The organism is Streptomyces sp. NPDC059564, assembly GCF_042735575.1.
In the GTDB taxonomy this organism is placed as follows: domain Bacteria; phylum Actinomycetota; class Actinomycetes; order Streptomycetales; family Streptomycetaceae; genus Streptomyces.
Genome location: NZ_JBHWBP010000019.1, coordinates 1 through 45733, shown reverse-complemented (window position 1 = coordinate 45733; position 45733 = coordinate 1). Strand labels below are relative to the sequence as shown.

Below are 45733 nucleotides of genomic sequence, written 5' to 3'. Positions count from 1 at the left end.
GCGTTTGAGGCGCGGGGGTCCGGGGGCGGAGCCCCCGGCAGCGGTGCTCAGCGGGCGGTCTTGGTGTGGACGTAGTCCACCAGGCGGGTCAGGGCGTCGGGGTCGGTGGTCGGCAGGACCCCGTGGCCCAGGTTGAAGACGTGGCCCTCCAAGGCGGACGCGGCGGCCAGGACCTCGTCGGTCTTGGCCTCGACGGCCTCGGTGGTGGAGAAGAGGACGGCCGGGTCCAGGTTGCCCTGGAGCGCCTTGCCGGGGCCGACCCGGCGGACGGCCTCGTCCAGCGCGACCCGGTAGTCGACGCCCACGACGTCCGCGCCGGCCTCGCCCATCAGGCCGAGCAGCTCGCCCGTGCCCACGCCGAAGTGGATGCGCGGCACTCCGTACGAGGCCACGGACTCCAGGACCTTCGCCGACGCCGGCATCACCGAGCGGCGGTAGTCCGCCGGGGCCAGCGCGCCGACCCAGGAGTCGAAGAGCTGCACCGCGGAGGCGCCCGCCTCGATCTGGACCTTGAGGAAGGCGGAGGTGATCTCCGCGAGGCGGTCCAGGAGGTCGGCCCACAGCTCCGGGTCCCCGTACATGAGGGCCTTGGTGTGCTCGTGGTTCTTGGACGGGCCGCCCTCGACGAGGTAGCTCGCGAGGGTGAAAGGCGCGCCCGCGAATCCGATCAACGGCGTGCTGCCGAGTTCACCCGTGAGCATGCCGATCGCCTCGGTGACGTACGAGACGTCCTCCGGGGTGAGGTCGCGCAGCTGTGCGAGGTCCTCGCGGCGGCGGATGGGGTTGGCGACGACGGGGCCGATGCCCGGCTTGATGTCCAGGTCGACGCCGATGGCCTTCAGCGGGACCACGATGTCGGAGAAGAAGATCGCCGCGTCGACGTCGTGGCGCCGCACGGGCTGCAGGGTAATCTCGGTGACCAGGTCGGGGCGCATGCAGGACTCCAGCATGGCCGTGCCCTCGCGCACCTTGCGGTACTCGGGGAGTGAGCGGCCCGCCTGCCGCATGAACCACACGGGCGTGTGGGGGACCGGCTCCCGCCGGCACGCCTTCAGGAAGGCGGAATCGTACGTCTGACTCGGCTGGCCCGTGGGGCGGGTAGTGGCGCTCACGCGGCAAATCTTCGCACGTATGAAGAAGTGCCCGGCCCGGTGCGGGTGTCCCTGCGCCGCAGGGGCGCTCGTTCCGCCTAGTCTTCCCGGCATGGCTGCGGCTCAGGGACGATTTTCAGATGGCGCTGACGGTACGGACAGCGCGAAGGAGAGCTCCGTCCCGCTCCCGTTCCGCCGGGCGGTCGACGGCTTGAAGAAGGCGCGGCTGCGGTCCGGGATCGAGATCGACCCCACGAAACCGCCGCAGAGACTGGCCCCGTACGCGTACGCGCTGGAGGCGGCGGTCGTGGACGGGGAGGACGACCTGGCCGACGGCCGGCTCATCCTGCTCCACGATCCGGCCGGGCACGACGCCTGGCAGGGCACCTTCCGGCTGGTGACGCTGGTACGGGCCGAGCTGGAGCCGGAGATGGCCGCGGACCCGCTCCTCCCCGAGGTGTGCTGGTCCTGGCTGACGGGGGCGATGGACGCGCGCGGGCTCGCGTACGGGGAGGCGAGCGGGACCGTGACCATGGCGAGCTCGCACTACTTCGGCGGGCTCGCGGAGCGGCGTCCGGCCACGCAGATCGAGATCAGAGCCTCGTGGACGCCGCGCGAGGGGGTGGGCGGGGTGCCGGACACCTCGGCGCACCTCGCCGCCTGGTGCGAGCTGCTGTGCCAGATCGCGGGGCTGCCCCCGGTCGGGCCGACGGACACCGCCACGGGCGTGGTGTCCCTGCCACAGCGGCGCGGTCCGCACCACCCGTAGGAAGCGGCCCCCGAGGGGGCCGTCCGGCGGCCCGCGGGCACCGGGAACGACCGATCGGGCCGTAGCGGCGTGTCAGAACAGTGCGTCGATTGCGGCCTTCTGATCATCCCTTGATCGATCGTGCGTCCGAATTGCCCGAATTGTTACTCACCAAATCGTGATCATTCCCTAAAGCCGGGCGGGTGACGTGCCGAAGGAGTCAGTGACCATCCGCACGGTTCGCACCGGCTTCCTTCCCCGAGCCGGCCCGTCCCGCCACTCCCCCAGGAGGCCTAGGTGTCCGTTCTTCTCGAGCAGCCCGCAAGCCTGGTCGCCTACCGCCCGAACAAGCCGACGGCCATGGTCGTCGTGGCCGACCCGCGCGTCCGTTCCACCGTGACCCGCCATCTGTGGGCCCTCGGAGTACGTGACGTGATCGAGGCGTCGTCCATCGCGGAGGCCCGCCCCCGCGTCGGCAGCCCGCGCGACATCTGCGTGGCCGACGTACACCTGCCCGACGGTTCCGGTCTCACCCTGCTCTCCGAGACCCGCGCCGCCGGCTGGCCGAACGGCCTGGCCCTGTCCGCCGCCGACGACATCGGCGCCGTGCGCAACGCCCTCGCGGGCGGCGTGAAGGGCTACGTCGTCACCGGTACGCGGACCAACATCGGGCTCCCCACCCGGCCCGGCGCAGCCCCCATCGGCGCCGCCGCCGCCCGTATGCACCGCCGCCCCCCGGGTGCCCCGAGCCACCCGGGCGGCTACCGAGAGCTCTCCGGCCGCGAGGTCGAGGTCCTGCGCCTCGTCGCGGAGGGCCAGTCCAACAAGGCCATCGGCGTCTCGATGGGCCTGTCCGCCCTGACCGTCAAGTCCCACCTCGCCCGGATCGCCCGCAAGCTGGGCACCGGCGACCGGGCCGGGATGGTCGCCGTCGCACTGCGCACCGGGATCATCCACTGACCCTGCCCGCAGGCCCCGGACACCGTGCCGGGGCACCCCGGGAACCGTCCGCCCTTCCCCCTCGCGCCCGTCGACGGAACGTTCCGGCGACGGGCGCGTCACATCCACGGATACCCTTGACCGGTGACCGACGCCCAAGAGACCGCAGCAGGCCTGCGCACCACCACCGGGGGCGGCCCCCCGGACGACGAGGTTTCGTCCGATGGGCTGCCTGTTCCGTTGCTAGAACCCCGTGAGGGAATCCCCCCGGTCGTGGCCGACGCGGAAGCGCTGGCCCGGGTCGTCGCGGCCTTCGCCGCGGGCACCGGACCCGTGGCCGTCGACGCCGAACGCGCCTCCGGATACCGCTACGGCCAGCGCGCCTACCTGGTGCAGCTGCGCCGCGAAGGCGCTGGATCCGCCCTGATCGACCCCGTCGGCTGCCCGGACCTGTCCTCGCTCGGCGAGGCCCTGTCCGGCACCGAGTGGATCCTGCACGCCGCCACCCAGGACCTGCCGTGCCTGCGCGAAATAGGCATGGCGCCCACCTCCCTCTTCGACACCGAGCTGGCCGGCCGGCTGGCCGGGTTCCCCCGGGTCGGCCTCGGGGCGATGGTCGAGAGCGTGCTGGGCTACGTACTGGAGAAGGGGCACTCCGCCGTCGACTGGTCCACCCGCCCGCTGCCCGAGCCGTGGCTGCGCTACGCCGCGCTCGACGTGGAACTGCTGGTGGACCTGCGGGACGCGCTGGAGAAGGAGCTCGACCGGCAGGGCAAGCTCGAATGGGCGCACCAGGAGTTCGACGCCATCGCCTCCGCCCCGCCCGCCCCGCCGCGCAAGGACCCGTGGCGCCGTACGTCCGGCATGCACAAGGTGCGCCGCCGCCGGCAGATGGCCGTCGTACGGGAGCTGTGGGAGTCCCGCGACCGGATCGCCCAGCGCCGGGACGTGTCCCCCGGCAAGGTGCTCGGCGACGCGGCGATCGTGGAGGCGGCCCTGGCCCTCCCCGCGAACGTCCACGCCCTGTCGGCCCTGCCCGGCTACGGGCAGCGGATGGGGCGGCGCCAGCTGGACCAGTGGATGGCCGCCGTGGACCGGGCCAAGGCCCTGCCCGAGAACGAGCTGCCGCAGCCGGGGGCGACCCCGGCGGGTCCGCCGCCGCCGCGCTCCTGGGCGGACAAGGACCCGGCCGCCGCCGCGCGGCTGTCGGCCGCCCGCACCGCCGTCTCGGCGCTGGCGGAGGGGCTGAACCTGCCCCAGGAGAACCTGATCACCCCGGACACCGTGCGCCGGCTCTGCTGGGAGCCCCCGCAGCGGCTGGAGACCGGCACGGTCGCCGAGGCCCTGGCGGGCCACGGCGCCCGGCCCTGGCAGATCGAGCAGGTCACCGCGGCCCTGGTCACGGCCCTCGCCGCGACCGCCTGACCGCACCCGCACCACGAAGACCCCCGGCCGTCGGCCGGGGGTCTTCTGTTACGCGTCCATGACACACCAACCCTTTTGAACATGCTCAACCATCGCTAGGTTCTTGAACATGATCAAAAACGGGCACGGAGACGGGTACGAGGACTGGGTCCGCGATTTCGAGGCCGAGCGGGAGCGCCGGGCCGCCCTGGGGGACCCCGGCTGGGAGCGGGGCGCGCCCCTGCCCGCGGAGATCGTCCGCAGCCTCCAGAAGTTCCAGGTCGGCGAGGACGGGGACGGCTCCGCGCTGATCGGCAAGGCGGACCGCGCGGGCGATGCGGCGTACTCCCGGGCGATCCGGCTGTTCGTCGCGGAGGAGCAGAACCACGCCCGGCTGCTGGCGCTGCTGCTGGCGGCGGGCGGGGCGGGGACCCTGCCGGGGCACTGGAGCGACGCGGCCTTCGTACGGCTGCGCAGGCTGCTCGGGCTGCGGGTGGAGCTGCTGGTGCTGATGGTCGCCGAGGTGGTGGCCCTGCGGTACTACCGCGCGGTGCGCGACGGGGCGGCCGATCCGCTGGTGTCGGAGGTCGCGGGCCGGATCCTGGCGGACGAGGAGCGGCACGTGCCGTTCCACTGCCTGCGCCTGGCCGAGGGCCTGGCGGGGCTCCCCCGCCCCGCCCGCCGGGCCGTGACGGGCGGCTGGCGGGTCCTGCTGCTGGGGGCGGCCGTCGTGGTGGCCGCCGACCACGGGCCCGCCCTGCGCGCGCTGGGGGTGAGCAGGCGTTCCTTCGTACGGGAGACCTTCCGCTCCTCGGCGGCGATGGCCCGGGCGATGGCGGACGGCCCGGCCGCCGGGCCGGTGCGGACGCCCGCCGGAGTGTGACCTTCACCGCTCCTCGGGGAGGGGCTGTCCAGAGGGGTTACTCACAAGTAGCATGGCCGGGTGAGCGGGCGCTCAGTGATGGACGCCCCCGCGCAGCAGTGCACACCCGCACCTGGAGGAGAGCCAACGTGCCTCGTACCGTCAGGGACGTCGTCTTCGTCGACGGCGTCCGCACCCCGTTCGGCAAGGCGGGCCCGAAGGGCATCTACAACGGGACCCGCGCCGACGACCTCGTCGTGAAGGCGATCCGGGAGCTGCTGCGCCGCAACCCGGACCTGGACCCCGCGAAGATCGACGAGGTCGCCATCGCCGCGACCACGCAGATCGGCGACCAGGGCCTGACGCTGGGCCGTACCGCCGGCATCCTCGCGGGCCTCCCGCAGTCCGTCCCGGGCTACTCCATCGACCGCATGTGCGCCGGCGCGCTGACCGCCGTGACCGCCGTCGCGGGCGGTGTGGCCTTCGGTGCCTACGACGTCGCCCTCGCCGGCGGTGTCGAGCACATGGGCCGCCACCCCATGGGCGAGGGCGTGGACCCGAACCCGCGCTTCGTCTCCGAGAAGCTGGTCGACGAGTCCGCCCTGTTCATGGGCATGACCGCCGAGAACCTGCACGACCGGTACCCGGCGATCACCAAGCTCCGCGCCGACGAGTACGCCGTGCGCTCGCAGGAGAAGGCCGCCAAGGCGTACGCCGACGGCAAGATCCAGCAGGACCTGGTCCCGATCTCGGTGCGCAACACCAACGAGGCCGCGGGCGAGACGGGCTGGGGCCTGGTCACCTCCGACGAGCCGATGCGCCCGGGCACCACGCTGGAGAACCTGGCCGGCCTGAAGACCCCGTTCCGTACGCACGGCCGGGTCACCGCGGGCAACGCCGCCGGTCTCAACGACGGTGCCACCGCCGCGATCATCGCGTCCGAGGACTTCGCCCGGGAGAACAACCTCCCGGTCAAGATGCGCCTCGTCGCGTACTCCTTCGCCGGTGTCGAGCCGGAGGTCATGGGCTACGGCCCGATCCCGGCCACCGAGAAGGCCCTCGCCCAGGCCGGTCTGTCCATCGAGGACATAGGCCTGTTCGAGATCAACGAGGCCTTCGCGGTCCAGGTCCTCGCGTTCCTGGAGCACTACGGCATCGCCGACGACGACGCCCGCGTCAACCAGTACGGCGGCGCCATCGCCTTCGGCCACCCGCTCGCCTCCTCCGGCGTCCGTCTGATGACGCAGCTGGCCCGCCAGTTCGAGGAGCAGCCGCACGTCCGCTACGGCCTGACCACCATGTGCGTCGGCTTCGGCATGGGCGCCACGGTCATCTGGGAGAACCCGAACTTCAACGCCGAGGGAGACTCCAAGTGAGCACCACCGCTGAGCTCCTGAAGGGCGCGGCCGAGCTGTTCCCGGACGAGGTCGTCACGCAGGCGCACGTCCGCCACCTGGACCTGCCGTTCGGCGCCGGGCGCTTCGCGCTCGTCACGCTGGACAACGGCCTGGACCACACCAAGCCGACCACCTTCGGCCCGCAGTCCCTCGCCAACCTGAACGCGGCGATCGACCAGGTCGAGCAGGAGGCCATCGCCGGCTCCATCGTCGGCGCGGGCATCACCGGCAAGCCGTTCATCTTCGCGGTCGGCGCCGACCTCAAGGGCGTCGAGCTGCTGAAGAACCACGACGAGGCGCTCGCCATCGGCAAGGGCGGCCACGACGTCTTCAAGCGGCTGGCGGCCCTCGCGGTCCCGACCTTCGCGTACTACAACGGCGCGGCGATGGGCGGCGGTGTCGAGGTCGGTCTGCACTGCACCTACCGCACCGTCTCCAAGGCCATCCCGGCCTTCTCGCTGCCCGAGGTCTTCCTCGGTCTGGTCCCGGGCTGGGGCGGCTGCGCCCTGCTCCCGAACCTGATCGGTGCGGAGCGCGCGGTCTCGGTCATCATCGAGAACTCGCTGAACCAGAACCGCCAGCTCAAGGGCAAGCAGGTCTTCGAGCTCGGCATCGCCGACGCGCTGTTCGAGGGCGCGGACTTCCTGGAGCAGTCGCTCCTGTGGACCGCGAACGTCCTGAACGGCACCACCGAGGTCGTACGCGCCGAGATCGAGCGCGGCGAGGCCTGGGACGCGGCCGTCGCCAAGGGCCGCTTCATCGCGGACTCCAAGGTGCACGGCGCCGCCCCGGCCGCGTACCGCGCGCTGGACATCATCGCCGCGGCCAAGGACGGCGACCTCCAGGCCGGCTTCGACGCCGAGGACAAGGCGCTGGCCGACCTCATCATGGGCGGCGAGCTGCGCTCGGGCATCTACGCCTTCAACCTGGTGCAGAAGCGCGGCAAGCGCCCGGCCGGTGCCCCGGACAAGTCCCTGGCCCGTCCGGTCACCAAGGTCGGCGTCGTCGGCGCGGGCCTGATGGCCTCGCAGCTGGCGCTGCTGTTCCTGCGCCGCCTCGAGGTGCCGGTGGTCCTCACCGACATCGACCAGGAGCGCGTGGACAAGGGTGTGGGCTACGTCCACGCCGAGATCCAGAAGCTGCTCGGCAAGGGCCGCATCAACCAGGACAAGGCCAACCGCCTGACCGCCCTGGTGACCGGTGTCCTGGACAAGGCCGAGGGCTTCGCGGACGCGGACTTCATCATCGAGGCCGTGTTCGAGGAGATGTCCGTCAAGCAGAAGGTGTTCGCGGAGGTCGAGGCGGTCGCCCCGGCGCACGCGATCCTCGCCACCAACACCTCCTCGCTGTCGGTGTCGGAGATGGCCTCGAAGCTCCAGCACCCGGAGCGCGTGGTCGGCTTCCACTTCTTCAACCCGGTCGCGATCCTCCCGCTGCTGGAGATCGTCCGCGGTGAGCAGACCGACGACGCCTCGCTGGCCACGGCCTTCGGTGTCGCCAAGAAGCTGAAGAAGACCGCGGTCCTCACCAAGGACGCCCCGGCGTTCGTCGTGAACCGCATCCTGACCCGCTTCATGGGCGAGATCCAGAACGTCATCGACGAGGGCACCCCGGTGGTCACCGCCGAGAAGGCCATCGAGCCGCTCGGCCTGCCGATGTCCCCGCTGGTGCTGCTGGAGCTCGTCGGCCCGGCGATCGGTCTGCACGTCTCCGAGACCCTGAACCGCGCCTTCCCGGAGCGCTTCACCGTCTCGCCGAACCTGGCCGCCGTGGTCAAGGCCGGCAAGCGCGGCTTCTACGTCTACTCCGCCGAGAACGGCTTCAAGCCGGAGCTGGACCCCGAGGTCGCCGCCCTCCTCGTCCAGGGCGACTCCGTCCTGACCGAGGAGCAGGTCCGCGACCGCGTCCTGGACGCGGTGGCGCAGGAGATCGGCCTGATGCTGGAGGAGGGTGTCGTGGCCGAGGCCCAGGACATCGACCTCTGCCTCATCACCGGTGCCGGCTGGCCCTTCCACCTGGGCGGCATCACGCCGTACCTGGACCGTGAGGGCGTCTCGGAGCGGGTGAACGGCAAGCGCTTCCTCGCCCCGGGTGTCGCCAGCGTCCCGGCGTAACCCACGGAGTTACCCCGACGGCCCGTCCGCACCGTGTGCGGACGGGCCGTTCGCTTGCCCGGGCGGCCGGCTACTTGCGGCCGAGGCGGCCGCTCTTGACCAGGCGCTGGGCGGCCGGCGACTCGGGGTTGATGCTCAGCGCCCGCTGCCCCGCCTGGCGGCGCAGCTCGTCGCCGGGCTTGCCGAGCTTCGCGGCGGTCTCGGCGATCCGCAGCCAGACCAGCGCGCGTCCGCTGTCCGCGGAGATCTCGACGGCGCGCTTGAGCCGCCGCTTGGCCTGGTCCGTCTCCTTGCGGCGGATGTGGGCCTGGGCCATGCCGATGAGCAGGTCGAGGTTCTCGTGTTCGGCGAGGAGCCGCGCGCCCACCTCCAGCACGCCCCGGTCGTCCTTGGCCTCGACCAGGGAGGCGAACCCGCCGAGCGTGATGTCGGTGAAGGGCACGTCGTCCGGCTCGGTGCGCTCGCCGGTTGCGCGGAAGGTCCAGCCCTTGCCCCGGCGCCACTTCCACGTGCGCGGTCCGGGCAGGTCCAGCCGGGTCCGGGTGCGCTCGTTGAAGTGCATGGACAGCTCGGGGCGGCCCTCCCACTGGTCGACGGCGGCGGCGACGTACGCCTCGGCGACCGGGCGCAGGAAGGCGTACCGCTTGGACTGCATGCAGTAGGCGACGGCCTGGACGTACGGGGTGACCTCGGCGCGGATGTACTCGACGTCCAGCACCCGGTCGGCCGGCGGCCCGGCGGCCGCGGCCGGTGCCTCCAGGTCGGGGAGCAGGGCGTGGGTGAGGGTGGCGGGGATGCGGTTGCTGTTGGCGTAGGGCCGCATCCGCCGGATCACCTCCAGCGCGCCGATCTGGGCGACGGGGATCCCGTAGAGGGCGCGGGCGGTGAACAGGCCGGTGGAGAAGCAGCCGATGACCTGGCGGGGGCGCAGGTACGCGAAGACCGTCTCGGCCAGGACGGGCACGTCCAGGACGAGGAAGGGCACGCCCGCCTCGCGGGCGGCGTGCCCGAGGGCGTCGGCGAGGCTGGAGGGGGCGCTCGGGTGCGGTTTGAAGACGACGGAGGTGTGGCCGAGGGAGAGGGCGCTGCGGAACATGCGCAGGTGCAGCTCCTCCTCTTCCTCCTCGGTGAGGATGCCGAGCGGGGAGAGGTACTGGCCGAGCAGGACGGCGGTCTGCGGGCCGAGGCGCGCCAGCGGGGCCGGGATCACCCGGTCGAGGATCGGCGCGCACGCGCGGGTGACCTCGGCCATCAGCTTGAGGACGGCTCCGGTGTGCACGGGCTGCGAGGGGATCCCGTACTCGGTGAGGAGCATCGGCAGCAGGGTGGGGACCAGGTCGAGGTAGAGGACCTGGGTGATCCGGCCGTGGAGGGAGCGGGGCAGGTCGTTGCGGGTGGGGCCGTAGCTCATGACGCCGTCGGCGTAGACGGCGAGGGTGGCGTCCGAGAAGATCTTGCAGAGGGTCTGGGCGGGTTTGACCTGGATGGACTCGACGACGAGTTCCAGGGGGCCCGGCCGGATGCCGATCTTCTCCGCCATCACCGTGCGCCACAGCGGGGCGTCCTCGTCCCGCGGGGCCCACAGCGCCGGGTGGAAGGGGTAGATGAGGTCGTTCCAGTAGACGACCCGGTGGAAGCGCGCGAGGACCGCGGCGGCGCCGGGCATGTGGTGCAGCGGGGTCGCGACTTCGGGGATGTCGACGTTGTTGCACACGAGCAGGATGCGCTCGCGGTCGTCCTGGCCGAGCTGGCCCGCTTCGATGGCCGCTGCCACCGTCATGGCGCCGTAGAGGGTGGAGGCGGCGAATATCCGGGTCATCGGGCGGCGGCGCCCTGGTGCCGGGACATCAGCGCTCTGAGCTTGTTCACGCGTGCGGAGTCCATTCCTGCCAACGTCCCTTCCAGGATGTCCTGGGGGAGGTCCTGGAGGATCTGCGCGCTCCGTTCCAGCAGCAGACCCCGGGTGAGTTCCTCGTAAGACTCGGCGCGGTCCATGTGAATCACGATGAGCGCGCAGAGAGTTCGCATCGCCTTGAACGACAGTTCATATCCGCGTGGGTGCTGCGCAAGCTCCTCGAAAATCAGCCGGAAGGCCGGAAGGAAGTCGAGCTGGCGCTCGTCCGGGACCTTGGTCAGTGAAGTGGACACATCACGGCGGTAGAAGATGCCGTGGAGGTCGACGACTCCGAAGGAGCGGGTGCGCAGGTGCAGCTTGTAGAACCAGGGCCGGTCCTCGGCGGTGCGCAGGGTCTCGTCGAAGAACAGCGCTCCGGCCTCCAGGAGGCGCTCGCGGTCGTAGATGCCGGCCCAGGACTGCGGGTAGTCCATGAAGGTCGAGGCGTCCACCGGGCCGATGTAGTCCGCGGGATTCAGCGGGAGGGCCCGGGGGGCGAGCGGCGCCATGACGATCTTGCGCTTCCTCCCGTACACGCGGACGTGTCCGGTGCGCAGGAAGTCGACGCCCGACTGGCTCATCCAGCCGACGAGTTGCGCGAGATATCCGGGGGCGTACCAGTCGTCCCCGTCGAGGAAGGTGAAGAAACGCCCGCGGGCCGCCGAGAGGCCTATGTTCCGGGTGGCCGATATGCCCAGGTTCCGCTGATTGCGGATCAGTACGGCACCGGGAATGCCCGACACCATCTCATCGAGGATCTCTGACGTCCCGTCAATGGATCCGTCGTCCACGATGATGAACTCGAAATCCTCCCTGACATTCAGCGCCAAGGACTTGAGTGCCGTCCGACAGTAGTCCCGCACGTCACACATGGCAACGATTACCGAAAGGGTCACCATCGAAAGTACTCACCCCGCTCACATTCCTTCACACTTCCCCCGGACACGGCCCGGACGGCCCGTCCGCCGCGCCCCCCGATCCTACGATCAAGTAACACGTCGGCCATCATGACAGAACCCCCCGGAGGCCCTGTACGATCGCCATGGTGTGACGTACAACTCCCTTGCCCGTCGAGGCCTATTCGTGACACGTAAGGCTCAGGTGAGCATGTAAGGTCTAACGGGCCGCGCGGCAATCCCGTCCAGGCCCGCACTCGCCCGCGGCCCTGGCGACGGCAGTTGGACCTCACCCTCGACCCGGGAATCACCAGTGCGCATCCACGTGCTCGCAGACTCCGACACCCGCTGGAAATGGGGCGCGGGGCTGGCGGTGGGCCTGGCGCCGGACAGCGAGGTGCACGCCCACATGCTGCGCGGCAGGAGCACTCCCACGGCGCGCCAGCTGGCCGAGGTCGGCATCACCCCCGCCTCCATCACCGAGGCCACGCTCCCCGAGTTCGCGGCGGCGCCCGAACTGGACGAAGCGGACGTCGTCATCCTGGGGACGGTCGGCGGCTCCACCCACGCCGCCCTGCACGCACTGGCCCACCGCTTCCGCGCGGCGGCCCGGCGGCCGGTGCTCATGACCGGATACGTCGGCGTCGTCTACGAGAAGATGGCCGACGGCCTGCTGCTGCGCGCGGGTGCCGATATCGTCCTCGCCAACAGTCCTTTCGACCGGCGCCGGTTCACCGACATCTACGAACCCCTCGGAATTCCGGGGTCCTGCGTCGTCCAGACGGCGCTGCCTTTCCTCGACCAAAGGCCCTACGACCTGAACCGGACCCACGCCCGGCATCCGTATACGGTGTGCTTCGCCGTCCAGCCCTCGGTACCCGCCGACCGCAATGGCCGCCTTTACCTGCTGCGCCGCGCGATATCCCACGCACGACTGCGCCCGGGACGCGACGTTCTCATCAAACTCCGCAGCAAGCCGGGCGAGGCCACCACCCACATCGAAGCGCACCACTACCAGGTCCTCGCGGACCAACTGGAAGAACCGCTGCCGGCCAACCTGCATTTCGTGTACGGAAACATGTCGGAAACCCTGGACCGCACCGACCTGTTGGTGACCGTCAGTTCCACGGCCGCCCTCGAATCGATGCACCGGGGAATGCCGACGGCGATCCTGAGTGATCTCGGCGTACGGGAAATCCACGGCAACCACTATTTCGTCGGTTCCGGCTGCGTCACCGACTGGTCCGCGATAGACGAGGGCGCCGCCCCGCTCGCGCACGAATCCTGGACCGCCGACCAGGGAATCCGGTCCGAGGACCCTTTCGGGGAACTCCGCACCCGGATCCGGCAATTGCTGGGGCGCCCGCTGCCGCCGGTCTCCCCGTACTACACGGCCGAGAGCGCGCCCGAATACGTCGGTGCGCTGCTGCGCCGCCGGGGCCTGAATCCGGACGGCTCCCCCGGCGCGGGCGCGAGTGCCCGCTCCAGCGGCCCGATGCGGCGCACCTCCCGCCGCGTCCTGAAGGTCGCCTACCAGTTCGGTGTCCAGCGCGTGGCCCCGAAGATCCAGCAGTGGGGCGGCGTGTGACCGCCCCGTACACCGACTCAGCCACGACTCAGCCACGACTCAGCCTCATGGGAGCCCTGTGAACGTCACCGCCGTCATACCCGCCCGGGGCGGCTCCAAGGGCATCCCCGGGAAGAACGTCGCCGAGGTCGGCGGGGTTCCCCTCGTCGCCCGCGCGGTACGGGCCTGCCTCGGCGCGGCCCACGTGACCCGGGTCGCGGTGTCCACCGACGACGAGGCCATCGCCCGGGCGGCCCGCGAGGCCGGCGCCGAGGTCGTCGAGCGGCCCGCCGAGCTGGGCTCCGACCAGGCCTCCAGCGAATCGGCGCTGCTGCACGCGCTGGACCGGCTGGAGGAGCGCCACGGGGAGCCGGTGGACGTGCTGGTCTTCGTCCAGTGCACCAGCCCCTTCGTCACCGCCGAGGAGGTCGACGGGACCGTCCTGGCCGTGGTCCGCGACGGGGCCGACTCCGCCTTCACCGCCGTGCCCTCCCACGGCTTCCTGTGGACCGCCGAGCCCGGCACCGGCCCCGGGCACCGCGCGCGGGGCGTCAACCACGACAGCGCCGTCCGCCAGCGCCGCCAGGACCGTACGCCCGAGTACCTGGAGTCGGGCGCCGTCTACGCGATGCGCGCCGACGGCTTCCGCCGCCACGGCCACCGCTTCTTCGGCCGGACCCAGCTCGTCCCGACCGCCCCGGAGCGGGCCATCGAGATCGACGAGCCCGGCGACCTCGCCCGGGCCCGGGCCCTGGCCCCCCTGCTGGACGCGCCCCCGCTCCTGCCGCGGGTACCGGCACAGCAGAACCCGGCGACTTCGTCGCCACACCCCTCGCAGTACATCGGAAAGGAACTCTGAACAGTGGTGCACAGCAGCCGTATCCGCCGGATCGGCGACAAGGAGGTCGGCGCGGGCCGTCCCGCCTATGTGATCGGCGAGATCGGAATCAACCACAACGGTGAGCTCGCCAACGCCCTGGCGCTCATCGACGCGGCCGCGGACGCGGGCTGTGACGCGGTGAAGTTCCAGAAGCGCACGCCCGAGATATGCACGCCGCGCGACCAGTGGGACATCGAGCGCGACACCCCCTGGGGCCGGATGACCTACATCGACTACCGCCACCGCGTGGAGTTCGGCGAGGACGAGTACCGGGCCATCGACGAGCACTGCGCGAAGCGCGGCATCGCCTGGTTCGCGTCCCCGTGGGACACCGAGGCCGTCGCCTTCCTGGAGAAGTTCGACGTCCCGGCCCACAAGGTGGCCTCCGCCTCCCTGACCGACGACGAGCTGCTGCTCGCCCTGCGCGCCACGGGCAAGACGGTCATCCTGTCCACCGGCATGTCCACCCCGCAGCAGATCCGGCACGCGGTGGAGGTGCTGGGCAGCGAGAACATCGTCCTGCTGCACGCCACGTCCACCTACCCGGCGAAGGCCGAGGAGCTGAACCTGCGGGTCATCAACAGCCTGGAGGCCGCCTACCCGAACGTGCCCGTCGGCTACTCCGGCCACGAGACCGGCCTGCAGACCACGGTGGCCGCCGTCGCCATGGGCGCCTGCGCCGTCGAGCGGCACATCACCCTGGACCGCGCCACGTGGGGCTCCGACCAGGCCGCCTCCGTCGAACCCGGCGGCCTCGCCCGCCTCGTGCGCGACATCCGCACCATCGAGACCGCCCTCGGCGACGGCGTCAAGCGGGTCTACGACTCCGAGCTCGCGCCGATGAAGAAGCTCCGCCGGGTCCAGGGCACCCTCGCCGCCGAGGGCGTGACGGCCTCGGCATGAGCGAAACCCTCGCCCTGGTGGAGAGCCCGGCTCAACTACTGAATGTCCTGGAGTGGGCCCACGTCCACCCGGGCGAGGCAGCGTCCCTCACCATCGCCGTCCTCCAGCCGGTGGACCCGCGCTCACGCGCGCAGGTCCGCCGGCTGTGCCGGTTCGCCTCGCAGGCCAAGGTCGTGTGGCGGCGCTACGAGGTGCGCGCGGGGTACCTGGGGCGGGCGGGCGAGCTGATGCGCCTGGGCCGGGCGGTCGCGGCCGCCGACCGGCTGGTCATCGGAGACCTGTTCTCCCGCACCATCCAGCTGCTGCTGCCCCGCTCCCGGGCCCGCGAGGTGGTCGTCGTGGACGACGGCACCGCCACCACCGAGCTGGTCAGCCTGCTGACGTACGGACAGCAGCTGACCCGCTGGCACCAGGGCGATCTGAAGCCCTCCGCCAAGGGCGGCCCCGTCAACCGCTGGCTGGCCCGTGACGACCTGGACCGGGCCGTCTTCTTCACCTGCATGCCCGTGAGCGCGCCCCCCGGCACCGAGGTGCGGCCCAACGAGTACGCCTGGAGCCGGGAGACCTTCGGCCCGGTCCGGGTCCGCGCCGGGGCCGATCTGGCGGGCAGCTCCCTGGTGGAGACCGGGGTCATCGACGAGGACCGCTACATCGAGGCGGTCGGCTGGATCGCGCGCTCCCGCACGGCCGGCCGCTACCTGGCGCACCGCCGCGAGAGCGCGGGCAAGCTGGAACGGATCGCCGGGGCCACGGGCATGGAGATCGTCCACCCCGAACTGCCGCTGGAGCTGACCGCGCTGACCGAGCCCATCGGGCTGTCCCTGCTCACCTTCGCGTCCACCATCGCCTACACCCTGCCGATCGTGCTGCGCGGTACGGCGGTACGGGTGGAGCTGTGCGACATGGACGACGCCTGGATCACCCCGGACACGGCCGAGCGCTCGGTGGACTTCCTGCGGCGGATCTCGGCCCTGGCGGTGGACCGGCACAACCTGGCCCGGATCCCGCCCCAGCCCCGCGGGCGGGCGTACGCGTACGAGGGGTCAGAACCGCTGCCAGCGGCCCAGCGAGAGGCTTGAGCCGTCCTTCTGCCGGTTGACCAGCAGTTCGCCGCGGGCACTGATCGAGGCGATGACGACCAGTCCGTGCGCGTCGACGGCCAGGGCCGGGGACTCCAGGCACTCCTCGCCGATCTCGGTCCACCACAGCCCGGCGGCCTCGTGCTCGGTGGGGTACGCGGCCAGCGCGGTCCGCCCGCCGACGGTACGGAAGGCCAGCACCGTGCAGTCGTAGCCGTCGACCACCGCGCGGGCGGCGGCGACCGTCCCGTAGGCCGGTCCGCCGCCCAGCGCCAGCACCCCGGCGCCCTCGCGGTAGGCGAACACCCCGCTGCCGTCGGCGGCGTGCCAGAAGTGGGTGACCCGGCCCGGGGCGGTCTCCAGGACGCACGGCGAGCCGTCCTGGGCGAGGTACGGGATGTCCTCGCCCTTCTTCAGGGGGCCGCCGGGCACGCTCTGCGCCCACAGCGAGAGGCCCTTCTCCCCCGGGGCGGCGAACCAGACGCGTCCCTCGGCGGTCGAGGCGGCGCAGGCCCCCTCGAAGGTCTTGCTGCCGCGCAGGTCGTCCCACGCGCCCCAGTTGCCCTTCTTGTCCTGGCGGCGTACGTGGACTCCGCGCCCGGCGTTGCGCACGAACACGTGGAGTGCGCCCTGGGCGTCGACCGCGAGGGCCGGCGGGCCGCCGCGGTGGGACATGTCGGGCTTGCGGTACAGGGTGCCGAGGGAGTCCCAGGGGCCCATGGGGCGGCCGCTCTGGTACTGCACCGCGTGGTGGTAGGTGACCGTCTCGGTGTCCCCGGACCGCCGGCGGCGCCGGCCCACGAAGTGCGCGTACCCGTCGGGGCCCTGGCCCACCGCGAGGTCGGTCAGTTCCTCGGCGGGGAAGAGGTCGGGGCCGTTCCATTCGGGACCGCCGGGGGCGCGCTCGGTCCAGCGCAGCAGTCCGCCCTCGGTGCGCGCGTAGGCGGTGAGCCGTCCGTCCTTGCCGGCGAGGAGCCAGCGGCCGCGTACGGGACCCAGCGCCACCATGGTCCAGTCGCGTGCGGGGGCCGCGTCACGTCCGGCGGGGCGGCGGGTGGATGGAGTCGCATTGCGCCTGGATCGCGTCGCCATGGACCGCAAGCAACCCTTCCGCTTCACCGTTCGAACAGAATCAGGATACCCCGGGGGCCTTCTGGCCTGATCCGGCGTTTATGTTGTAGCCCGCGAGATTCCCCGCTTCCCCTCCGGAAGGCCGGTCCCCGGGCATGACTTCAGACACCACCGCCGCGACGAGCCCGGCCGAGGGCAGGACGCCCCCCGCGCGCACGCCCCGTTCGCGCGGGAGCCGGATCCGGCGCGCTCTGGCCTGGACGGCGGCCGTACTGGTCCTCGGCGCGGCCGGATCCGGCTGGTGGGTCTACAGCCACCTCAACGGGAACATCGCCAGCGTCGACCTGGACCAGGCGATCGGCACCGACAACCGGCCGCCGAAGGTGGTCGAGAACGCGCAGAACGTCCTGGTGCTCGGCTCCGACTCGCGCGCCGGGGCCAACGGCGAGCTCGACCACGGCGACGTCAGCGGCGCCCGCTCCGACACCGCGATGCTGGTGCACATACCCGAGGGCCGGGCCCGGGCCACCGCGGTGAGCATCCCGCGCGACACCCTGATCGCCCGGCCCGAGTGCAAGGACGGCGACGGCAAGGCCGTGCCCGCCGCCGACCGGGTCATGTTCAACTCCGTGTACTCCCTCGCCGGTCCGGCCTGCGTGGTCAAGACGGTCGAGGCGATGTCCGGGATCCGCGTGGACCACTTCGTCGAGGTGGACTTCGCCGGGTTCAAGGGCCTGGTGGACGCGCTCGGCGGGGTCACCGTCACCCTCGACCAGCCGATGAGCGGCGCGAAGGGCGGCCTGAAGCTGGACGCGGGCACGCACCGGCTGAACGGCACGGACTCGCTGAAGTTCGTACGGACCCGCTACGGATACGGCGACGGCAGCGACCTCGGACGCATAGGCCTGCAGCAGCAGTTCATGCTCGCGATGCTGTCCGAGATCAAGAAGCAGGACGCCCTCGGCAACCCGGCCCGGCTGTACAAGCTCGCCGACGCCGGGACCAAGTCCCTGACCACCGACTCCGATCTGGCCTCCCTCACCGCGCTGTCCGACTTCGCGCGGAGCATGAAGGGCGTGGACCCGGCCACGATGGAGACCATCATGCTGCCGGTGGCCTACGACAAGGTGGACCCGAACCGGGTCGTCGTCGCACAGCCGCAGGCCTCCCAGTTGTGGGAGGCCCTGCGTACCGATCAGAAGATCCCCGCCTCGGCGAAGGACTCCCCCGCCAAGGGCGGCTCGGGCAAGGCTCCCAAGGAACCGAAGGCCTCGCCCTCGCCGGCCGCCCCGTAGCTAGCGGTTCTCGCGCACTCCCTCGCCCTGGCCGAGCCGGCTGTGGCTGCGCCCGTAGAGGAAGTAGACGACGATGCCGATCGCCATCCAGACGCCGAAGCGGATCCAGGTCTCGGCCGGCAGGTTGAGCATCAGCCAGAGCGAGGCCGCGATCGAGAGGATCGGGATCACCGGCACCCAGGGGGTGCGGAAGGCGCGGTGCAGGTCGGGGCGGGTCTTGCGCAGGATGACCACGCCGAGGGCGACGAGCACGAAGGCGAACAGCGTGCCGATGTTCACCAGTTCCGCGAGCTTCTCCAGGCTGGTGAAGCCCGCGACGATGGCGATGATCCCGCCGAGCAGCAGGGTCGCCCGGTAGGGGGTGCGGTACTTCGGGTGGGTGACGGAGAAGACGCGCGGCAGCAGTCCGTCACGGCTCATCGCGAAGAACACGCGGGTCTGGCCGAGCAGCAGGATCATGCACACGGTGATCAGACCGACCGCCGCCCCGAGACTGATGGCACCGGAGAAGAAGGGCTGGTTCACCGACTTGAAGGCTTCGGCCAGTGGCGCCGTCGGTGACATCTCCGAGTACTTCTGCATACCGGTGACCACCAGCGTCACGGCGACGTAGAGCACGGTGCAGATCAGCAGCGAGCCGAGGATGCCGCGCGGCATGTCCCGCTGGGGGTTCTTGGTCTCCTCGGCGGCGGTGGCCACGACGTCGAAGCCGATGAAGGCGAAGAAGATGAGGGAGGCCGCAGTGAAGATGCCCATGACGCCGAAGTTGGTGGGCGCGTAGCCGAACATCAGCTGGACCAGTGGCGTATGCAGGCCGCTACCCGCCTCCTGCGGCTGGGCCGGGGGGATGAACGGCGAGTAGTTGTCGGCCTTGATGAAGAACAGGCCCGCGACGATGACCAGCAGGACCACGAAGACCTTGATGGCGACCACGACCGCGGTGATCCGCGCCGAGAGCTTCGTCCCGACGACCAGGATCGCGGTCAGCGCCAGGATCAGCAGGAAGGCCAGCAGGTCGAAGCTTCCTCCCGCGTCCGGTCCGGCCAGCGTGGTGGGCAGGTCCCAGCCCAGGTTGGTGTGCATCAGGTGGCGCACGTACCCGGACCAGCCGACCGCCACGACGGCGGTGCCGAGCGCGAACTCGAGCACCAGGTCCCAGCCGATGATCCAGGCGGGCAGCTCACCGATCGAGGCGTACGAGAAGGTGTACGCCGATCCGGCCACCGGCACGGTGGACGCGAATTCGGCGTAGCAGAGCGCCGCGAGGGCGCAGACGATGCCCGCCGCGACGAAGGCCAGGGAGGTGGCGGGTCCGGCGTTGTTCCGGGCCGCGATGCCCGTGAGGACGAAGATGCCGGTGCCGATGATGACACCGACACCGAAAACCGTCAGGTCCCAGGCGGAGAGCGACTTGCGGAGCGCGTGTTCCGGCTCCTCCGTGTCGCGGATGGACTGCTCGACCGTCTTGGTGCGGAAGACGCTGTTCAGGTCCTTGCTCACCGACGCACCTCCGACAGGTGACGACGCACACGAACGGGCCGGGAGGCCCACCCTTTCCAGGGTGATCTCCCGGCCCGTGACGTGCAACCGCGCGTTCCGGTCGACTAGTCGACCGTGGCCGCCGGCTCGCTGTCGTAGCGCCCGTCCAGCTTCGCCACCAGACCGGTGACCTGGCGGGCGATGTCCGGAGCGGTCAGGCCGATCTCGGCCATGATCTCCTTGCGCAGCGCGTGGTCGAGGAAGCGCTGCGGGATGCCGAAATCGCGCAGCGGTACGTCGACGCCCGCGTCCCGCAGGGCCTGGGCGACGGCGGCGCCGACACCGCCGGTGCGGCCGTTGTCCTCGACGGTGACGACGACCCGGTGGCGGTCGGCGAGCGGGGCCATGGCCTCGTCCACCGGCTTCACCCAGCGGGGGTCGACCACGGTCGTCGAGATGCCCTGCTTGTCGAGCAGGTCGGCGATCTCCAGGCACATCGGGGCGAGTGCGCCGACCGAGACGAGCAGTACGTCCGGACGGGTGACCTCGGGGGCCGGGGTGCGCAGCACGTCCATGCCGCCGATCCGGCCGACGGCCGGGACGGCCGGGCCGACGACGCCCTTGGAGTAGCGCACGACGGTCGGGGCGTCCTTGACCTCGACGGCCTCGCGGAGCTGGGCGCGCAGCTGCTCGGCGTCGCGGGGCGCGGCCAGGCGCAGGCCGGGGACGACCTGGAGGATGGACATGTCCCACATGCCGTTGTGGGAGGCGCCGTCGTCACCGGTGACGCCGGCCCGGTCCAGGACGAAGGTGACCCCGCACTTGTGCAGGGCGACGTCCATCAGGACCTGGTCGAAGGCGCGGTTCAGGAAGGTCGCGTAGACCGCGAAGACCGGGTGGACGCCGCCGGTGGCGAGGCCGGCGGCCGAGGTGGCGCCGTGCTGCTCGGCGATGCCGACGTCGTAGATCCGGTCCGGGAAGGCCTCGGCGAACTTGTTCAGGCCGACCGGGTGGAGCATGGCGGCGGTGATGCCGACGATGTCGGGCCGGTCGTGGCCGAGCTTGACCATCTCGTCGGCGAAGACGGAGGTCCAGCTGGCGGCGGCGGTCTTCACCGGCAGGCCGGTGTCCGGGTGGATCACGCCGACCGCGTGGAAGCGGTCCGCCTCGTGTTCCAGGGCCGGGGTGTAGCCGCGGCCCTTCTGGGTGAGGCAGTGCACGATGACCGGGCCGCTGAAGCGCTTGGCGCGCGTCAGGGCGGACTCCAGGGCCTCGATGTCGTGGCCGTCGATGGGGCCGATGTACTTCAGGCCCAGGTCCTCGAACATGCCCTGCGGGGCGATGAAGTCCTTGAGGCCCTTCTTGGCGCCGTGCAGGGTCTCGTACAGCGGCTTCCCGACGACCGGGGTGCGCTCCAGGAGGTCCTTGCCGCGGGCGAGGAAGCGCTCGTAGCCGTCGGTGGTGCGCAGGGTGGCGAGGTGGTTCGCGAGGCCGCCGATGGTGGGGCCGTACGAGCGCTCGTTGTCGTTGACGACGATGACCAGCGGGCGGTCCTTGGCGGCGGCGATGTTGTTCAGCGCCTCCCAGGCCATGCCGCCGGTCAGCGCGCCGTCGCCGATGACGGCGGCGACGTGGTGGTCCTCGCGGCCGAGCACCTCGTTGGCCTTGGCGAGGCCGTCGGCCCAGCCCAGCACCGTGGAGGCGTGGGAGTTCTCGATCACGTCGTGCTCGGACTCGGCGCGCGAGGGGTAGCCGGACAGGCCGCCCTTGGAGCGCAGGTTGCCGAAGTCCTGGCGGCCGGTGAGCAGCTTGTGGACGTAGGCCTGGTGGCCGGTGTCGAAGAGGACCTTGTCCTTGGGCGATTCGAAGACCCGGTGCAGGGCGATCGTCAGTTCGACCACGCCGAGGTTGGGGCCGAGGTGCCCGCCGGTCTTGGAGACGGCGTCGACGAGGAAGGACCTGATCTCGGCGGCGAGCTGTTCGAGCTCCTCCTGGCTGAGCCGGTCCAGATCGCGCGGTCCCTTGATGCGGGTCAGCAGCACCCGTGCCTCCTTGCAGTTGCTTGCTGGTCTGTCGAGTCTAATGTTCCGCTCGCGAGGGCGGTCATCGGGCGGTACCCGGAGGGTCACACCTTTGTCATACCTGTACACCTCGTCGCGGAATCACACACCCCAAACGGGCGTATATCCGCACAGTTGTACGCAGAGATCTACGCACGGATGCCCGGCGCCACACGAAGTGGCACCGGGCACTGTGACGGGTCTTACCGTCCCGCGTGGCCCCCGAGGGCCTGCGGTCAGGCGCGTCCCGCGGTCTTCTGGGTCTTGCGGGTGACCGAGTCGATGACCACGGTGGCGAGCAGTACCGCACCGGTGATCATGTACTGGATCGGCGTCGCGATCCCCTCCAGGGCCAGACCGTACTGGATGGAGGTGATGACCATGACGCCGAGGAGGGCGTTCCAGGTCCGGCCCCGGCCGCCGAAGAGGCTGGTGCCGCCGATGACGGCCGCCGCGATGACGTTCATCAGCAGGTCGCCGGCGCCGGCGCTCTGGTTGGCCGCCGCGATCTTGGAGGCCCAGAAGAGCCCGCCGACGGCGGCGAAGGTGCCCGCGATGGAGAAGACCGCGATGCGGATCCCGGCCACGTTGATGCCCGCGCGGCGGGAGGCCTCGACGCTGCCGCCGAGGGCGAAGACGTTGCGGCCGAAAGAGGTGCGGCGCAGCAGGAAGTCCGTGCCGACCAGCGCCAGCACGAAGAGCACCACCGCGAGCGGCAGGCCCTTGTACTGGTTGAACACCACGGCCGGCCCGAAGGTGAAGACCGCGAGCACCCCGGTGCGCAGCAGGATCTCGGTGAGCGGCCGCGAGGGGACCCCGGCGGCCGCCCGGCGGCGGTTGTCGGAGAAGGTCGCGAGGAAGTACGCCGCCACGGCGACCGCCGCGAGTCCGTACCCGGCGGCCACGTCCGAGAAGAAGTACGTGGTCAGCTGGCCGACCACGCCGTCGGAGTCGAGGTTGATGGTGCCGTTGCTGCCGAGGATCTGCAGCATCGCGCCGGACCAGAACAGCAGGCCCGACAGGGTGACGGCGAAGGCGGGGGCGCCGATCTTGGCGAAGAAGAAGCCGTGGATCGCGCCGATCAGGGCGCCTCCGGCGATGGCAGCCAGGATCGCGAGCCATTCGTTCACGCCGTGGGTGACGGCGAGGACGGCGACGATCGCGCCCGAGACGCCGCTGACGGAGCCGACCGAGAGGTCGATCTCGCCGAGCAGCAGCACGAAGATGATGCCGACGGCCATCATGCCGGTGGCGACCATCGTGATCGCGATGTTGGTGAGGTTCTCCGGGGAGAGGAAGTTCGAGTTCAGGCTCTGGAAGATGCTCCAAATGACGATCAGGCCGAGGACGACCGGGATGGAGCCCAGGTCACCGGCCTTCATCTTGCGGCCGAACTCGTTCAGGTAGCCCGAGAGGCCCTGCTCGCGGACGAGCAGGCGCGGGTCCACCGCGGGGATGGCGTCCGCCGCCGCGGCCGGGTTGACCGGGTCGACGTGCTGCCCCGGTCCCTTGCCCAGCGGATCGGCGGCGGGGTTGTGGGTGCTCACTTGCGGGCCTCCCCGGTGCGGGCCGCCCGGCGGGTCACGGCGTTGTCCGTGGCCCCGGTGATGGCGGAGATGATCTCTTCCTGCGAGGTGTCGGCGACACTGAAGACGCCGTTGTTGCGGCCCAGCCGCAGGACCGCCACCTTGTCGGCGACGGCCTTCACATCGGCCATGTTGTGGCTGATGAGGATGACGGCGTGGCCGCGCTCGCGCAGCCGCTCCACCAGGTCCAGGACCTGGGCGGTCTGCTCGACGCCGAGGGCGGCGGTGGGCTCGTCGAGGATGACGAGCTGGGGCTCGCCCAGCATCGAGCGGGCGATCGCCACGGTCTGGCGCTGGCCGCCGGAGAGCGAGGCGATGGGGATCCGGACACTGGGGATCCGGATGGACAGGGTGGTCAGGAGCTCGCGTGCGCGGCGCTCCATCTCCACCTCGTCGAGGACGCCGAAGCGCTTGAGCTCGCGGCCGAGGAAGAGGTTGCCGACGACGTCGATGTTGTCGCACAGCGCGAGGTCCTGGTAGACCGTCGCGATGCCGAGGTTCTGGGCGTCGTGGGGCTTGTTGATGGAGACCGGACGGCCCTCCCACTCGATGACTCCGTCATCGATGGGGTGCACGCCGGCGATCGTCTTGACCAGCGTGGACTTGCCGGCGCCGTTGTCGCCGACCAGGGCGACCACCTCACCGGAGTGGATCTCGAGTTCTACGTCGGTCAGGGCCTGAACGGCGCCGAACCGCTTCGAGACCCCTCGCAACGCCAGCACGGGCGCAGCGGACACATGAACCATCTCCTTCGCCGCCTGACCGGCGGGGATGTCGTGCAAAAGAGCAGGAGCGGGGCGGATGGGGGGGTACGACAAACAAGGAACGCGGGGGAAACCCGGAAGGGAATCGTTTCTGCCCGGCGCCCCGCGGGTGGCGGGGAAGAAGGGGCGGGGCGCCGGGCAGGCGCGGGGTCGTCCCACTGGGGCGGGACGTTTCTTCGCGGGGGCCTCGCGAGGCCTCGCGGGGGGCCTTACTTCAGGCCGAGGGTGGCGCAGGCGGCCGCGTACTTGTCGGCGCAGATCTCGTCGGCCGTGTAGACGCCGTCCTTGATGACGGTGTCCTTGATGTTGGCCTTGGTGAGCGAGGTGACCGGGACCAGCACGGACGGGACGCCCTTGGTGGTCGGGCTGTCGACGTTCTGGTTGATGATTCCGTCGATCTTCTCGCCCTTGGCGAGGGCGACGGCCATCTCGGCGGCGGCGGAGGCCTCGGGAGCGTAGGGCTTGTAGACGCTCATGAACTGCTCGCCCGCCACGATGCGCTGCACACCGGCGAGTTCGGCGTCCTGACCGGTGACCGGGGGCAGGGGGGACAGGCCGGCCGCCTTGAGGGCGGTGATGATGCCGCCGGCCATGCCGTCATTGGCGGAGTAGACGCCGATGACCTTGTCCTTGCCGAGCGCCGAGAGCGCTCCCGCCATGTTGGTGTTGGCGTTCTCCGGCTTCCACTCCTTGGTGTCGTACTCCTTGCCGATGGTCACCTTGCCGTCCAGGACGGAGTGCGCGCCCTTCTTGAACAGCGCGGCGTTCGGGTCGGTGACGGAGCCGTTCATCATGACGATCTGGCCGTCCTTGGCCTTGTCGCCCAGGGCCTCCAGCAGCGCCTTGCCCTGGACCTTGCCGACCTCTTCGTTGTCGAAGGAGGTGTAGGCGTCGATCGGGCCCTCGGCGAGGCGGTCGTAGGCGACGACCGGGATGCCGGCCTCCTTGGCCTTCTTGACCGAGCCCGCGATGGCCTTGGCGTCGACCGCGTCGATGATCAGGACGTTCACCTTGTTGGTGATCATCGTGTCGACCTGCGAGTTCTGCGTGGTCGCGTCCTGCTTGGCGTTCGCGTAGACGACCTCGGCCTTGCCGCCGGTGAGATCGGCGATCTTCTTCTCGATCAGCGGCTTGTCGAACTTCTCGTAGCGCGCGGTCTGGTTCTCGGGCAGGAGCAGACCGACCTTGATGGCGTCACCGGCGGCGGCGCCCGACGGCTTCTTCTCGCCGCCCGCTTCCTTGGCACTGCCACAGGCGGCCAGCGAGACGGCCATGGCGCCGGCGGCAACGGCTACGGCGGCTCTACGCATACGAGTGTTCATTACTTGAACCTCCCTGACGAGGCCGCAACACTGCGGCCGAGGTGGATGTGAGTCAACCCCGGCCGCAAGTTTGCCGTCAAGGAGTGAATCCTTAACAAGATGACAACGGTGCCATCCGTTATCTAACTGAAGACATGACAGCTGGAGCGCGCACGCCCATCCCATTTTCCGCCAAAAGCGTCGAATCGCCCATCTCGCTCAGTACGAGGGCCAGCGCGCCGAGCACTTCCGCGCGGCCGCCCAGCGACCCCGTCAGCACCGACAGCTGGCGCGCCGCGCTGGGGATCGCGTACCTCCCCACTGATTCACGGATCGGAGCCAGTACGAGTTCACCGGCCTCGGCGAGCGACCCGCCGAGCACCACCCGGCTCGGGTTCAGGAGGTTGCAGAGGCTGGCCACGCCGCTGCCGATGTGCCGGCCGACGTCGGTGATGACCCGGCGGCAGCCGGGGTCCCCGCCCCGGGCCAGCTCGACGACCCGCTCCATCGTCAACTCCGGCCCGTGGCTGCCCTGGAGGAGCGGCAGCACGTAGCGGGCGGCGGCGAAGGTCTCCAGACAGCCGCGGTTGCCGCAGCGGCAGACGGGGCCGGACTCGTCCAGGGTGATGTGCCCGATCTCCCCGGCGGTGCCGCCGGGTCCCCGGTAGATCTGGCCGTTGATCACCAGCCCCGCGCCCACCCCGCTCGCGACCTTGATGTACGCCAGGTCCTTGACCCCCCGGCCGCTGCCCCAGACCAGCTCGCCCAGCGCGCCGAGGTTCGCGTCGTTGTCGACGTAGACGGGGACGCCCAGGCGCTGCGAGAGCTCGCGCCGCGGGTTGATCCCGGCCCAGCCCGGCAGGATCGCGGTCGAGCCGAGGGTCCCGGACTCCACGTCGATGGGCCCGGGGACGCCGAGCCCGACGCCGATGACCTTGTCGCGGCCGACGCCGACCCCCTCGATCAGCCGTCCGACCAGCGCCTCCGCCCGGTCGAAGCCGTCCACCCAGGAGGCGTCCACGTCCAGCGGCTCGGACTCCTCGGCCAGCACCTGGTGCGCCAGGTTGCCGACGGCCACCCGCAGATGGGTGTGGCCGAAGTCCACGCCGATCACGATGCCCGCGTCCCCGCTGAGCGAGACGCTGCGCGCCCGGCGGCCGCCGGCCGAGGTGTCGGTGACCTCGACGGTCCCGGCGTCCTTGAGCTCACGGACGATGTTGGAGACCGTGGCCGCCGACAGTCCGGTGGTGCGGGCGATCTCCGCCTGGGTCAGCGAACCCGCGAGGCGCACGGCCCGCACGACCCGTTCCAGGTTCGCGCGATGCAGTGAGGACTGCGATCCGGGAGTCTGCACGACTCATCCACTCCTGCCCATAAGCGACGGCCAGCCGTCGCCCCCCGGCCGGTCGTCGCGGCTGTGCGCTCCGAGACCCCGGCGTCTCTCCAACTTGTGAACCTTAAGTCGAGCCTTTGGGTATCCAGACGTCAAGAGGCTGACGCAGCACGAATGGGACACCACTGGCCAAAAGGAGGAACTGGGGCCTCCTCGATCGTGCTACGGTCGCTGAGGCGCCGATCCTCTGCGGCCTTTCCGGCCGGACCGGGCGCCCTGAAGATGACGGCGCTACGCGAGGAGGTGTTCGGGATGAGTCCCGATCGAAGTCCTTGCAGCGCTCTCGTCCGCTGACCTGTTGATCAGCTGACCTGTTCTCGCACGGGCACAGCCTGAGCGCGCACGGCGGCGCTCCGCCGTCTCCGTGCATCCTTTCATTCCTTCCGCATGCCCTGCACCTCGTGACAGGCATGCGTCATCCATGCCCACCGGCGCGTCCGGGGCCCTTCCGTGGCCTCCCGCGCCGACCCATGATCACTCCACGTGACCGCTCGGCTCCGCGCTGCCCGGACACCGTGGAGGGAGGTATTCGTCATGACCATGCTCACCCCTCGTACCCCCACGAAGCTCGCACCGCCGGGCCGCTCCCGCCGCGAGCGCAAGGCCGCCGAACTGGAGGCCGGAACCCGCCGCGTCGGCGAGCGCCTCGCCGCCGTCAGCTCGCGCCCCGCAGTCCGGGTCCTCCAGGACGTGGACACTTCACGGGGCGGACTCACCCACGCCGAGGCGGCGCTGCGCCTGGAGCGCCACGGCGCCAACACCGTCGCCCACGAGCGCACCCCGCGCTGGTTCGTCCAGCTGGCGAAGGCGTACGGGAACCCCTTCATCGGCGTCCTGGTCTTCCTCGCCGCCGTCATGTTCTGGCAGGAGCCCTCGGACCCGGGCGTCATCATCCTCTCCGTGATGGTGGGGATCAGCGGTCTGCTGCGGTTCTGGCAGGAGTACCGCTCGGGCCGGGCGGCCGACGCGCTGAAGAAGCTCGTCACCACCACCTGCGCGGTGCAGCGCCGGGCCGGCAGCGGTTCGGGCCCCACCACCTTCGAGGTGCCCATGGACCAGGTGGTCCCGGGTGACCTGGTCAAGCTGGCCGCCGGCGACCTGATCCCGGCCGACCTGCGCGTCCTCACCTCGAAGGACCTGATGGTCTCGCAGGCCTCGCTGTCCGGCGAGTCCCTGCCGGTGGCCAAGGCCGACACCCGGCCCGAGGACCTCGGCCAGCACGAGACCTCCGACCCGGTCGAGGCCGACAACCTCTGCCTGATGGGCACTTCGGTCACCTCCGGCACCGCGACCGGCGTGGTCGTCGCCACCGGCTCCGGCACCTACTTCGGCTCCATGGCCGGCTCGCTGGTCGGCGAGCGTCCGCAGACCAACTTCGACAACGGCGTGCGCCGGGTCAGCTTCCTGCTGATCCGCTTCATGCTCGTCATGGTCCCGGTCGTCTTCATGATCAACGGCTTCACCAAGGGCGACTGGAACGAGGCCTTCCTCTTCGGTATCGCCGTCGCGGTCGGGCTGACCCCCGAGATGCTGCCGATGGTGGTCTCCGCCAACCTGGCACGCGGCGCGGTGGCCATGTCCAAGCACAAGGTCGTCGTCAAGCACCTCAACGCGATCCAGAACCTGGGCGCGATGGACGTCCTGTGCACCGACAAGACCGGCACCCTCACCGAGGACCGGATCGTCCTGGACCGCTACCTGGACGTGCACGGCGCCGAGGACACCGAGGTGCTGGAGTACGGCTACCTCAACGCCCACTTCCAGACGGGCCTGAAGAACCTGATGGACCAGGCGGTCATCGACCGCGTGGACGAGGCCGAGGAGGTTGTCGTCGACGCACGTTTCTCGATGGTCGACGAGATCCCCTTCGACTTCGCCCGGCGCCGGATGTCCGTGGTCCTGAACCGCAACAGCGTGGTCGGCGCGGCCGGCCGCCCCGAGCACGTCCTGATCACCAAGGGCGCGGTGGAGGAAGTCCTCGACCGGTGCACCCACATGACGGACCGGGGCCGGACCGTCGAACTGACCGACCAGCTGCGGTGGCACGTCACCGGGATCGCCGAGGAGAACAACCGGCGTGGCCTGCGCGTCCTCGCCGTCGCCACCCGTACGATCGCCGCCCCCCGCGACACCTACACCGTCGCCGACGAGGACGGGCTGACCCTGGTCGGCTTCCTCGCCTTCCTCGACCCGCCGAAGGCCTCCGCGGCCGCGGCCCTGCGGGGCCTGGCCGACAAGGGCATCGCGGTGAAGGTGATCACCGGCGACAACGAGCTGGTGGCGGCCCGCGTCTGCGCGGACGTCGGCATCGACGTCGGACAGGTGGCGCTGGGCTCCGGGCTGGACGCCCTCGACGAGGAGGCGCTGCGCGCGCTGGCCGCCCGTACGACGGTCTTCGCCAAGGTCAACCCCGTCCAGAAGGCCCGGATCGTCCGGGCCCTGCAGGCCGAGGGGCACACCGTCGGCTTCCTCGGGGACGGGATCAACGACGCGGCCGCCCTGCGCGACGCCGACGTCGGCATCTCGGTCGACACCGCCGTCGACATCGCCAAGGAGTCCGCCGACATCGTCCTGCTGGAGAAGGACCTCACCGTCCTGGAGCAGGGCGTGATCCAGGGCCGGACCACCTTCGGCAACACGATCAAGTACATCAAGATGACGGCCAGTTCCAACTTCGGCAACGTCTTCTCGGTGCTGGTGGCGAGCGCCTTCATCCCGTTCCAGCCGATGATGGCGATCATGCTGCTGGTGCAGAACCTGGTCTACGACATCGCCCAGCTGGCCACCCCGTGGGACCGGATGGACGAGGAATACCTGCGCAAGCCGCGGAACTGGGACTCCAAGGGCATCTTCCGCTTCATGGTGACCATCGGGCCGATCAGCTCGATCTTCGACATCGCGATGTTCGTGATCATGTGGAACGTCTTCGCCGCCAACAGCGAGGCCGCCCAGTCACTCTTCCAGTCCGGCTGGTTCGTCGAGGGCCTGCTCTCGCAGACCCTGATCGTCCACATGATCCGTACCCGCAAGATCCCCTTCGTCCAGTCCCGCGCCTCCTGGCCGGTGATGGTGATGACCGTCCTCGCGGTGCTGACCGGGCTCTACCTGCCCTTCTCCCCGCTGGCTCCCTCGCTGGGCTTCGTGGCCCTGCCGGCGGGCTACTTCCCCTGGCTGATCGGCGTCCTGCTCGCGTACTGCGCCCTCACCCAGCTGGTGAAGACCTGGTACATCCGCACGTTCAAGACCTGGCTGTAGGAAGGAGGCGGGCCGATGACGCTGCTCACGGAATGGGAAATGGCCGCACACCTGGCGGCCGCACTCGGATTCGGGGCGGTCATCGGCCTGGAGCGGCAGTGGCGGGCCCGGATGGCGGGCCTGCGTACGAACGCCCTGGTGGCGGGCGGGGCCGCGCTGTTCGTGCTGCTCTCGCAGTACGGGTTCCTCAGTGCGGTCTCCGAGGTGAACTACGACGGCTCGCGGGTCGCCGCCCAGATCGTCTCGGGGATCGGCTTCCTCGGCGCCGGGGTGATCATGCGGGACGGGCTGAGCGTCCGGGGCCTGAACACGGCCGCCACCCTGTGGTGTTCGGCGGCCGTGGGCTGCCTGGCCGGGGTCGGCCTGTTCGTGCTGGCCGCCTTCGGCACGGCGGGCGTGGTGGGGGCGAACCTCCTGTTGCGCCCGCTGGGCCGGCGGCTCGACCGCGAGCCGCGCGGCGGGGCCGAGGTGGCCGCCGACTTCCACTTCGAGGCCGTCTGCCTGGAGGCGGAGGAGGCCCACATCCGCCATCGCCTGGTCGACGCGCTGGGCCGGCCGGGCTACCAGCTGCGCTCGATCCGCAGCCAGGACGGCCCCGTACCGGGCCGGGTGACCGTGTCCGCACTGCTGACCGCCGAGGGACAGGCGGGCCGGGCGTTGGAGGAAGCGGTCAGCAACCTCTCGCTCGACCCCTCCGTCTCGGCGGTCAGCTGGTCGGTCGTGCCCGACTCCGCTACTTGAGGGTGGCGGAGGTCAGGCCGGCCTGGATCTGGCGCTGGAAGGAGAGGTAGACCGCCAGCATCGGGATGATCGCGATGGTGGCGCCGGCGAACAGCACCGGCAGGTCCGTCTCGTAGCCCATCTGGTACTGGAGCTGGATGAGGCCCTGGGTGAGCATGTAGCGCTCGGGGTCTCCGGTCGTCTGCGGCTGCATCAGCACGGCGGGCAGGATGTACTGGTTCCACTGGCCCAGGACATTGAATATCCCGACGCTGATCAGGCCGGGCTTGGCCATCGGCACCATCACCTGGAAGAAGATCCGGGTGTCGGAGGCCCCGTCGATGACCGCCGCCTCGTAGACCGCCGTCGGCAGCGTCCGGAAGAAGGAGTGCATGAAGAAGACGGTGAACGGCATCGAGTAGGCGACGTACACCAGGATCAGGCCCTGGTAGGTGTTCAGCATGTCGAAGCGCTTGACCATGAAGAAGAGCGGGACGAGCGCCAGGAAGACGGGGAACATCGCCCCGCTGACGAAGAAGTAGTAGATGACCCGGTTGCCCCGGAAGGGGTAGCGGGCCAGTACGTACGCGGCCATCGAGCCGAGCAGCATGGTCAGCGGGACCGAGAAGACGAGCACGATCAGCGTGTTGGCGAAGTAGTCGCCGATGCCCTTGGTCCAGGCCCGCGCGAAGGCGTCGAAGTGCCAGTTGGAGGGCCAGCTCAGGGCCGAGCCGCCGATCTGCGCGTCGGTCTTGAAGGCACCGAGCGCGAGCCAGATCAGGGGCAGCACGATCATTATCGCCCAGATGGCGAGGAATCCGTGCGAGAAGACGTTGAGGACCGTGCCCTCGGAGCCGCGCTTGTCCCGCTCCTTGGTCCGTCCGGGCCCGCCGGACCGCTCCGCGGCCGCATCGCCCGGAACCTTGATCACTGTGGACTCTGCAGTCATCGTGGCACTCCTCTCAGAACTCGATGCGCTCGCGGCGGGTGGCGCGCAGCGTGATGACGGAGAGGATCATGGTCAGGACGAGCATGACCACGCCCATGGCGCAGGCGTAGCCGCTCTTGCCGAAGTACAGGAAGTTGCGCATCAGGACCGTCGCCATGACCTCGCTGTGGTGGTCGGGGCCGCCGCCGAACTGTTGTGAGGTCATGGTCGACACCAGGACGAACATGTCCATCGCGGCGATGCCCAGATAGACCGCGGCGGTCTGCACAGAATCCCACAGCAGGGGCAGGGTGACCCTGAAGAAGGTCTGGGCGCGCCCGGCGCCGTCGAGCAGCGCGGCCTCGTAGATGTCCTTGGGGACGGACTGCATGGCCGCGGAGAACAGGACGAGGTAGAAGCCGACGCCGTGCCAGACGACGATGAACAGCAGGCACCACAGGACGAGGTTGGGCTCGTTGAGCCATTCGACGGGGTGCTGTGCGTCGATCAGGCCGATCCTGGTGAGGAAGCCGTTGAGCAGGCCGCCCTCGTCGCTGCGGTAGATCGCGCCGAAGAGCACGGCGAGGATGGCCAGGGAGAGGACCTGCGGGAAGAAGTAGACGATCTTGTAGAAGCGCGAGCCGCTGACGCCCTGAACTCCGCCGGCCCCGCTGCGCCCTCCCGCGTTCACCATGAAGGCGAAGAAGAGGGCGAGCAGGATGGTGATCACCGGGACGAACACCAGGAGCAGCAGGTTGTGCCAGAGTGCGCCGCGGAAGACCTCGTCGTTCAGCAGCGCCGAGTAGTTGTCCAGGCCGACGAAGTCGAACGTCGGCGACTGGCCGCTCCAGTTGGTGAAGGAGTACCCGAACGTCTGTACGTACGGCCAGATGACGAAGGTCAGGTACAGCGCGAGGGGCGCGAGGAGGAAGCCGGTGATGAAACCGCCCTTCCCTCTCCCCCGGGCTACATGGCTCATGGTGTCCGTCCCTGCGGTGTCAGCTGCGGTGGTTGTTCTTGGCGTTCGGGTCCTTCGCCGCCTTGTCTACCGCAGCCTGGGCCCTCTTGATCCACTCCTTTGGCTGAATCCGCTGGGCCATCAGCTCATTGGACGCATTCTGGATCTCGGTGTCCATCTCGCTGTACCAGTCGGGGTAGCGGTAGGCGAAGGTGTTGCCGCCCGCCGCCTTGAGCGCCTCCACCGCCGACTGGGTGCCCGGCCGCAGCTTGACGCTCGGGTCCACGCCGTCCTTCACCACGGTGAGCGAGTTGGCCTGCTGGGCGAAGATCGTCGCCCACTCCCGGGACAGCATCGAGCGGAGGAACTCGAAGCCCGCGGCCTTGTTGGCCGCCTTCTCCGGGACGATGAAGGGCTCGTCGACGCCGGCCCGGACGGCCTCGAAGGGCAGCTTGCTGTCGGCGAGCAGCGGCATCGGCAGGAACTTCATGTCGAAGTCCTCCGGGGTCTGCTTCAGCTGCTCGTTCTCCAGCCAGGAGCCGGAGGGGATGAAGGCGGCCTTGTACTGGTTCCAGGCGGTCTGGGACTCCGTGTGGGTGAGGCCGTTGGTGCCCGGCATCAGCAGGCCCTTCTCGACCACCTCGTAGACCGCCTCGACGGCGGCGAGGGCGGCCGCGTTGCCCTCGAAGGCGTTCGGCTCCAGGTTGTCGATCGCCTTCATGGCCTCCAGACCGCCCTTCTTGGCGATCAGGTCCATGATGACGACGTTGATGTAGTACGGGTACTTGCCCTGGTGGGCGAGGCCGCCGATGCCCGCCTCCTTGGCCTTGGTACAGACGGCCAGGAACTCGTCCCAGGTCTTCGGCGGCGCCCAGCCCTTCTCCTTGAAGAGCTTGCCGGAGTACCAGAAGCCGAACACGGCGTACACGTACTTCAGCACGACGTACTTGCCGCCCTGCAGGCCCTGTTCGTAGGCGCCCTCGACCAGGGTGTCGCGCACCTTCTTGGCCGGGTCGTCGAGCGAGGGCGCGTCGAGCACGGCGGTGAGGTCGGCGAGCTGGCCGCCCTTGGCGAGCACGTCCAGCTTGATCTGCTGGGCGCCCGAGTCGTCGATGACGTCCGGCGGGTTGCCGCCGTTGAAGCGCGGCTGGAGCTTGGCGGTGATCTCCTGGGTGCCGAGGTGGGAGCTGGTGGTGCCCCACTTCTTGTCGAAGGCGGCCTCCCAGGCCTTCGCGTAGTCGTCGCCGAACCCGCCCTTGAAGACGACGACGTCGAGCTTGCCGCCCTTGGCGACGCCGAAGGGGTTCTCCTTGGACACGACCCCCTTGTCAGGGCCCTTCGTCGAGCTGTCCCCACCGCCGGAGGCGCAGGCGGACAGGAAGGTCATCGTCGGCACCGTGATCAGTCCGAGTGCCGCGGAGCGCTTGATCAGATCACGGCGCCCGAGTCCCTCACCAGTGGATCCCATGCTCATGTCCTCGCCTTCGTCAGAAGTGTGAAGGAGGCCGGAAATCACGGCGGTTGCCGTGCATGCGGACATCACCGCAGGTCCCCCGCCCATCCCCCGGCCCGGAGCCGCTCGTACCGCGGTGATCCGGACGGGCACAGGTATAGTCCACTTCCGCTCGTGTGAGCAAGATCATGCACACGGATGTCCGTCAGCTTTTCCGAGTTGAGACCTCCCCGAAACCTGGACCCTGCCCGGCAAAACGGAAGGGCCGTACCCCCTTAACGGGGATACGGCCCTTTGGTGCCGATGTGCTCAGCGGTGACTAGCCGCGGATCAGGTTCCGGAGCACGTACTGCATGATGCCGCCGTTGCGGTAGTAGTCCGCCTCACCCGGCGTGTCGATGCGGACGACCGCGTCGAACTCGACACCGGTGTCGGTGGTGACCTTGACCGTGCGCGGGGTGGTGCCGTTGTTCAGCTCCTCCACACCGGTGAAGGAGAAGGTCTCCTCGCCGGTGAGGCCCAGCGAGGCGGCCGTGACGCCCTCGGGGAACTGCAGGGGCAGGACGCCCATGCCGATCAGGTTGGAGCGGTGGATGCGCTCGTAGGACTCGGCGATGACGGCCTTGACGCCGAGCAGCGCGGTGCCCTTGGCGGCCCAGTCGCGGGACGAGCCCGAGCCGTACTCCTTGCCCGCCAGGATGACCAGCGGGATGCCGGCGGCCTGGTAGTTCTGGGAGGCGTCGTAGATGAAGGAGACCGGCGCGCCCTCGACGGTGAAGTCGCGGGTGAAGCCGCCCTCGGTGCCCGCCGCGATCTGGTTGCGCAGGCGGATGTTGGCGAAGGTACCGCGGATCATGACCTCGTGGTTGCCGCGGCGCGAGCCGTAGCTGTTGAAGTCGCGGCGCTCGACGCCGTGCTCCGTGAGGTACTTGCCGGCCGGGGTGTCGGCCTTGATCGCACCGGCCGGGGAGATGTGGTCGGTGGTGACCGAGTCGCCCAGCTTCGCCAGGACGCGGGCGCCGGCGATGTCGGAGACCGGGGTGGTCTCCATCGTCATGCCCTCGAAGTAAGGGGGCTTGCGCACGTAGGTCGACTGCGGGTCCCACTCGAAGGTGTTGCCCGTCGGGATCGACAGCGCCTGCCACTGGGCGTCGCCCGCGAAGACGTCCTGGTAGGACTTGCTGAACATGTCCTCGCCGATGGCGTTCGCCACGACGTCGTTGACCTCGGCCTCGGAGGGCCAGATGTCCGCGAGGAAGACCGGCTTGCCCTCGGTGTCCGTGCCGATGGCGTCCCGGGTGACGTCCACCTTCATGGAGCCCGCGATGGCGTACGCGACGACCAGCGGCGGGGAGGCCAGGTAGTTCATCTTGACGTCGGGGTTGATGCGGCCCTCGAAGTTGCGGTTGCCCGAGAGGACCGAGGTGACCGCGAGGTCGTGCTCGTTGATCGCCTTCGAGATCTCCTCGTCCAGCGGACCGGAGTTGCCGATGCAGGTGGTGCAGCCGTACCCGACGAGGTTGAAGCCCATCTTGTCGAGGTACGGGGTCAGGCCGGCCTTGTCGAAGTAGTCGGTGACGACCTTCGAGCCCGGGGCCAGGGTGGTCTTGACCCACGGCTTGCGGGTCAGGCCCTTCTCGACCGCCTTCTTGGCCACGAGCGCCGCGGCGACCATGACGTAGGGGTTCGAGGTGTTGGTGCAGGAGGTGATCGCGGCGACGGTGACGGCGCCGTGGTCGATCTCGAAGGAGGTGCCGTCGGCCAGGGTGACCTGGGTCGGGCGGCTCGGCACGCCGTTGGCGGAGGCCGGGGCGTCGGAGGCCGGGAAGGACTCCTTGCCCGCCTCGTCGTCGTCCTCGACGTAGTTGCGCACGTCCAGGGCGAACTGCTGGGAGGCGTTCGCGAGGACGATGCGGTCCTGCGGGCGCTTCGGGCCGGCGATGGAGGGGACGACCGTGGAGAGGTCGAGCTCCAGCTTCTCGGAGAAGTCCGGCTCGGCGGCCGGGTCCAGCCACAGGCCCTGGGCCTTGGCGTACGCCTCGACGAGGGCGACCTGCTGGGCGTCGCGGCCGGTCAGGCGCAGGTACTTCAGGGTCTCGTCGTCGATCGGGAAGATCGCGGCGGTGGAACCGAACTCCGGCGACATGTTGCCGATGGTGGCGCGGTTCGCGAGGGAGGTGGCGGCGACGCCCTCACCGTAGAACTCGACGAACTTGCCGACGACGCCGTGCTTGCGGAGCATCTCGGTGATGGTCAGCACGAGGTCGGTGGCGGTGGTGCCGGTCGGCAGCTCGCCGGTCAGCTTGAAGCCGACGACGCGCGGGATCAGCATGGAGACCGGCTGGCCGAGCATCGCGGCCTCGGCCTCGATGCCGCCGACGCCCCAGCCCAGCACGCCCAGGCCGTTGACCATGGTGGTGTGCGAGTCGGTGCCGACGAGGGTGTCGGGGTACGCCTGGCCACCGCGGACCATGACCGTGCGGGCCAGGTGCTCGATGTTGACCTGGTGGACGATGCCGGTGCCCGGGGGGACGACCTTGAAGTCGTCGAAGGCGGTCTGGCCCCAGCGCAGGAACTGGTAGCGCTCCTTGTTGCGGCCGTACTCCAGCTCCACGTTCTGCGCGAAGGCGTCCTTCGTGCCGAACTTGTCGGCGATGACCGAGTGGTCGATGACCATCTCGGCGGGCGAGAGCGGGTTGATCTTCGCCGGGTCGCCGCCGAGGGCCTTCACGGCCTCGCGCATGGTGGCGAGGTCCACGACGCAGGGAACGCCGGTGAAGTCCTGCATGATCACGCGGGCCGGCGTGAACTGGATCTCCTCGCTGGGCTGCGCCTGGGAGTCCCAGTTGCCGAGCGACCGGATGTGGTCGGCGGTGATGTTCGCGCCGTCCTCGGTACGGAGCAGGTTCTCCAGCAGGACCTTCAGGCTGTAGGGAAGGCGGGCGGAGCCCTCGACCTTGTCCAGCTTGAAGATCTCGTACGACTCGTCGCCCACCTGCAGCGTGCTGCGGGCGTCGAAGCTGTTCGCCGACACGACAGTCTCCTTCATGCATGATTTTCGCGCGTATAACCGCAATCCTGCCGCCACACCCTCTGGCCAATCCGCTAAGGTAAGGCTAAGTTAGGTAACCCTTACCAGCGGGGGCGGCTGCGGTGCGCCTTCGGCAGATATCTCGATGTCGAGATAACTCTAGTACATGTCCGGGCGCCGGGACGAGGCCCGCCGCTCGCGGCCCGCCGGAGCGATCCATCGCGCGGCCGCTTCCGCGCGCCCTGAAGGCGCCCACCGGCCCGGAGATGCGATCTGACGATGAGTAACACCCGTCTGCCGCACCCGGCGCGAGCGCCATCTCATATCTGAGATACCTTGCACCCATGGCAGACGACTACCTCGTACGCATCGGCAAGCTCATCCGTGACGCCCGGCAGCACCGCGGCTGGACACAGAGTCAGCTCGCCGACGCACTCGGCACCAGCCAGAGCGCTGTGAACCGCATCGAACGCGGCAACCAGAACATCAGCCTTGAGATGATCGCCCGAATCGGTGAAGCTCTCGACAGCGAGATCGTCTCTCTGGGCTACGCCGGGCCGATGCACCTGCGCGTCGTCGGCGGCCGCCGCCTGTCCGGTGCCATCGACGTCAAGACGAGCAAGAACGCGTGCGTGGCCCTGCTGTGCGCCTCGCTCCTCAACAAGGGCCGGACGGTGCTGCGCCGGGTGGCGCGCATCGAGGAGGTCTACCGGCTCCTCGAGGTCCTCAACTCCATCGGTGTCCGCACCCGCTGGATCAACGAGGGCGTCGACCTGGAGATCGTCCCGCCGGTCCGCCTCGACATGGACGCCATGGACGCGGACGCGGCCCGCCGCACCCGCAGCATCATCATGTTCCTCGGCCCGCTGCTGCACCGGATGGACCACTTCCGCCTGCCGTACGCCGGCGGCTGCGACCTCGGCACCCGCACCATCGAGCCGCACATGATCGCCCTGCGCCGCTTCGGCCTGGACATCACCGCGACCGAGGGCATCTACCACGCGCAGGTCGAGGCCGGGGTCTCCCCCGACCGCCCGATCGTGCTGACCGAGCGGGGGGACACGGTCACCGAGAACGCGCTGCTGGCCGCTGCCCGCCACGACGGCGTCTCGGTCATCCGCAACGCCTCCTCCAACTACATGGTCCAGGACCTGTGCTTCTTCCTGGAGGCGCTCGGCGTCAAGGTCGAGGGCATCGGCACCACCACGCTCACCGTCCACGGCGTCCCCGTCATCGACGTCGACGTGGACTACTCCCCCTCCGAGGACCCGGTCGAGGCGATGAGCCTGCTGGCCGCCGCGGTCGTCACCGAGTCGGAGCTGACGATCCGCCGGGTCCCGATCGAGTTCATGGAGATCGAGCTCGCGGTCCTGGAGGAGATGGGCCTCGACCACGACCGCTCGGCGGAATACGTGGCCGACAACGGCCGCACCCGCCTGGTCGACCTCACGGTCCGCCCCTCCAAGCTCGAAGCGCCGATCGACAAGATCCACCCGATGCCCTTCCCCGGGCTGAACATCGACAACGTCCCGTTCTTCGCCGCCATCGCCGCCGTCGCCCAGGGCCAGACCCTGATCCACGACTGGGTGTACGACAACCGGGCCATCTACCTGACCGACCTCAACCGCCTCGGCGGCCGCCTCCAGCTCCTGGACCCGCACCGCGTCCTGGTCGAGGGCCCCACCCGCTGGCGCGCCGCCGAGATGATGTGCCCGCCGGCCCTGCGCCCCGCGGTGGTCGTCCTCCTCGCCATGATGGCCGCGGAGGGCACCTCGGTCCTGCGCAACGTCTACGTCATCAACCGCGGCTACGAGGAACTCGCCGAGCGCCTCAACTCCGTCGGCGCACAGATCGAGATCTTCCGCGACATCTAGGACATCTCCGGCCGGATACGGCCGAACCGGTGAACCGCCCGAGGCCCCCTCGTACTCCACGGAGAACGAGGGGGCCTCCCGCGTGCGCGAAGCCCCCGCCGAGCCGGGGGCGGGATGGGATGATCGGGAACGTCCGGCACCGGCTCGGAGAGGGGTTCGCATGGCTCAGGGCTGGCTTCCGCCCGCGGAGTACATCAAGACCATCGCCCAGGCGACCAGCTACGCCTGCCTGTACTTCACCGACACGGCGGGGCGGCCCGTGCAGCTGCGCGCCACCTATGCGCACGAGCCGTGGCAGTGGCCCGGCGGGAACATGGATCCCGGGGAGACCCCCTGGCAGTGCGCCGTACGGGAGTGCCTGGAGGAGACCGGGATGGTCTTCGGCGGGGAGCCGAAGCTGCTGGGGACGCACTTCATCGGGCACCAGGGCGAGGCCTGGCCCTCGAACCACATCGGCTTCATCTTCGACGGCGGCACGCTCACCGACGACCGGATCGCCGCCTTCGTCCTGGACCCGGCGGAGCACAGCGAGGTGCGGGTCCACTCCATGGCGGAGTGGGAGGAGATGATGACGCCCCGGAACTTCGCCCGGCTGAAGGTGATCGAGGCGGCACGCCGGGACGGGCGGGTCGCGTACATGGAGACCCCCTGAGAGCCGCCCGGCGCGGGCCGGTGTCGATATCCGGCCGGATGGCCAGTGAGCGCTGGCCCGGGGCGGTACCGTCCCGGCAGAATCGGCCCATCGGTTCGGCGTCAGGGGGACGGCCATGACAGTGGAAGCGGACGCGGGGATCCCGGGGCTGGAAGGGGTTCCGCTGCTCGGGTCCCTCTTCGACCTGAAATCGGACTCGCTCGGGACCTATCTGCGCGCCCGGCAGCGGCACGGGGACGTCGTACGGATCTCCGCCGGCCCGCCCGGCCTGCGCGCCGAGCTGTACTGCGTGTTCTCGGCGGAGGGCGCCCAGCAGGTGCTGGCCTCCGAATCGGCCAACTTCCGCAAGGACAACGCCTTCTACCAGGAGGTCCGGGACTCCTTCGGCAACGGTCTGCTGACCAGCCAGGACGAGGACTACCTGCGCCAGCGCCGGCTCGTGCAGCCCCTCTTCACCCGCAAGCGGGTCGACGGCTACGCCGGGGCCGTCGCCGACGAGACCGAAGGCACCCTGGCGGCCTGGGCGGAGGCTCGGGACGGGATCGTGGACGTCGCCGCCGAGATGACGCACCTGGCGCTGCGCGCCGTGGCGCGGATCCTGTTCGGGACCGATGTGGACGCCACCGTGGACGTCGTCGACCGGTGCTTTCCGGTCATCACGGAGTACGTGCTGCGCCGCGGCTACTCCCCCGCCAACATCCCGCGCGGCTGGCCGACCCCGGGCAACCGGCGGGCGGCCGCGGCGATGGACGAGCTGTACGCCGTCTGCGACGGGATCATCGCGGCGCGCGGGAAGGCGCCCGCCGCGGACGCGGAGGGCGGCGAGGACCTGCTGACCCTGCTCGCCGCGGCCGAGGGCGCGGACGGCACCGGCTTCGACGCGGCCGAACTGCGCGACCAGGTGCTGATCTTCCTGCTGGCCGGCCACGAGACGACCGCGACCTCACTGGGCTTCGCCCTGCACCTGGTCGGCCGTCACCCCGAGGAGCAGGCGCGGGCCCGCGAGGAGATCTCCCGGGTGCTGGGCGACCGGACGCCCGGGGCCGCCGACCTCGACCGGCTCCCGTACCTCACGCAGGTGCTCAAGGAGGCGATGCGGCTCTATCCGGCCGCCCCGGTGATCGGGCGCAAGGCCGTCGCCGCCACCGAGATCGGGGGGCACGTCGTCCCGGCTGGCGCCGATGTGATCCTGGCCCCCTGGGTGACGCACCGCCACCCCGCCTACTGGCCCGATCCGGACCGGTTCGACCCCGGGCGGTTCGCCCCGGAGGCGGAGGCCGGCCGGCCCCGGTACGCCTGGTTCCCGTTCGGCGGGGGCCCGCGCGCCTGCATCGGGCAGCACTTCTCGATGCTGGAGTCGGTGATCGCGCTGGCGATGATCCTGCGCGCCTACGAGTTCGAGGCGGTGGACACCGAGGTGCCGGTCCACACGGGGATCACCCTGCGAGCGACGGGCCCGGCGCGCTGCCGGATCCGCCGCACGCGGCCCTGAGGCGGGCTCAGCGGTAGTCGTCGGGGTGGTCCTGCATCCAGGTGTTGATCTCGTCGCGGGTGGCGATCAGGGTGCTCTGGTGCTTCTTCAGGTTCTCGAAGGTCCGGTCGCCGCCGAGCTCCTCGTCGAGCTTCACGATGGCCGCGATCGGCTCGGGGAAGTGGCCCGGGCCCTTCGGGTCGGCCTTCATCGCGCGGTCCATCCGGTGGAGTTCGTCGTGGACCCGGCCGAGGAAGTAGGCGCAGTTGCCCGGGGTGCAGGACTCGCCCAGGGTGGCCTGGAGGCCCGCGAAGGCGTCCCGGACCTTCTCCGGGGCCGTGGTGGGCAGGCCATCACCGGCCGGAGCGGTGGCGGGCGGTGACATGGCGGGGGTGCTCCCGGGCACCCCGGCCGAAGGCGAAGCGGTCACGGCGGACGATGCGGACGAGTCCGGCGCGGACGGGCTGGACGCGGCCGACGACGGGGCCGGGGAGGCCTTCGGCGGGGTGTCGTCGCCGCAGGCGGCGGTGAGCCCGGCCAGCGTCAGGGTCAGGGCGGCGGTCACGGCCCGTCGGGCCATGGTGGATCGAAGCATCGGTTTCCCCCCGGGATGCGAATGATCGACGACCCTACCCGCCGGTCTCCTCCTGGGCGGCCACCGGGGGGTGGTTGCCCTGGAGCCGCATCAGGTCCGAGGGCCGGACCTGGATCACGAACAGTGCGATCGCCGCGCCGGCCAGGGTGAACAGCGAGGCCGCCACGAAGGCCGTGCTCACACCGGAGGTGAGCACCTGGTCGGCCCAGGGTTTAGGGAGCTGGTGGGTGCGCGCGAAGAAGAGCTTCTGCTCGGGGGTGGAGGTCCGCAGGAAGTCCGGGACCTGGTCCTTGGCCTCGTTGCGGCTGGCCGTGCCGAACACGGTCACCAGGATGGACAGCCCGAGCGAGCCGCCCACCTGCTGCATCGTGTTGAGCAGCCCGGACGCGGCGCCCGACTCCCGGTCGGGCACGTTGGACAGGGCCATCAGGGTCAGCGAGACGAACTGCAGGCCCATGCCGGTGGCGAAGACCAGCATCGGTCCGAGGACGCTGCCCAGGTACGTGGAGTGGATGTCGATCCGGGTCAGCCAGGCCAGCCCGGCCGCGCAGCACAGCGCGCCGGTGACCATGAAGGGCTTGGGCCCCAGCTTCGGGAGCAGTTGCGAGGCGGTGCCGGCGGCGAGCGCGATCATCACGCTGACCGGGAGGAAGGCGAGGCCGGCCCGCAGCGGGTTGAAGCCGAGGACGTTCTGCACGAAGAGGGTCAGGAAGAAGAACATCCCGAAGATCGCGCAGGCCAGGAAGAGCATCATCCCGTAGGTGCCGGCCCGGTTGCGGTCGGCGAACATGTGCAGCGGGGTGATCGGCCGGGGCGAGCGCAGCTCGTTGAGGACGAAGAGGGTGAGCAGGACCACGGCGGCGGCGAAGGAGACGATCGTGTACGTGTCGCCCCAGCCCTCCTGGGCCGCGCGGATGAACCCGTAGACGAGGGCGACCATGCCCAGGGTGGACAGGAGCGCGCCCGCGAGGTCGAAGTGTCCGGGGTGGCGCTCGGATTCACGGATGACGCGGAAGGCGAGCAGCGCGATCACCAGGGCGATGGGGACGTTGACGAAGAACACCCAGCGCCAGTCGAGCCACTCGACGAGAACGCCGCCCGCGAGGACGCCGATCGCGCCGCCGGCCGCCGAGACGGCGGCGAACACGCCGAAGGCCCGGTTGCGGGCCGGGCCTTCGCGGAAGGTGGTGCTGATCAGGGCGAGCGCGGTCGGCGAGGCGATGGCGCCGCCGACGCCCTGCAGGGCGCGGGCGGCCAGCAGCTGGCCTTCGTTCTGGGCGAGGCCGCCGAGGAGGGAGGCCAGGCCGAAGAGGAGGACGCCGAAGACGAAGACGCGCCGTCTGCCGAGGATGTCGCCCGCCCGGCCGCCGAGGAGGAGCAGTCCGCCGAAGGTGAGGGTGTAGGCGCTGACCACCCAGGACAGGCTCTCGGTCGAGAAGTCGAGGGCTGTCTGGATGTGTGGTAGCGCGATGTTCACGATGGTGATGTCGAGAACGACCATGAGCTGGCAGGAGGCGATGACGAACAGGGCCAGCGCGTTTCCGCTCCCTCGGACCTTGCCGTCGGTCCCGTTGGTGGTCGGCAGTGCGTTCGGGTCCACTAGTCGACGCTATGCCCGCACATGGAGGGTCACCACTCGAACGGCCTAGTCTCCACCACCTATAGGCCATGTGATATTTCACATGCCACACTGAGATCATGGACGACTTCCTCAGGCTCTCCGCCGACACGGCCCGGTTCACCCACGGAGCGCCCCGCGCCTTCTCGTTCGGCGACGAGGGCCGCCTCCTGTGGTTCCTGCGCTCGACCGGTCCCACCGACCCGTTCGAAGGCCTCTGGGTGCTCGACACCGCCACCGGCGCCGAAACCCCGCTCGCCGACCCCCGCGCCCTGGCCCCCGAGCCCGGTGAACTGCCCGTCGCCGAGCGGCGCCTGCGCGAGCGGATCCGGCTCGTCGCCGCCGGGATCGGCTCGTACGCGCTCTCCGGCGACGGCCGCCGCGCCGTCTTCCCCCTCTACGGGCGGCTCTACGGAGTCACCTCGGACCGCGCCGACGGGCCCGTGGAGATCCCGACCGCCGGACCGGCCCTGGACCCGCGTCCCAACGCCGACGGCTCGCGCACCGCGTACGTCGCGGACGACGCCCTGTACGTGGCCCCGGGCGGCCGGGTCAGCCCCGACGACGGGGCCCGCTGGGGCGTCTGCGAGTTCGCCGCCGCCGAGGAGCTCGGGCGCGCCCGCGGCCACTGGTGGTCCCCGGACGGGGAGACCCTGCTCGCCGCCCGGGTCGACGAGAGCGCCCTGCCGCGGCGCTGGTTCGCGGACCCCGAGCACCCCGAACGGGCCGCCGAGGACTTCGCGTACCCCGAGGCCGGCGGCCCCAACGCCGACGTACAGCTGTGGGTGCTCGGGCCGGGCGAAGGCGCCCGCGTACGGCTCGACTGGGACGCGGCGCAGTACCCGTACGTCTCGGAGGCGGGCTGGGAGTCCGGCACCGAGATCCTGCTGACCGTCCAGGACCGGCTCCAGCGGAACGTCCTGCTGCTCAGCGCCGACCCCGCCACCGGCCGCACCCGGGAGCTGTCGCGCACCACGCACCCCGACTGGGTGGACCCGCTGCTGCCGGGCACCCCGGCCCGGCTGCCCGACGGGCGGATGCTCACCGCCGCCGACACCCCCGGCGGCGTCGCGCGCGGCCTCGCCCTCGACGGGAAGCCGCTCACCGGCGACGGGATCCAGGTCCGCCGGGTGGCCGGCGTCCACGAGGGCCGGCTGCTGATCGAGGCCGGACTGCGCGACCCCGCCGAGCAGCAGGTGCTGCTGCTGGACCCCGGCACCGGATCGCTCGCCCCGCTCGCCGACGGGCCCGGCGTGCACTCCGTACAGGCCTCCGCCGGGACGCTGCTGCTGACCTCCGCCGACGGTTCGACCCCGACGGGGTTCCGGCGTACCGTACGCACCCCCGACGGGCGGGAGTCCAGCCCCGCCGACCTTTCGGCCCCGCTGCCGTACCGGGTGGTCCCCGTACTGGAGCGGGTCACCGAGCACGGCGTCCCCACCGCCCTCGTGCTGCCCCGCGACCACGTCCCCGGGCGGCGGCTGCCCGTCCTGATGGACAGCTACGGCGGCCCCGGCTTCCAGGACGTGTCCGCCGAGCCGCGCCGCTGGCAGGCCCGGCAGTGGTGGGCCGACCAGGGCTTCGCGGTGGTCACCGCCGACAACCGGGGCACCCCGTACGTCTCGCCCGCCTTCACCCACGCCGTGCGCGGGGGCTTCTCCGAGGTCACCCTGGAGGACCAGGTCGCCGCCCTCCGGGCACTCGGCGCCCGCCACCCCGACCTCGACCTCGGCCGGGTCGGCGTCCGCGGCTGGTCCTACGGCGGCTACCTGGCGGCGATGGCGGTGCTGCGCCGCCCGGACGTCTTCCACGCGGCGGCCGCCGGGGCCGCGCCGACCGACTTCCGCCACTACGACACGGCGTACACCGAGCGGTACCTGGGCCTGCCCCAGGAGCATCCGGAGGTGTACGAGCGGGACTCCCTGATCGCCGACGCGCCGGGCCTGACCCGCCCGTTGCTGCTGGTCACGGGCCTGGCAGACGACAACGTCCACCCGGCGCACACCCTGCGCCTGTCCCGGGCCCTGACCGACGCGGGCCGCCCCCACCAGCTGCTGGCCCTGCCGGGCGTCACCCACATGACCCCGGGCGGCACCCGGGAGAAGGTGATGGCCCAGGAACTGGCCTTCTTCCGCCGCGAACTGGCTTAGCCAGAACACGGAAGGGCCCCGCGGACGCCATTGGCCGCGGGGCCCTCCTTTCTTCCCGTGATCCCCGTCAGTCACCCGGGAAGTGACAGGCCACCTCTCTCGAAGCGGCGAGCTGCAACAACGGCCGCTCGGTGCGGCAGATGTCCCGCGCCTTGGGGCAGCGCGGGTGGAAGGTGCAGCCCGGGGGCGGGGCGGCCGGGCTCGGCGGGTCGCCGAGCAGCACGATCCGCTCGCGCCGCCGCTCCGCCGCCGGGTCGGGCAGCGGGACGGCGGACAGCAGCGCCCTGGTGTAGGGGTGCTGCGGG

34 protein-coding genes are annotated in these 45733 nt (G+C 70.5%); 17 read left to right on the top strand and 17 right to left on the bottom strand.

Translation table 11 applies throughout. The annotated features are described in order from the left end of the window. Nucleotides 1–47: 47 nt before the first annotated feature. The gene (gene hemE / locus ACFV0Q_RS06550) at nt 48–1112 is read right to left on the bottom strand and encodes a uroporphyrinogen decarboxylase (protein ID WP_385001384.1); all 1065 of its coding nucleotides are present in this window, start codon (nt 1110–1112) and stop codon (nt 48–50) included. Nucleotides 1113–1203: 91 nt separating this feature from the next. On the opposite strand from hemE, the gene ACFV0Q_RS06545 reads away from it, so the two are divergent. From ACFV0Q_RS06545 to ACFV0Q_RS06520, 6 genes are all read left to right on the top strand, one after another. After that, nucleotides 1204–1860: a DUF3000 domain-containing protein gene (locus ACFV0Q_RS06545; protein ID WP_385001381.1), complete on the top strand. Its 657-nt coding sequence runs from the start codon at nt 1204–1206 to the stop codon at nt 1858–1860. A gap of 276 nt (nt 1861–2136) precedes the next feature. Beyond that, nucleotides 2137–2799 carry a response regulator transcription factor gene (locus ACFV0Q_RS06540; RefSeq protein ID WP_007267191.1) on the top strand — a complete coding sequence of 221 codons (663 nt, stop codon included), beginning with the start codon at nt 2137–2139 and terminating at the stop codon, nt 2797–2799. Between the two features lie 123 nt (nt 2800–2922). Continuing rightward, nucleotides 2923–4203, top strand: a complete 1281-nt coding sequence (locus ACFV0Q_RS06535; RefSeq protein ID WP_385001378.1) for an HRDC domain-containing protein — start codon at nt 2923–2925, stop codon at nt 4201–4203. Nucleotides 4204–4312: 109 nt separating this feature from the next. Next, the gene (locus ACFV0Q_RS06530) at nt 4313–5065 is read left to right on the top strand and encodes a ferritin-like domain-containing protein (RefSeq protein WP_385001375.1); all 753 of its coding nucleotides are present in this window, start codon (nt 4313–4315) and stop codon (nt 5063–5065) included. Nucleotides 5066–5193: 128 nt separating this feature from the next. Further along, nucleotides 5194–6420 (top strand): thiolase family protein, encoded by a 1227-nt coding sequence (locus ACFV0Q_RS06525; protein WP_385001372.1) that lies wholly within the window; start codon nt 5194–5196, stop codon nt 6418–6420. Continuing rightward, nucleotides 6417–8555: a 3-hydroxyacyl-CoA dehydrogenase NAD-binding domain-containing protein gene (locus tag ACFV0Q_RS06520; protein WP_385001369.1), complete on the top strand. Its 2139-nt coding sequence runs from the start codon at nt 6417–6419 to the stop codon at nt 8553–8555. Before ACFV0Q_RS06525 ends, ACFV0Q_RS06520 begins: the two co-directional genes overlap by 4 nt. Before the next feature lie 70 nt (nt 8556–8625). Here ACFV0Q_RS06520 and ACFV0Q_RS06515 read toward each other — a convergent pair whose 3' ends face one another. Then, nucleotides 8626–10374, bottom strand: a complete 1749-nt coding sequence (locus tag ACFV0Q_RS06515; protein ID WP_385001366.1) for a polysialyltransferase family glycosyltransferase — start codon at nt 10372–10374, stop codon at nt 8626–8628. After that, nucleotides 10371–11348 carry a glycosyltransferase family 2 protein gene (locus tag ACFV0Q_RS06510; RefSeq protein ID WP_385001363.1) on the bottom strand — a complete coding sequence of 326 codons (978 nt, stop codon included), beginning with the start codon at nt 11346–11348 and terminating at the stop codon, nt 10371–10373. Before ACFV0Q_RS06510 ends, ACFV0Q_RS06515 begins: the two co-directional genes overlap by 4 nt. Before the next feature lie 310 nt (nt 11349–11658). Here ACFV0Q_RS06510 and ACFV0Q_RS06505 point away from each other — a divergent pair, with 310 nt between their 5' ends. Genes ACFV0Q_RS06505 through ACFV0Q_RS06490 form a run of 4 tightly spaced genes read left to right on the top strand, consistent with a single transcriptional unit; the run spans nt 11659 to nt 15774 of the window. After that, entirely contained in the window at nt 11659–12933 is a 1275-nt protein-coding gene (locus tag ACFV0Q_RS06505) for a DUF6716 putative glycosyltransferase (protein WP_385001360.1), read from the top strand. A gap of 58 nt (nt 12934–12991) precedes the next feature. Then, nucleotides 12992–13771 (top strand): cytidylyltransferase domain-containing protein, encoded by a 780-nt coding sequence (locus tag ACFV0Q_RS06500; protein ID WP_385001357.1) that lies wholly within the window; start codon nt 12992–12994, stop codon nt 13769–13771. Nucleotides 13772–13777: 6 nt separating this feature from the next. Then, nucleotides 13778–14695: an N-acetylneuraminate synthase family protein gene (locus ACFV0Q_RS06495; protein WP_385001354.1), complete on the top strand. Its 918-nt coding sequence runs from the start codon at nt 13778–13780 to the stop codon at nt 14693–14695. Next, nucleotides 14692–15774, top strand: coding sequence for a hypothetical protein (locus ACFV0Q_RS06490; RefSeq protein ID WP_385001351.1), 1083 nt, complete (start codon nt 14692–14694; stop codon nt 15772–15774). Before ACFV0Q_RS06495 ends, ACFV0Q_RS06490 begins: the two co-directional genes overlap by 4 nt. Here ACFV0Q_RS06490 and ACFV0Q_RS06485 read toward each other — a convergent pair. Continuing rightward, nucleotides 15739–16866 carry a hypothetical protein gene (locus ACFV0Q_RS06485; protein ID WP_385001348.1) on the bottom strand — a complete coding sequence of 376 codons (1128 nt, stop codon included), beginning with the start codon at nt 16864–16866 and terminating at the stop codon, nt 15739–15741. The genes ACFV0Q_RS06490 and ACFV0Q_RS06485 overlap by 36 nt on opposite strands. A 134-nt stretch (nt 16867–17000) precedes the next feature. On the opposite strand from ACFV0Q_RS06485, the gene ACFV0Q_RS06480 reads away from it, so the two are divergent. After that, nucleotides 17001–18140, top strand: a complete 1140-nt coding sequence (locus ACFV0Q_RS06480; protein ID WP_385001345.1) for an LCP family protein — start codon at nt 17001–17003, stop codon at nt 18138–18140. Here ACFV0Q_RS06480 and ACFV0Q_RS06475 read toward each other — a convergent pair whose 3' ends face one another. The 6 genes from ACFV0Q_RS06475 to ACFV0Q_RS06450 form a co-directional block, all read right to left on the bottom strand. Further along, entirely contained in the window at nt 18141–19640 is a 1500-nt protein-coding gene (locus ACFV0Q_RS06475; protein WP_385001342.1) for an amino acid permease, read from the bottom strand. Nucleotides 19641–19744: 104 nt separating this feature from the next. After that, nucleotides 19745–21661 (bottom strand): 1-deoxy-D-xylulose-5-phosphate synthase, encoded by a 1917-nt coding sequence (gene dxs / locus ACFV0Q_RS06470; protein ID WP_385001339.1) that lies wholly within the window; start codon nt 21659–21661, stop codon nt 19745–19747. Between the two features lie 254 nt (nt 21662–21915). Further along, a complete protein-coding gene (locus ACFV0Q_RS06465) occupies nt 21916–23196 on the bottom strand; it encodes a sugar ABC transporter permease (protein WP_385001390.1) in 1281 nt (426 codons plus the stop codon). Between the two features lie 26 nt (nt 23197–23222). Further along, nucleotides 23223–24011 carry an ATP-binding cassette domain-containing protein gene (locus ACFV0Q_RS06460; protein WP_266573386.1) on the bottom strand — a complete coding sequence of 263 codons (789 nt, stop codon included), beginning with the start codon at nt 24009–24011 and terminating at the stop codon, nt 23223–23225. Between the two features lie 227 nt (nt 24012–24238). Further along, nucleotides 24239–25351: a sugar ABC transporter substrate-binding protein gene (locus tag ACFV0Q_RS06455; RefSeq protein ID WP_385001335.1), complete on the bottom strand. Its 1113-nt coding sequence runs from the start codon at nt 25349–25351 to the stop codon at nt 24239–24241. 118 nt (nt 25352–25469) lie between these two features. Further along, nucleotides 25470–26684, bottom strand: a complete 1215-nt coding sequence (locus ACFV0Q_RS06450) for an ROK family protein (RefSeq protein WP_385001332.1) — start codon at nt 26682–26684, stop codon at nt 25470–25472. A 573-nt stretch (nt 26685–27257) separates the two neighbouring features. Here ACFV0Q_RS06450 and mgtA point away from each other — a divergent pair. Both mgtA and ACFV0Q_RS06440 read left to right on the top strand, forming a co-directional pair. After that, the gene (gene mgtA / locus ACFV0Q_RS06445) at nt 27258–29978 is read left to right on the top strand and encodes a magnesium-translocating P-type ATPase (RefSeq protein ID WP_385001329.1); all 2721 of its coding nucleotides are present in this window, start codon (nt 27258–27260) and stop codon (nt 29976–29978) included. A gap of 15 nt (nt 29979–29993) precedes the next feature. After that, complete coding sequence (locus tag ACFV0Q_RS06440) at nt 29994–30719, top strand: MgtC/SapB family protein (RefSeq protein ID WP_385001326.1); 726 nt, start codon at nt 29994–29996, stop codon at nt 30717–30719. On the opposite strand, the gene ACFV0Q_RS06435 is transcribed toward ACFV0Q_RS06440, so the two are convergent. The 4 genes from ACFV0Q_RS06435 to acnA form a co-directional block, all read right to left on the bottom strand. Next, nucleotides 30712–31647: a carbohydrate ABC transporter permease gene (locus tag ACFV0Q_RS06435; protein ID WP_385001324.1), complete on the bottom strand. Its 936-nt coding sequence runs from the start codon at nt 31645–31647 to the stop codon at nt 30712–30714. The genes ACFV0Q_RS06440 and ACFV0Q_RS06435 overlap by 8 nt on opposite strands. Before the next feature lie 13 nt (nt 31648–31660). Further along, nucleotides 31661–32605 (bottom strand): carbohydrate ABC transporter permease, encoded by a 945-nt coding sequence (locus ACFV0Q_RS06430; RefSeq protein ID WP_385001321.1) that lies wholly within the window; start codon nt 32603–32605, stop codon nt 31661–31663. Nucleotides 32606–32624: 19 nt separating this feature from the next. Beyond that, the gene (ngcE, locus tag ACFV0Q_RS06425; RefSeq protein WP_385001387.1) at nt 32625–34052 is read right to left on the bottom strand and encodes an N-acetylglucosamine/diacetylchitobiose ABC transporter substrate-binding protein; all 1428 of its coding nucleotides are present in this window, start codon (nt 34050–34052) and stop codon (nt 32625–32627) included. Between the two features lie 304 nt (nt 34053–34356). After that, the gene (acnA, locus tag ACFV0Q_RS06420) at nt 34357–37086 is read right to left on the bottom strand and encodes an aconitate hydratase AcnA (RefSeq protein WP_385001318.1); all 2730 of its coding nucleotides are present in this window, start codon (nt 37084–37086) and stop codon (nt 34357–34359) included. Between the two features lie 326 nt (nt 37087–37412). Between acnA and ACFV0Q_RS06415 the strand changes: the two genes are divergently transcribed. The 3 genes from ACFV0Q_RS06415 to ACFV0Q_RS06405 all read left to right on the top strand — a co-directional run bounded on the left by ACFV0Q_RS06415 (nt 37413) and on the right by ACFV0Q_RS06405 (nt 41086). Beyond that, nucleotides 37413–38942 (top strand): helix-turn-helix domain-containing protein, encoded by a 1530-nt coding sequence (locus ACFV0Q_RS06415; RefSeq protein ID WP_385001315.1) that lies wholly within the window; start codon nt 37413–37415, stop codon nt 38940–38942. A gap of 160 nt (nt 38943–39102) precedes the next feature. Further along, nucleotides 39103–39594 (top strand): NUDIX domain-containing protein, encoded by a 492-nt coding sequence (locus tag ACFV0Q_RS06410; RefSeq protein WP_385001312.1) that lies wholly within the window; start codon nt 39103–39105, stop codon nt 39592–39594. 115 nt (nt 39595–39709) lie between these two features. Further along, nucleotides 39710–41086, top strand: a complete 1377-nt coding sequence (locus ACFV0Q_RS06405; protein WP_385001309.1) for a cytochrome P450 — start codon at nt 39710–39712, stop codon at nt 41084–41086. 7 nt (nt 41087–41093) lie between these two features. Here the strand turns inward: ACFV0Q_RS06405 and ACFV0Q_RS06400 are convergent, their stop codons facing one another. After that, nucleotides 41094–41660 (bottom strand): hypothetical protein, encoded by a 567-nt coding sequence (locus ACFV0Q_RS06400; RefSeq protein ID WP_385001306.1) that lies wholly within the window; start codon nt 41658–41660, stop codon nt 41094–41096. Nucleotides 41661–41694: 34 nt separating this feature from the next. After that, a complete protein-coding gene (locus ACFV0Q_RS06395) occupies nt 41695–43260 on the bottom strand; it encodes an MFS transporter (RefSeq protein WP_385001303.1) in 1566 nt (521 codons plus the stop codon). Between the two features lie 98 nt (nt 43261–43358). Here ACFV0Q_RS06395 and ACFV0Q_RS06390 point away from each other — a divergent pair, with 98 nt between their 5' ends. Next, on the top strand, nt 43359–45428 hold the full coding sequence (locus tag ACFV0Q_RS06390) for a prolyl oligopeptidase family serine peptidase (protein WP_385001300.1): 2070 nt from the start codon (nt 43359–43361) through the stop codon (nt 45426–45428). 67 nt (nt 45429–45495) lie between these two features. Here the strand turns inward: ACFV0Q_RS06390 and ACFV0Q_RS06385 are convergent. Next, nucleotides 45496–45733: oligopeptide/dipeptide ABC transporter ATP-binding protein (locus tag ACFV0Q_RS06385; RefSeq protein WP_385001297.1), on the bottom strand; the 238-nt coding region annotated here is incomplete at its 5' end.

Bases quoted from the DNA above. Each gene is read 5' to 3' on its own strand.
- ACFV0Q_RS06545 (WP_385001381.1), top strand. From the start codon at position 1,204: ATGGCTGCGGCTCAGGGACGATTTTCAGATGGCGCTGACGGTACGGAC.
- ACFV0Q_RS06530 (WP_385001375.1), top strand. From the start codon at position 4,313: ATGATCAAAAACGGGCACGGAGACGGGTACGAGGACTGGGTCCGCGAT.
- ACFV0Q_RS06515 (WP_385001366.1), bottom strand. From the start codon at position 10,374: ATGACCCGGATATTCGCCGCCTCCACCCTCTACGGCGCCATGACGGTG.
- ACFV0Q_RS06510 (WP_385001363.1), bottom strand. From the start codon at position 11,348: ATGGTGACCCTTTCGGTAATCGTTGCCATGTGTGACGTGCGGGACTAC.
- ACFV0Q_RS06490 (WP_385001351.1), top strand. From the start codon at position 14,692: ATGAGCGAAACCCTCGCCCTGGTGGAGAGCCCGGCTCAACTACTGAAT.
- ACFV0Q_RS06485 (WP_385001348.1), bottom strand. From the start codon at position 16,866: ATGGCGACGCGATCCAGGCGCAATGCGACTCCATCCACCCGCCGCCCC.
- ACFV0Q_RS06480 (WP_385001345.1), top strand. From the start codon at position 17,001: ATGACTTCAGACACCACCGCCGCGACGAGCCCGGCCGAGGGCAGGACG.
- ACFV0Q_RS06460 (WP_266573386.1), bottom strand. From the start codon at position 24,011: ATGGTTCATGTGTCCGCTGCGCCCGTGCTGGCGTTGCGAGGGGTCTCG.
- ACFV0Q_RS06455 (WP_385001335.1), bottom strand. From the start codon at position 25,351: ATGAACACTCGTATGCGTAGAGCCGCCGTAGCCGTTGCCGCCGGCGCC.
- mgtA (WP_385001329.1), top strand. From the start codon at position 27,258: ATGACCATGCTCACCCCTCGTACCCCCACGAAGCTCGCACCGCCGGGC.
- ACFV0Q_RS06440 (WP_385001326.1), top strand. From the start codon at position 29,994: ATGACGCTGCTCACGGAATGGGAAATGGCCGCACACCTGGCGGCCGCA.
- ACFV0Q_RS06435 (WP_385001324.1), bottom strand. From the start codon at position 31,647: ATGACTGCAGAGTCCACAGTGATCAAGGTTCCGGGCGATGCGGCCGCG.
- ACFV0Q_RS06430 (WP_385001321.1), bottom strand. From the start codon at position 32,605: ATGAGCCATGTAGCCCGGGGGAGAGGGAAGGGCGGTTTCATCACCGGC.
- ngcE (WP_385001387.1), bottom strand. From the start codon at position 34,052: ATGGGATCCACTGGTGAGGGACTCGGGCGCCGTGATCTGATCAAGCGC.
- acnA (WP_385001318.1), bottom strand. From the start codon at position 37,086: ATGAAGGAGACTGTCGTGTCGGCGAACAGCTTCGACGCCCGCAGCACG.
- ACFV0Q_RS06415 (WP_385001315.1), top strand. From the start codon at position 37,413: ATGGCAGACGACTACCTCGTACGCATCGGCAAGCTCATCCGTGACGCC.
- ACFV0Q_RS06410 (WP_385001312.1), top strand. From the start codon at position 39,103: ATGGCTCAGGGCTGGCTTCCGCCCGCGGAGTACATCAAGACCATCGCC.
- ACFV0Q_RS06405 (WP_385001309.1), top strand. From the start codon at position 39,710: ATGACAGTGGAAGCGGACGCGGGGATCCCGGGGCTGGAAGGGGTTCCG.
- ACFV0Q_RS06400 (WP_385001306.1), bottom strand. From the start codon at position 41,660: ATGCTTCGATCCACCATGGCCCGACGGGCCGTGACCGCCGCCCTGACC.
- ACFV0Q_RS06390 (WP_385001300.1), top strand. From the start codon at position 43,359: ATGGACGACTTCCTCAGGCTCTCCGCCGACACGGCCCGGTTCACCCAC.